This is a genomic window from uncultured Thiohalocapsa sp., from assembly GCF_913063425.1.
Taxonomy (GTDB): Bacteria; Pseudomonadota; Gammaproteobacteria; order Chromatiales; family Chromatiaceae; genus Thiohalocapsa.
On record NZ_CAJXYK010000042.1, the window covers coordinates 1 to 55,190 of the forward strand.

The 55,190-nt window shown below is 68.5% G+C and carries 55 protein-coding genes, 1 tRNA gene and 1 pseudogene; 24 read left to right on the plus strand and 33 right to left on the minus strand.

The features are described from left to right. On the minus strand, positions 1-212 hold a 212-nt coding region (locus QZ607_RS19200), incomplete at its 3' end, for an alkaline phosphatase family protein (protein ID WP_295885989.1). A gap of 67 nt (positions 213-279) precedes the next feature. Here QZ607_RS19200 and QZ607_RS19205 point away from each other — a divergent pair. Both QZ607_RS19205 and QZ607_RS19210 read left to right on the plus strand, forming a co-directional pair. Continuing rightward, complete coding sequence (locus QZ607_RS19205; RefSeq protein WP_295885991.1) at positions 280-552, plus strand: BrnT family toxin; 273 nt, start codon at positions 280-282, stop codon at positions 550-552. Next, positions 539-766 (plus strand): hypothetical protein, encoded by a 228-nt coding sequence (locus tag QZ607_RS19210; protein WP_295885993.1) that lies wholly within the window; start codon positions 539-541, stop codon positions 764-766. The genes QZ607_RS19205 and QZ607_RS19210 overlap by 14 nt, the downstream gene beginning before the upstream one ends. A gap of 172 nt (positions 767-938) precedes the next feature. On the opposite strand, the gene QZ607_RS19215 is transcribed toward QZ607_RS19210, so the two are convergent. From QZ607_RS19215 to QZ607_RS19235, 5 genes are all read right to left on the minus strand, one after another. Then, positions 939-1,106, minus strand: coding sequence for a PEP-CTERM sorting domain-containing protein (locus QZ607_RS19215; RefSeq protein WP_295885995.1), 168 nt, complete (start codon positions 1,104-1,106; stop codon positions 939-941). 133 nt (positions 1,107-1,239) lie between these two features. Continuing rightward, entirely contained in the window at positions 1,240-1,611 is a 372-nt protein-coding gene (locus tag QZ607_RS19220; protein WP_295885997.1) for a hypothetical protein, read from the minus strand. Between the two features lie 457 nt (positions 1,612-2,068). Next, a complete protein-coding gene (locus QZ607_RS19225; protein WP_295885999.1) occupies positions 2,069-2,323 on the minus strand; it encodes a type II toxin-antitoxin system RelE/ParE family toxin in 255 nt (84 codons plus the stop codon). After that, complete coding sequence (locus QZ607_RS19230) at positions 2,313-2,567, minus strand: type II toxin-antitoxin system Phd/YefM family antitoxin (RefSeq protein WP_295886002.1); 255 nt, start codon at positions 2,565-2,567, stop codon at positions 2,313-2,315. Before QZ607_RS19230 ends, QZ607_RS19225 begins: the two co-directional genes overlap by 11 nt. A gap of 397 nt (positions 2,568-2,964) precedes the next feature. After that, on the minus strand, positions 2,965-3,213 hold the full coding sequence (locus QZ607_RS19235; RefSeq protein WP_295886004.1) for a hypothetical protein: 249 nt from the start codon (positions 3,211-3,213) through the stop codon (positions 2,965-2,967). A 609-nt stretch (positions 3,214-3,822) separates the two neighbouring features. Between QZ607_RS19235 and QZ607_RS19240 the strand changes: the two genes are divergently transcribed. From QZ607_RS19240 to QZ607_RS19250, 3 genes are read left to right on the plus strand one after another with little or no spacing between them, the layout of a single operon-like run. Continuing rightward, positions 3,823-4,047, plus strand: a complete 225-nt coding sequence (locus QZ607_RS19240) for a hypothetical protein (RefSeq protein ID WP_295886007.1) — start codon at positions 3,823-3,825, stop codon at positions 4,045-4,047. Then, complete coding sequence (locus tag QZ607_RS19245) at positions 4,031-4,198, plus strand: hypothetical protein (RefSeq protein ID WP_295886008.1); 168 nt, start codon at positions 4,031-4,033, stop codon at positions 4,196-4,198. Before QZ607_RS19240 ends, QZ607_RS19245 begins: the two co-directional genes overlap by 17 nt. 30 nt (positions 4,199-4,228) lie before the next feature. Next, positions 4,229-4,459 carry a hypothetical protein gene (locus QZ607_RS19250; protein ID WP_295886010.1) on the plus strand — a complete coding sequence of 77 codons (231 nt, stop codon included), beginning with the start codon at positions 4,229-4,231 and terminating at the stop codon, positions 4,457-4,459. A gap of 76 nt (positions 4,460-4,535) precedes the next feature. Here QZ607_RS19250 and QZ607_RS19255 read toward each other — a convergent pair whose 3' ends face one another. Then, positions 4,536-4,883 (minus strand): hypothetical protein, encoded by a 348-nt coding sequence (locus QZ607_RS19255; protein WP_295886011.1) that lies wholly within the window; start codon positions 4,881-4,883, stop codon positions 4,536-4,538. Positions 4,884-5,029: 146 nt separating this feature from the next. Between QZ607_RS19255 and QZ607_RS19260 the strand changes: the two genes are divergently transcribed. Further along, entirely contained in the window at positions 5,030-5,923 is an 894-nt protein-coding gene (locus tag QZ607_RS19260; RefSeq protein WP_295886013.1) for an alpha/beta hydrolase, read from the plus strand. 204 nt (positions 5,924-6,127) lie between these two features. Here the strand turns inward: QZ607_RS19260 and rlmB are convergent, their stop codons facing one another. Together rlmB and rnr are read right to left on the minus strand one after the other, a co-directional pair. Continuing rightward, positions 6,128-6,919 carry a 23S rRNA (guanosine(2251)-2'-O)-methyltransferase RlmB gene (gene rlmB, locus QZ607_RS19265; RefSeq protein WP_295886015.1) on the minus strand — a complete coding sequence of 264 codons (792 nt, stop codon included), beginning with the start codon at positions 6,917-6,919 and terminating at the stop codon, positions 6,128-6,130. 51 nt (positions 6,920-6,970) lie between these two features. Next, a complete protein-coding gene (gene rnr / locus QZ607_RS19270) occupies positions 6,971-9,247 on the minus strand; it encodes a ribonuclease R (RefSeq protein ID WP_295886018.1) in 2,277 nt (758 codons plus the stop codon). Positions 9,248-9,362: 115 nt separating this feature from the next. Between rnr and QZ607_RS19275 the strand changes: the two genes are divergently transcribed. Further along, positions 9,363-9,449, plus strand: a tRNA-Leu gene (locus QZ607_RS19275). A 49-nt stretch (positions 9,450-9,498) separates the two neighbouring features. On the opposite strand, the gene QZ607_RS19280 is transcribed toward QZ607_RS19275, so the two are convergent. The 10 genes from QZ607_RS19280 to QZ607_RS19325 all read right to left on the minus strand — a co-directional run bounded on the left by QZ607_RS19280 (position 9,499) and on the right by QZ607_RS19325 (position 21,763). Beyond that, positions 9,499-9,996, minus strand: a complete 498-nt coding sequence (locus QZ607_RS19280; RefSeq protein WP_295886020.1) for a hypothetical protein — start codon at positions 9,994-9,996, stop codon at positions 9,499-9,501. Between the two features lie 536 nt (positions 9,997-10,532). Continuing rightward, positions 10,533-10,727, minus strand: coding sequence for a hypothetical protein (locus QZ607_RS19285; protein WP_295886022.1), 195 nt, complete (start codon positions 10,725-10,727; stop codon positions 10,533-10,535). A gap of 94 nt (positions 10,728-10,821) precedes the next feature. Further along, positions 10,822-11,784, minus strand: a complete 963-nt coding sequence (locus QZ607_RS19290) for a bile acid:sodium symporter family protein (RefSeq protein WP_295886024.1) — start codon at positions 11,782-11,784, stop codon at positions 10,822-10,824. 37 nt (positions 11,785-11,821) lie between these two features. Further along, positions 11,822-12,052, minus strand: coding sequence for a hypothetical protein (locus QZ607_RS19295; protein WP_295886026.1), 231 nt, complete (start codon positions 12,050-12,052; stop codon positions 11,822-11,824). 234 nt (positions 12,053-12,286) lie between these two features. Then, entirely contained in the window at positions 12,287-14,476 is a 2,190-nt protein-coding gene (locus QZ607_RS19300) for a L,D-transpeptidase family protein (RefSeq protein ID WP_295886029.1), read from the minus strand. Between the two features lie 329 nt (positions 14,477-14,805). Beyond that, positions 14,806-16,299, minus strand: coding sequence for a SpoVR family protein (locus QZ607_RS19305; RefSeq protein ID WP_295886031.1), 1,494 nt, complete (start codon positions 16,297-16,299; stop codon positions 14,806-14,808). 137 nt (positions 16,300-16,436) lie between these two features. After that, complete coding sequence (locus QZ607_RS19310; protein ID WP_295886032.1) at positions 16,437-17,708, minus strand: YeaH/YhbH family protein; 1,272 nt, start codon at positions 17,706-17,708, stop codon at positions 16,437-16,439. A 178-nt stretch (positions 17,709-17,886) separates the two neighbouring features. Then, a complete protein-coding gene (locus QZ607_RS19315) occupies positions 17,887-19,809 on the minus strand; it encodes a PrkA family serine protein kinase (protein WP_295886033.1) in 1,923 nt (640 codons plus the stop codon). A 312-nt stretch (positions 19,810-20,121) separates the two neighbouring features. Continuing rightward, positions 20,122-21,471 carry an APC family permease gene (locus tag QZ607_RS19320; protein WP_295886034.1) on the minus strand — a complete coding sequence of 450 codons (1,350 nt, stop codon included), beginning with the start codon at positions 21,469-21,471 and terminating at the stop codon, positions 20,122-20,124. Between the two features lie 40 nt (positions 21,472-21,511). Further along, complete coding sequence (locus tag QZ607_RS19325; RefSeq protein ID WP_295886036.1) at positions 21,512-21,763, minus strand: hypothetical protein; 252 nt, start codon at positions 21,761-21,763, stop codon at positions 21,512-21,514. Between the two features lie 265 nt (positions 21,764-22,028). Here QZ607_RS19325 and QZ607_RS19330 point away from each other — a divergent pair, with 265 nt between their 5' ends. Then, entirely contained in the window at positions 22,029-22,484 is a 456-nt protein-coding gene (locus QZ607_RS19330; RefSeq protein WP_295886037.1) for a molybdenum cofactor biosynthesis protein MoaE, read from the plus strand. Between the two features lie 58 nt (positions 22,485-22,542). On the opposite strand, the gene QZ607_RS19335 is transcribed toward QZ607_RS19330, so the two are convergent. The 5 genes from QZ607_RS19335 to galE form a co-directional block, all read right to left on the minus strand. Next, the gene (locus QZ607_RS19335) at positions 22,543-23,151 is read right to left on the minus strand and encodes a sulfite oxidase heme-binding subunit YedZ (RefSeq protein ID WP_367268224.1); all 609 of its coding nucleotides are present in this window, start codon (positions 23,149-23,151) and stop codon (positions 22,543-22,545) included. A 339-nt stretch (positions 23,152-23,490) separates the two neighbouring features. Further along, the gene (msrP, locus tag QZ607_RS19340; RefSeq protein ID WP_295886038.1) at positions 23,491-24,453 is read right to left on the minus strand and encodes a protein-methionine-sulfoxide reductase catalytic subunit MsrP; all 963 of its coding nucleotides are present in this window, start codon (positions 24,451-24,453) and stop codon (positions 23,491-23,493) included. Between the two features lie 156 nt (positions 24,454-24,609). After that, entirely contained in the window at positions 24,610-25,695 is a 1,086-nt protein-coding gene (locus tag QZ607_RS19345) for a glycosyltransferase family 4 protein (RefSeq protein ID WP_295886073.1), read from the minus strand. Further along, positions 25,695-26,876: a glycosyltransferase gene (locus tag QZ607_RS19350; protein WP_295886039.1), complete on the minus strand. Its 1,182-nt coding sequence runs from the start codon at positions 26,874-26,876 to the stop codon at positions 25,695-25,697. The genes QZ607_RS19345 and QZ607_RS19350 overlap by 1 nt, the downstream gene beginning before the upstream one ends. Further along, on the minus strand, positions 26,873-27,883 hold the full coding sequence (gene galE, locus QZ607_RS19355) for a UDP-glucose 4-epimerase GalE (protein WP_295886040.1): 1,011 nt from the start codon (positions 27,881-27,883) through the stop codon (positions 26,873-26,875). Before galE ends, QZ607_RS19350 begins: the two co-directional genes overlap by 4 nt. 264 nt (positions 27,884-28,147) lie before the next feature. On the opposite strand from galE, the gene QZ607_RS19360 reads away from it, so the two are divergent. After that, on the plus strand, positions 28,148-29,401 hold the full coding sequence (locus tag QZ607_RS19360; protein ID WP_295886041.1) for a potassium/proton antiporter: 1,254 nt from the start codon (positions 28,148-28,150) through the stop codon (positions 29,399-29,401). Between the two features lie 359 nt (positions 29,402-29,760). On the opposite strand, the gene QZ607_RS19365 is transcribed toward QZ607_RS19360, so the two are convergent. The 5 genes from QZ607_RS19365 to QZ607_RS19385 all read right to left on the minus strand — a co-directional run bounded on the left by QZ607_RS19365 (position 29,761) and on the right by QZ607_RS19385 (position 34,405). Continuing rightward, a complete protein-coding gene (locus QZ607_RS19365; protein ID WP_295886042.1) occupies positions 29,761-32,172 on the minus strand; it encodes a tetratricopeptide repeat protein in 2,412 nt (803 codons plus the stop codon). A 134-nt stretch (positions 32,173-32,306) separates the two neighbouring features. Further along, a complete protein-coding gene (locus QZ607_RS19370; protein WP_295886043.1) occupies positions 32,307-33,110 on the minus strand; it encodes a VPLPA-CTERM sorting domain-containing protein in 804 nt (267 codons plus the stop codon). A gap of 131 nt (positions 33,111-33,241) precedes the next feature. Beyond that, positions 33,242-33,466: a hypothetical protein gene (locus QZ607_RS19375; RefSeq protein ID WP_295886044.1), complete on the minus strand. Its 225-nt coding sequence runs from the start codon at positions 33,464-33,466 to the stop codon at positions 33,242-33,244. Positions 33,467-33,586: 120 nt separating this feature from the next. Further along, on the minus strand, positions 33,587-33,919 hold the full coding sequence (locus tag QZ607_RS19380; protein WP_295886045.1) for a hypothetical protein: 333 nt from the start codon (positions 33,917-33,919) through the stop codon (positions 33,587-33,589). 144 nt (positions 33,920-34,063) lie between these two features. Beyond that, complete coding sequence (locus QZ607_RS19385) at positions 34,064-34,405, minus strand: hypothetical protein (RefSeq protein WP_295886046.1); 342 nt, start codon at positions 34,403-34,405, stop codon at positions 34,064-34,066. 831 nt (positions 34,406-35,236) lie between these two features. Between QZ607_RS19385 and QZ607_RS19390 the strand changes: the two genes are divergently transcribed. Further along, entirely contained in the window at positions 35,237-35,437 is a 201-nt protein-coding gene (locus tag QZ607_RS19390) for a CsbD family protein (RefSeq protein ID WP_295886047.1), read from the plus strand. A 114-nt stretch (positions 35,438-35,551) separates the two neighbouring features. Further along, positions 35,552-35,806, plus strand: coding sequence for a GlsB/YeaQ/YmgE family stress response membrane protein (locus tag QZ607_RS19395; protein WP_295886048.1), 255 nt, complete (start codon positions 35,552-35,554; stop codon positions 35,804-35,806). Between the two features lie 432 nt (positions 35,807-36,238). Here the strand turns inward: QZ607_RS19395 and lysM are convergent, their stop codons facing one another. Next, positions 36,239-36,676, minus strand: coding sequence for a peptidoglycan-binding protein LysM (gene lysM / locus QZ607_RS19400; RefSeq protein ID WP_295886049.1), 438 nt, complete (start codon positions 36,674-36,676; stop codon positions 36,239-36,241). Between the two features lie 514 nt (positions 36,677-37,190). Here lysM and QZ607_RS19405 point away from each other — a divergent pair. Beyond that, positions 37,191-38,207 carry a L,D-transpeptidase gene (locus QZ607_RS19405; RefSeq protein WP_295886050.1) on the plus strand — a complete coding sequence of 339 codons (1,017 nt, stop codon included), beginning with the start codon at positions 37,191-37,193 and terminating at the stop codon, positions 38,205-38,207. Positions 38,208-38,297: 90 nt separating this feature from the next. Here the strand turns inward: QZ607_RS19405 and QZ607_RS19410 are convergent, their stop codons facing one another. Then, positions 38,298-38,579 carry a hypothetical protein gene (locus tag QZ607_RS19410; RefSeq protein WP_295886051.1) on the minus strand — a complete coding sequence of 94 codons (282 nt, stop codon included), beginning with the start codon at positions 38,577-38,579 and terminating at the stop codon, positions 38,298-38,300. Between the two features lie 648 nt (positions 38,580-39,227). On the opposite strand from QZ607_RS19410, the gene QZ607_RS19415 reads away from it, so the two are divergent. From QZ607_RS19415 to mtnC, 8 genes are all read left to right on the plus strand, one after another. Then, positions 39,228-39,422 (plus strand): hypothetical protein, encoded by a 195-nt coding sequence (locus QZ607_RS19415; protein ID WP_295886052.1) that lies wholly within the window; start codon positions 39,228-39,230, stop codon positions 39,420-39,422. Between the two features lie 169 nt (positions 39,423-39,591). Further along, complete coding sequence (locus QZ607_RS19420) at positions 39,592-41,682, plus strand: TonB-dependent siderophore receptor (RefSeq protein ID WP_295886053.1); 2,091 nt, start codon at positions 39,592-39,594, stop codon at positions 41,680-41,682. Positions 41,683-41,829: 147 nt separating this feature from the next. Then, complete coding sequence (locus QZ607_RS19425) at positions 41,830-42,345, plus strand: YfiR family protein (RefSeq protein ID WP_295886054.1); 516 nt, start codon at positions 41,830-41,832, stop codon at positions 42,343-42,345. Positions 42,346-42,356: 11 nt separating this feature from the next. Next, positions 42,357-43,775 carry a CHASE sensor domain-containing protein gene (locus tag QZ607_RS19430; protein WP_295886055.1) on the plus strand — a complete coding sequence of 473 codons (1,419 nt, stop codon included), beginning with the start codon at positions 42,357-42,359 and terminating at the stop codon, positions 43,773-43,775. Further along, on the plus strand, positions 43,772-44,506 hold the full coding sequence (locus QZ607_RS19435; RefSeq protein WP_295886056.1) for a response regulator transcription factor: 735 nt from the start codon (positions 43,772-43,774) through the stop codon (positions 44,504-44,506). Before QZ607_RS19430 ends, QZ607_RS19435 begins: the two co-directional genes overlap by 4 nt. A gap of 174 nt (positions 44,507-44,680) precedes the next feature. Next, entirely contained in the window at positions 44,681-45,436 is a 756-nt protein-coding gene (locus QZ607_RS19440; protein WP_295886057.1) for a hypothetical protein, read from the plus strand. A 67-nt stretch (positions 45,437-45,503) separates the two neighbouring features. After that, positions 45,504-46,067, plus strand: coding sequence for an HD domain-containing protein (locus QZ607_RS19445; RefSeq protein WP_295886058.1), 564 nt, complete (start codon positions 45,504-45,506; stop codon positions 46,065-46,067). A gap of 133 nt (positions 46,068-46,200) precedes the next feature. Beyond that, the gene (mtnC, locus tag QZ607_RS19450) at positions 46,201-46,878 is read left to right on the plus strand and encodes an acireductone synthase (protein ID WP_295886059.1); all 678 of its coding nucleotides are present in this window, start codon (positions 46,201-46,203) and stop codon (positions 46,876-46,878) included. 85 nt (positions 46,879-46,963) lie between these two features. On the opposite strand, the gene QZ607_RS19455 is transcribed toward mtnC, so the two are convergent. Continuing rightward, positions 46,964-47,872: a 5-bromo-4-chloroindolyl phosphate hydrolysis family protein gene (locus QZ607_RS19455; RefSeq protein WP_295886061.1), complete on the minus strand. Its 909-nt coding sequence runs from the start codon at positions 47,870-47,872 to the stop codon at positions 46,964-46,966. 10 nt (positions 47,873-47,882) lie between these two features. Then, complete coding sequence (locus QZ607_RS19460) at positions 47,883-48,017, minus strand: hypothetical protein (RefSeq protein WP_295886063.1); 135 nt, start codon at positions 48,015-48,017, stop codon at positions 47,883-47,885. A 527-nt stretch (positions 48,018-48,544) separates the two neighbouring features. On the opposite strand from QZ607_RS19460, the gene QZ607_RS19465 reads away from it, so the two are divergent. The 4 genes and pseudogenes from QZ607_RS19465 to QZ607_RS19480 all read left to right on the plus strand — a co-directional run. Beyond that, entirely contained in the window at positions 48,545-51,478 is a 2,934-nt protein-coding gene (locus QZ607_RS19465) for a DEAD/DEAH box helicase (protein WP_295886065.1), read from the plus strand. Positions 51,479-51,561: 83 nt separating this feature from the next. After that, positions 51,562-51,804: a type II toxin-antitoxin system Phd/YefM family antitoxin gene (locus tag QZ607_RS19470; protein WP_295886067.1), complete on the plus strand. Its 243-nt coding sequence runs from the start codon at positions 51,562-51,564 to the stop codon at positions 51,802-51,804. Beyond that, positions 51,801-52,232 (plus strand): type II toxin-antitoxin system VapC family toxin, encoded by a 432-nt coding sequence (locus QZ607_RS19475; RefSeq protein ID WP_295886069.1) that lies wholly within the window; start codon positions 51,801-51,803, stop codon positions 52,230-52,232. The genes QZ607_RS19470 and QZ607_RS19475 overlap by 4 nt, the downstream gene beginning before the upstream one ends. A gap of 1,588 nt (positions 52,233-53,820) precedes the next feature. Next, positions 53,821-55,190 (plus strand): annotated as a pseudogene (locus tag QZ607_RS19480) (hypothetical protein); the annotation flags it as partial.

The following is a 55,190-nucleotide window of genomic DNA, read 5'->3' on the forward strand; positions in this document are numbered from 1 at the left end:
GAGAAGCCGTGGATGCCGTGCTTGTGGGCGCGCTTGCCGGTGGCGATGCTGGTCCAGAGCATCGGCGAGAGCACCGGATAGAGCGTCGCCAGGTTGCCCATGACGCCGTTCTCGACCAGGTGCTTCAGATTCGGCATCTCGCCGGCGTCGATGAGCGGGGAGATCACCTTCCAGTCGGCGGCGTCCCAGCCGATGAGCAGGGTCTTGGTCATGGATTCACACTCGATCGGAGGAAATAAGCAGCACCACGGCAACCAGACGCGGGGCTAGACTTGCCGCATGGACTGCGAATGGGACGAAGCGAAGGCGATAGGCAACCTGCGCAAGCATGGCGTCGGCTTCGAGGAGGCCTGCACTGTCTTCCTCGACCCGTTCGCCGCCACCGGTGCCGATCCGGACCATTCCGTCGGCGAACGGCGCTGGGTCACCTTTGGCCTGGCGGTGACCGGGCGGCTGCTCACTGTAGCCCACTGCGATCGGGATGGTGCGGTTTGCATCATCAGCGCGAGACCAGCGACCAGATCCGAGCGGAGACTGTATGAACAAGGTTGAAGACAACGACGCGCTGCGCCCCGAGTACCGGCGCGAAGACTTCCCGCATGGACTCGAGCGCGGCAAGTACGCCGCGGCCATGGCCGAAGGCTCGAACATCGTCCGCCTCGACCCGGACGTCGCCCGGGCGTTTCCGAACAGCCAGGCAGTCAACGACGCCCTGCGGGCGCTGCTGCGGATCGCGGAGCGTGCGGCGCCCGAGGCCCGGTCCTGAGCCTCCCGGGCGCATGAGCGCAGGCGAGAGCTTGTCGCTGAAACGCATCCGGCACGGAATCGACCCCGCAACAGGCGATGCTCGCTGCCGGGTCGAGTGCCGGTCGCTCATGTTCGCCCTGCAGCCGCGGGGACGACTCCTTGCGCCCGTCCCCGCGCGGGCTGTTCGGGCTTCAGGCCGCGGCGCGCTGCGCCCGCCAGCGGCGCACACCGAAGGCGCCGGCGGCGAGCAGGGCGAGGGTCGATGGGGTCGGTACCGGCACCGGCGTCGGGTCAGAGGTCTGGCCGACCTCGATGCTGCCGTCGGCCGCGTCGTTGTAGGCCCAACGGCTGACGGTCACGCTTTGGGACGCGACTTGGAGCTCCGCCCAGCCGTAGAACAAGTCGGCCCCGGACAGGAAGCGGAAGCCGATGAAGTTGCTGCCGATGACGCCGTTTCCGAATTCGCTTGCAACATTCCCGTCGCTGGTGATTTCAACGAAGCGTCGGTCTCCGCAAACCGGCCCAAACGTAAGGTGCACTCAGGGTCGGCGCGACGGTGAGCCCCGACGCCAGGCGGTTGAACTCGTTGCCACCGGCTGCGACGAGGCCGCGCCCGTTTCGCCCGTCGCTGGAAAAAGATATGTAGCCTGTGGAGCTGGTAATAATAATAAATGTCTTCACCCGGAAGTCACTGCCTCCGTTACCGTCGATGTCCCACTCCGCTTCGGTGGTGCCGCCAAAGCTCACCGTGAAGGCGTTGCTGTTGTCCTTGTAGACGATGGCGGCGTCCGCCCCTAGCGGGACGGCGGCGGCCGAGACGGCGCCGGTGGCGATGGCGAGGTGTTGCTTGAGCTTGGTGTGCATGGTGTAACGCTCCGGTAAAGGGTCGGGATTCAAGGCCTGCGCGCGGCTTGGCCGGGCGCCGCCGGAGGAGCAGGTTGGCGTGAGTGCCCGAACGGCAACGACGCCAGCCCGCACCCCCAGCGACGACGGCCAATCGGCGTCTTTACGCCTCCAGTCGTTTTTTGCCGCGCCCCGCGGGTTCGCGCAAAACGCACACCAACGCTTGATAAACAAGCGCTTTCGTCGACTATTTCATTGATCTGTGTGGCACGTAGCCTGACACACGGGGGGGGTATGCCCGCGTGGCATCATCGGGGGAACGCCCAGGGGATCTTGATCTGTAAAAAAAGCTGACAGTTGCACCGCGCCAGCGCGACGCACCGCCGCGCCCGGGCTTCAGCGGTTGCGGATGATGCGGCGGCATGAGCGCCTGGCCGGGCGAATGGGTTGGTCAACGCCGATCGGCGTTCTTGTAGACCTAATTGCGGTCGCGCTTACCCACGGCGACCACCAGCACCACCAGCCGGCTGTCCTGCACCTCGTAGACGAGTCGAAATCCGGCGGAGCGCAACTTGATCTTGTAGCGCTGCGGATGGCCGCTCAGCCTTGACGCGGCGACATGCGGGTCCCGCAGTCGCTCCGCGAGCTTCTTCGTCAGCTGCGCACGGACGGAATTGTCCAGCGCACCCCACTCCTCCAGTGCATCCGGGTGAAACTCCAGGTCATAGCTCATCCAGCGAGACCTTGATGGGCGCCTGTCCGTCCCGCAGCCGCGCGTCGGCGATCAGGTTGAGCTCCAGGTCGTCCAGGCGATCCATCAGCGCTTCGTACGCCTTCGCCGGCACACAGTAGAAGGCCGGCTGGTTGTGATTGAGCACTGCGACGGGCAGACCCTCGCCGGCCGCCACCGTCCCCATCGGATTGCGCTTCAGCTCCGAGATGCTGGCCGTGGTCTCGGCCAGGATACGATGTGCCATGCGGGTGACCTCGCGCCGGAAAGAGCGAAAAATTGGGTATCGAAAATGGCGCTGTTCAAGGCGTCGTCCTCAAGGCGCGGAACGGCCGGATGCCAGGCCTCTTCCCGTGGATGCCTTGGTCGTTCTCAGGACAGCAGACCGCGCGGTCTCGAACGCAGGCGAGTCGCCGCGGAGAACCGATGGACCCACGCAGAGACGCCAGGGCGCAGAGAGGATGAGAGCGTACCGGGGAAGCGGTGGACATGGACAAAGACAACTGTCTGGCTGCGGAGCAAGCTCGACCCTTACCCGTCTCTGCTCCTTGTTCGCCTTTGCGCCTTTGCGCCTCTGCGTCTCTGCGTCTCTGCGTCTCTGCGCGAGAGATCTTCTTCCGCGTCCCGGCGTGAGCGCTCTATCTTCAGGCCGCCGCGCGCCGCGCCCGCCAGCGGCGCACACCGAAGGCGCCGGCGGCGAGCAGGGCGAGGGTCGATAGCGCCGGGGCCGGCGTCGGGTCTGAGGTCTGACCGACCTTGACGCTGCCGTCGGCCTCGTCGTTGTAGGCCCACCGGTTGACGGTGACGGTGCCGCCGCCGGTGGTGGACAGGATCAGCTCCGCCCAGCCGTAGAGCGTGTCGGTGCCGGAAAAGAAGCGGAAGGGGCTTTGCACGAGCAAGTGTAAAAAAAGCTGACAGCCCGTCCGACAGCACCCCCCACCGGCGATGCCATGCCGATGCCCTGGGCAGGGTGGCTCGACCTGGGCGTGGTCCGCTGGCGTCGCTGCCCTGTCGCGGCTGGAAGCCGCTCCCACAGGCCCCGTCCGCTGTGGGAGCAGCTTCCAGCCGCGACTCCCCGAGCGCAAGCCCAGCGCAGTGGCCGGAAGGATGATCAAGGCCCGCCTGTCGACCGTTCAACGCCCCATTCTTCGTTGTGGACGCTTCTGGACAGAGGTTCGGATGGGTGCGGCCTCCCGATGATGTCCTCCCTGTTCTGTCGCAAAAAAGAAGAATCTCGCGCAGAGACGCGAAGGCGCAATGGGAAGAACGAGCGTTCCGACTGCTCCGAGGCATTTCTTCTCTTCTCTGCGCCTTTGCGTCTCTGCGCGAGATATCCTTGACCGCGGCTGTGCACGCGAAATTGCACATCATTTGGAGACCGCACCCGGCGCGGATTGAGAAGAGACGAAGATGTTCGGCGAGGCGCGCGAGGACGTCGGCTTGTCAAGCGCCCCGCTTAGGTCCTATGCTCTGATAACAAGCACTCGCAAGGCGTTATCATCATGATCCGCACCCAGATCAGCCTCTCGGAAGAAGACTACGCCGCGGCCGGGGCCGAAGCGGAGCGGCTCGGCATCTCGCTGGCGGAGTTGTTGCGGCGCCCGCTGCGCACACTCTTGCCAACCGACGCGGACAAGCCCTGGATGCGCTATGCGGATCTCGTCGAGAGCGGCGACGCGGACGCGGGCCGTCACATCGACGAGCAGGTGTATGGCCACAAGGACTGACGGCGATGCGGCGCCGGTCTACGTCGACACTTCGGCTCTGATCGGCTTTCTCGACCGCTCCGACAGCTTTCATCCCCTGTTCCGGCGCCTGTTTGCCGACCCGCCGGCGCTGATCACCAGCCCGCTGGTTGTGGCCAAGGGTCATGGCTGATTTCTGCGACGCCATGATCGCGGTCGGGCCTTGCAGTTCCTGGCCTTCATCGAGGCATTGACACCGCTGTGCGTGCTGGACCTGACGCGGGCCGAGCAGGCCGGCGCAGGCCGGATGCTGCGCCGCTTCGCCGATCAGGATCTCACCCTGGCCGACGCCTTGGGCCTGCACCTGATGGCGGTGCGCAAGAGCCCGCGCTGCTGGTCCACCGACTTCCATCTTGGACTCACCGGGGTGCCACTGGTGATCCATGGCGGCTGAGCGCTTGGCAACGCATCCCCGATTGGGCATCGTCTGGAACATCGACCGTGCGCGTCCCTGCGTGAGCGCGCTGCCTTCAGGCCGCCGCGCGCCGCGCCCGCCAGCGGCGCAGCCTGAAGGCGCCGGCGGCGAGCAGGGCGAGGGTCGATGGGGCGGGCGCGTCCTGGGTCTGACCCACCTTGATGCTGTCGCCCGGTGTGTCGTTGCAGGCCCAGCGGTTGACGGTGACAGTCCCACCGCCGGTGGTCGCGAGGGTCAGCTCCGCCCAGCCGTAGAGCGTGTCGATGCCGGACAGGAAGCGGGAACCGAAGTCCTTGCTGCCAAAGGCGCCACCCCCAAACTCGCTGCCCGGCGCGACACCGGCATCACTGACCGAGAAGGCGTGTACGCTCTCCTTGTACATGACGCCCGCGTCGGCCCCCATCGGGATGGCTCATGCGGCTCGGCATGAACGCTCGCAACGGTGGGCTTGATCAGCGCCTCTCGGCGGTTGAGCTCCAGGTCCATTCCGGCGCGACCGGTTCGCGCGGCGGGCTTGCACCGACGCCCGACGGCATGCACCTGCGGACCATGCGATGGTCACTGTGCCGTGTTGCCGCCCTACCCCTGCTGCTGCTCGCCGGCTGCGGCGGCCTGCTGCTGCGCCCGGATGCCGCGCAGCAGACGGACCTGCCGGCGGGGGTGGCCCTGCGCTCCGGGCAGATCGCCTCGGCCACCGGCTGCACGCTGGACTATCGCCTCTACGGACCCGCGACGCAGCTGCCGGCCGCCGCCGGCAGCGGCGCGCCGGCGCGCGGCGGCGACTGGGTGATCCTGGCCCACGGCTTCCTGCGCAGTCAGGCGCGCATGCAGGGCCTGGCAGGCGCCATGGCCGCCGACGGCATGCAGGTGGCCACGCTCGACTTCTGCAACCAGAAGCCCTGGGCCGGCCGCCACGTGCAGAATGGCCGGGACATGGTCGCCCTGGCACGCCACCTGGGTGCCGAGCGGGTGGTCTACGCCGGCTTCTCGGCGGGCGGCCTCGCGGCGCTGCTGGCGGGCCGCGCCGACCCGCGAACGGTGGGCATCGTCACACTGGATCTGGTGGAGACCGGCGGCCTCGGCGTCGGCGCCGCACGGCAGCTCGATAAGCCCCTGCTGGCGCTGGCCGGCGAGCCCACCAACTGCAACGCCCTGGACAATGGCCGTGCGGTGCTCCGGGCCACGGACCGGGCGCGGGTGCAGCGCATCGCCGGCGCCGGCCACTGCGACTTCGAGGCGCCCACGGATGGGCTCTGCGAGCTGGTGTGCGCAGACCCGGATGGGGCGGAGCGCACGCACCGGGCCCAGGTCATCGCGGGCGCCACGGCCGCCGCAGTTGCACTGTTCGCAGGCGATGCCGATGGCTGGGCCGCCGGCGCAGCGCCGGATGCCGGGCCCGGCCCCGATACCCAAGCGGGTGGGGCTCACCTGCGGCAGCCCTGACAGGGCTCAAACCGGCGTGCCAGGTTGCCGCTCGCCGAGCGCGACGGAACCCATGCCGAATCTCCGAGCCTTGGCACGCCCTTTGCCGTCCCCCATCGAATCGCTTGTCGGCGCCGAAGCCGGCGGTCAGAGCCGGCCAACGGGAGATCGGTATACCGTCCCCATATTAACCCATATTCATGAAACCAGGGCGCGGCGCGCAGTTCAGTATGCCGTCCCCCCATTGGTCCCCATGTTGAGGTGGGGACGCTGACGCAGGGCCTCGTAGAGGCAGACGCCGGCGGCGACCGACACGTTGAGGCTCTCGACCTGCCCGCGCATGGGGATGCTCACCAGCAGATCGCAATGCTCGCGGGTGAGGCGACGCAGCCCGCTGCCCTCGCCGCCGAGGACGAGCCCGAGCGGACCCGAGAGGTCGGTATCGTAGAGGTCGGCGGGGGCGTCCTCGGCGGTGCCGACGAGCCAGACGCCGGCGGCCTTGAGCTTGTCCAGCGCCCGGGCGAGGTTGGTGACCTGGATGAAGGGCATGGACTCGGCGGCGCCGCTGGCCACCTTCACGGCCACCGGCGTGAGGCCGACCGCCTTGTCCTTGGGTGCGATGACGGCATCGGCGCCGGCGGCGTCGGCGCTGCGCAGGCAGGCGCCGAGGTTGTGGGGGTCGGTGACGCCGTCCAGGATCAGCAGCAGCGGCGGATGGTCCAGGCCCGCCAGCAGACTGTCCAGGTCCTGCGCGGGGCGCGCGGCGGACCCCGTCACCCAGACGATGACGCCCTGGTGGTTGGCGCCGGCGGCGGCATCGTCCAGCGCAGCGCGGTCGAGCTGGCGCACGGGTATACCGGCGCGGCGCGCGAGGCCGGCGAGCTCCGCCAGGCGCTGGTCCCGGCGGCGGCGGTCGAGCCACAGCTCGGTGACCTGGCCGGCACCGAGCTTGAGCGCGCTGCGGGCGCTGTTGATGCCGAGGGTTGGGCTGCTGCCGCCGGGCTGCGTCGGACTCATGCCGCAGGCTTCCGCGTCAGGCCGTCACGGCGGCAGACCAGGCCGCGCCCGTCAGGACGCCGCCGCCTTGCGCTTGCGCCGCGGCGGGCGCGAGCGCTTGCGCCCGCTGCCCTTGCCGGCCGGCTTCGTGGACTGCTGCGCGGGCTGCGCGAGCACGAAGTCGATCTTGCGCTCGTCCAGATTCACCGCCGCCACCTGCACCCGCAGCCGATCACCCAGGCGATACACCTGGCCGGTGCGCTCGCCCGTCAGCCGGTGGCCTACGGGGTCAAAGTGGTAGTAGTCGTTGTCCAGCGCGGTGATGTGCACCAGGCCGTCGATGTAGACCTCATCCAGCTCCACGAAGAGTCCGAAGCCCTGCACGCTGGTGATGGTGCCGTCGAATTCCTCGCCGAGCTTGTCGCGCATGTACTCGCACTTGAGCCAGCTCTCGGCATCGCGGGTGGCGTCGTCGGCGCGGCGCTCGGTGCCGGAGCAGACGTCGGCGATCTGCTGCAGCTCGGGCTTGGAGTAGTCCAGGTCCGCCGCGGTGCCGCCGGCGAGGATGTGCTTGATGATGCGGTGGACGATGAGGTCCGGATAGCGGCGGATGGGCGACGTGAAATGCGTGTAGGCATCGTACGCGAGCCCGAAGTGCCCGGCATTGTCGGAGCTGTACATGGCCTGCTGCATGGACCTGAGCAGCACCGTTTGGATGAGGTGCGCATCCGCACGCCCCTTCACCGAGTCCAGCAGGGTCGCATAGTCCTGCGCCGTGGGCTTGTTGCCGCCGGGCAGGTTGAGGCCCAGCTCACCCAGGAACTCCCGCAGGTCCGAGAGCTTCTCCTCCTTGGGCGTCTCGTGGATGCGGTAGAGCGCCGGCATCTTCTTGCGCTCGAAGAGCCGGGCCGCGGCCACATTGGCGGCGAGCATGCACTCCTCGATGAGACGGTGGGCATCGTTGCGCCGCACGGGCTCGATGCGCGCGATGCGCCGGGACTCGTTGAAGATGAACTTGGTCTCGGTGGTGTCGAAGTCGATGGCGCCGCGCTGGGCGCGGGCGGCATGCAGCACTTCGAACAGCGCATGCAGCTCGTGCAGGTGCGGCAGCAGCGCCGCATGCTGCTCGGCGAGCGCCAGGTCGGCATCGTCCAGCATGGACGCGACCTGATCGTAGGTGAGCCTGGCATGGGAGCGCATCACGGCCTCGAAGAAGCGCGAGCGCGTCACGCGGCCCTCGCGGTTGACGTACAGCTCGCAGGCCATGCAGAGCCGGTCGACCGCGGGGTTGATGGAGCAGAGCCCGTTGGAGAGCTCCTCCGGCAGCATCGGCACGACCCGGTCCGGAAAATACACCGAGTTGCCGCGGCGGCCGGCCTCGCGATCCAACGCGCTGCCGGGCGTGACATAGGCCGACACATCGGCGATGCAGACCAGGAGCTTCCAGCCCTTGGGCTTGCGCTCGCAGTATACGGCGTCGTCGAAGTCGCGGGCGTCGGCGCCGTCGATGGTGACCAGCGGCAGGTCGCGCAGATCCGTCCGACCTTCCTTGGCGGCCTCCGGCACCTCTTCGCCAAGGCTCGCGGTCTCCGCGGTGACCTCCTCGGGCCACTCCACCGGCAGGTCATGGGCGCGGATGGCGATGTCCGTCTCCATGCCCGGGCCCATGTGATCGCCCACCACCTCCACGATGCGCCCGATGGGCGGGGTGCGCTTGGTGGGCTGGTCGGTGATCTCGGCGACGACGATCTGACCCTGCGCCGCGTCCATGAGCCGGTCGCTCGGGATGATGACGTCGTGGGTCATGCGCTTGTTGTCCGGCACCACCAGGCCGACGCCGCTCTCGGAGTAGAGCCGGCCGACGACGCTGCGGGTGCCGCGCTCCAGAATCTCCACCACGGAGCCCTCCAGGCGCCCGCGACGGTCGCGCCCCGTCACCCGGGCCACCACCCGGTCACCGTGAAAGACCGTGCGCATCTCCTTGGGATAGAGGTATAGATCGTCCCCGCCTTCGTCAGGCTTGACGAAGCCGAAGCCGTCCGGGTGCGCGATGATGCGACCGGCGATGAGGTCGCGCTTGTTGACCAGGCAGTAGGCGTCCCGGCGGTTGCGCACCAGCTGGCCGTCGCGGACCATGGCGCCCAGGCGTCGGTCCAGGGCCGTCAGGTCCTGCTCCTCACGCAGGCCCAGGGCGTCGGCCACCTCCTGGAAGCCCATGGGCGCCGCATGCTCGGTGAGGGTCTCGAGGATGAACTCGCGACTCGGGATAGGGTTGTCGTATTTTTTGGCCTCGCGCTGGCGATGCGGGTCTTGCGCCTTCGCCGACTGGGCCGATTTGCGTCGTGCCACGGGATCTCCGCCGCTGTCCTTAAAGCAACCTAGTGTAGCGTTGACAGGGGGCGGCTGTCTCACTATCATTCCGGGGCTTCGCAGATCCTGCCTCGCGGGCGCTGCGACCACCCCTGCCGAGGTGGCGGAATTGGTAGACGCGCATGGTTCAGGTCCATGTCTGGGAAACCAGGTGGAGGTTCAAGTCCTCTCCTCGGCACCACCTTTTGAGCAGCACTGCTCCCGCAACGGTTGTAATCCAGCGCCCGCTGTCACCCAGCGCCCTGGAGCAGTGAGCCGCTCATCCGGTCGATCCGGCCAACCCCAACAGCCCTAAGCCCATCCCCTCGCAGCCCATCCCCTCGGAGCCCAGCACCTCGGAGCCCAGCACCTCGGAGCCCAGCACCTCGGAACCCAGCACCCCTGACCCCGGCGCCGCAAACCGGGGCCTCCAAAGGCAGCCCCTCAGCCGTCACGCTGCAACAATCGCGGCGACGGGAAAAGTGCATCGCATTGCCGACGAAGTCGCACAGCGCCTGCATGCGTTCCGGCAGCATCTCCGCCGGGGGCGGCTCGTGCAGCACTTCTCCCATCGAGCTCGAGCCGACGTGCACGCATACATCTCGTGGTGACTGCACCTGCCCGCTCGACGTCTCCGGCAAGGTGCCTTCGGTCATGCGGCGATGGATGTCCAGCACCAGCGTCGGTGTCAGCGGATCATCCTTGCGGGCGCGGATGAGCTCCATGCCGACATGGTTGTTGAAGATCATGCGCTCGCTCTTGTCGGTGGGGCAGACAGGTGCGGGACGCCTCGCGTGTGAGCTTGATCCCAAACCACCGCCGCTCGTGACTCAGCCCCACTGGCGGCGTCCGCTGGCGCAATTCGTCCCAGTGCAGGTACTTGCAGTGCAGGTACTTGCCATGCACAGCGGGGGCAGGGCGATGGGCCAGCATGTCCGATATGGCGCCGCTGTGCGAGACCAACAGCGCACGAAAGGCAGGCGGCGCTTGGGGCTTGCGCATGCTCGACTATCAATCCTTCAGACATTGACAGCAGCATCTCAGCCCAACATCTGTCTATCAGTTTTCCCGAAACTGATAGGACTGTATCAACCTGATGCTGTCCCGCTTCCTGACACGCAGCCCGGAATCTGACCGGTCCGGGGAAGCTGCTCAGACCGGGCTGTGCAACCGGCGCAGCTTCAGGAGTGACGACCGCAAGGACGCCACACCGCAAAAAAAACGCTGCCGTTGGCAGCGTTTCCTGGTCCCGCCCGGCGCACCGCCGGGCACGCCGGCACGCGGCCTATGCGCAGTCGCGGTCGCGTTGGCTGAGGGCCTGGTAACGCGCCCGGGGCCGGCTCACCGGCCGCACACGGTCTCTCGCCACCACCCGCTGCTGGCGCATGCGCTGCACGGCGCGCAGTTGCCAGACGCAGAAGGCGATCGCCGAGCCCCAGAACAGCAGGATCTGCAGGCTTTTGAAGGTGCTGTAATCCATCTTGTGCTTGCCTCGCTGTTGGTGCCGGCGACGCCGGCTTGTCCTCAATGATCTAGGCAAACCAGCCCAGTACAAACCCGCAAAACCCATGGGATCAGCCCTTGGTCGGATACCCCGGCCGCGGCGGCGCCCGTCGTGACCAAAACGCGGCGAGTGCCGAGCCGGACAGGTTGTGCCAGATGGAAAAGAGTGCACCGGGAATCGCGGCGGCGGCGGAGAAATACTGCACCGCCAACGCCACGGCGAGGCCGGAGTTCTGCATGCCCACCTCGATGGCGAGCGTGCGGGCGCTGCGGACATCACGCGTCCCAAGCCAGCCCAGCGCGTAGCCCGCGCCCAGGCCGATGCCGTTGTGCAGCACCACGGCCAGCGCGACCACCCAGCCGGCGGCGGCGATGTTGTCGACGTTGAGCGCCACGATGATGGCGATGATGAGCAAGATGGCTGCCATGGACAGGAGCGGGAACACGCCCTGGACGGGCGCGATGCGGGCACCGAGCCAGGTGTTGACGGCCACCCCCAGGGCCACCGGTAGCAGCACGATCTTCAGGATGGACAACAGCATGTCCCACACCGGCACGGGAACCTGCTGCCCGACGTAGAGCCAGGTGATGAGCGGCGTGGCAACCACTGCAAGCAGGGTCGAAGCGGCCGTCAGCGTGATGGACAAGGCGACATCGCCGCGAGCCAGGTAGCACACCACGTTGGAGGCCGTGCCGCCCGGGCTCGCCCCCACCAGCACCAGCCCGGCGATCAGCGCCGCCGGCAGACCCAGCACCGTCCCGATGGCCCAGGCTGCGAGGGGCATGACCCCGAACTGGAGCGCCATGCCGAGCCCCACCTGCTGCGGGCGGCGCCACACGGCTGCAAACTCGCGCCAGGTCAGGGTCAAGCCCATGCCGAGCATCACCACGCCCAATAAGGGCACGATGGCAGGCTTCAGCGGCGCGAGCCATTCAGGGCGGACATAGGCGAGCACCGAGCCCAGCAGCGCCCAGAGGGGGAACAGGGCCGTGACGGCGGATGCAGTGCGGGCGGACCCGACGGCGCTCGGCATGCTCGGGGCGAGCTCCTCTGGCGTTGGCGATGTCCGATCAGGCGCCGGCGAGGCGGCGGCGCGCGCCGGCGGGCCGCACAGCCCCCGGCTGACGGCGTGGCCGCGGACTGCGCCGGCGGACCCGGTGCGCCGTGCGCGGGCGAGCCCGCCTTGGCCGATGCACCAGGAGCCGGGGGGCGTATTCCAGGGCGAGGCTCAGGATACCGAGGGCGGCGTAGAGCAGACAGAGGCCGAGGGTCAGGAGCAGCAGGTCGAGTGCGGGCAGCATGGTGTTCTCCGAGCGCTTTGCGTGGCGGTGGGAACAGCATGCGCGTATCGGTGACTCATCCCGCGAGCCCGCTGGGAGCGCCGCGCGCCCGCTGGGCCAGGCGTCGGGTGCATCCAATGGCGCCTCAGGATCGGCGCTGGGTCGATCGCCCTCGGCTGGGAAAACGCGCCACTGCACACCGGCGCGCGGTCGCGGCCCGCCCCTGGACCGATCAGCACCAGCCTGCGCCGCCAATCATTCAGCCGGCAGCATCCGCACGGGCGGCTCTTCGGCGATACGCGGCGGGCGCACCGTGGGGCGCACCGGGTGCGGCCGAGCCTGGTGGGAGTCGGCCGCCGCCGGCGGCACCCCGATGGCGGGCGGTCGCACGCGCAGATCGAGGCGAACAGGCTCCAGACGCGGCGCCGTGCTGGAGAGCGCCCCCTCCGTCAGCGACCATTGATCCTGAGCCATGCCGCGGAAGCGACCCGCGGCATCCAGTTGCAGCACCGTGGGCCGAGAGAGGCCGCTTGCCAAGTCGTTGGCGATGTCGACGGGGCCGGAGCGCGGCTCCATGACCCCGGGCGACTCAGGCCGGCTGGCCTGCGTGTCATCGTCGCCGGCCGTCGCGCGCTTGGGCTCGGCGGCGGTTGCGGGGGCGTTGTCGGGCTCGGAGGACGGCTGGTCAGGCGGCTGGTCAGGCGGCTGGGCAGCGGATCCTGCCCCGCTGTCGGGCGGCGAATCGACAGCCGTCAGGGCTTCGGCGGACGGCGCATCCAGGGGCTGCGGGCCGGCCTCCGGCTCGCCCGCTTCGGCCAGCGGCGTGCCCGTGGCATCGGTGGCGGCTATGGCCTCGCCATCGCCTTCAGTGGATGGGTCGCCGTCGGGCGTCGCCTCGGGGTCCGGCTGAATCTCGGGCTCGGCGAAGGCGATACGCTCGGCGCCATCGGCGCGGTCGGCGGGCTCATCGAGCATGGCCAGCAGCCGGCGGTCGCGGTTGTAGATGTCGCGGCGGAAGCCGACCCGGCCCTCCGCGTCCGCCTTGGCGGTGAGGTAGTACAGCAGCACCGGCAGATGCTCATCGAGGTGCACCCAGCGGGTCCTGCCGCGACGGACGACGCTGTTGATCGCGGCCTCGCTCCAGGCGGGCTCATTGAGCACCTGCTCCGCCAGGGTCAGCGGCCGATGGACACGGATGCAGCCGTGGCTGTAGGCCCGCCTGGACCGATTGAACAGATACCGCGACGGCGTGTCGTGCAGGTAGATGGCATGCCCGTTGGGGAACATGAACTTGACGCGCCCCAGGGCGTTGCGCGGGCCTGGCTCCTGTACCAGGTAATACTGGCCGCCGCTGCGAACCCGCTTGTACCCCGCGGGTACGCCTTTGAATTTCTTCTCGATGGACTTGGGCACGGTCCAGGTGGGATTGAAGACCAAATACTCCATCTCGTCCCGGAACATGGGGGTCTGATCCTCCACCGTGCCGATGATGCCCCGCGTGCGCCAGACCTCCTCATGCTCGCGCACCAGGTACAGCTCGAACGCCGCGATGTCGACGAGCAGATAATCCGCCGGCAGGTCGTTGTAGAGCCAGCGCATGCGCTCCAGGTTGGCGCGGATGGTGAGCAGGCGCTCGTCCAGAGGCACATTCAGCGCGCGCAGGGTATTCGGCCCGACGATGCCGTCGGCGGCCAGCCCGGAGCGCCGCTGGAAGCCCTTCACCGCCTCGGCGAGGTCTTCATCGTAGATCTCAGGCGCGGCGACGAAGCCGGGCTCATAGCCGTCGATGACTGCGAGATGCTCGCGAATCAGGGGCACCCGCGCGTCCTTGACGCCCACGCGCAGGTTTGGTCCACCCGGGATGTCCTCCCAGCCGCCGCGGTCCGCGATGGCGAGGTAGCGCTGGTAGCCCTGCTTCAGGTTTCGGTAGAAATCCGGGCTCGGCAGCATCGCCGCCAGCTCCTCTGCCATGCCCGGCGTCGCCAGCGCCTGCGCCATGTCGGCCTTCAGCCGCTCGGCGTCCGCGGGCTCGACGAAGGTCCCCTCGGGATTCACATGGCGGGGATTGTGCTTGCCGAAGCGGAAATGGTGGACGTAGCGCAGCAGGGCATCGGAGAGCAGGAGCTCGGCGCTGGTGCGAGCGGCTGCGTCGGCCGCATCCAGCCCGCCCCGGTCCAGCAGTGCCGCGATGGCATCGGCGTGGAAATCCGCCGGCAGGAAGCCGTCGGCGCGGGCGCGGCGGGCGAGCTCCAGCATGGTGCGGGCGCGCTGGGCATCCCAGGCAGGGCGATACTCCCGCTCGGCATAAAACTCGGCGAGCAGTCGCGGCGAGTAGAGCGCAATGGGCTGCGCATCCGAAGCACTGACGGGTCCAACCACGGGCGGCGCTGCCGTGGGCTCGTCGGTGCCGACGAAAGGCGACAGTGTTGCACGCAGGTCCGCCACGGCGGCACCGGCTGTCAGCGAGAGGATCAGCGCGACCGCAGCGACAAAGGCGCGAGCACCCGCCGATGGCCGGGCAGCACGCGACACGGAGCCGTTCCCGGCGGGCAACGGACGGACTGAATAGACAGGAACGAGCGGCATCTGCGCGACCCCAATGTCGGGCTCAGGCGTACAATACCCGAATCCGAACGGCAACAAAGAGATAGCAGAACTATACAGAAGCCGCGTGAGATCCGCAGCAAGTCGCGTATCGACAACAGCCGGCCGCTGAGTACGTGAATGGAACGGACGTACCGCCCTCCGCGAGGTAGTCCGCGAAACCGGGGCGGTTAGGCCTCGCTGAGGAGCTGCACCCGACCTTCCTCGTCCACGGCCTCGAGACGCACGTCGAAACCCCAGAGTCGGCGAATGTGCAGCAGCATCTCGTCCATGGTGTCGCCGAGCGGGCGGCGGTTGTGGCGAAAATGCCGCAGAGTCATGGAGCGATCCCCGCGCAGATCCACATCATAGACCTGGATATTCGGCTCGCGGTTGCCGAGGTTGTACTGCTCCGCAAGGGCTTGACGCAGTTGGCGGTAGCCCGCTTCCTCGTGGATGGCCGTGATCTCCAGGGTGTCCTCACGGTCGTCGTCCCGAACCTGGAACAGGTGGAAGTCCCGCATGAGCTTGGGCGACAGGAACTGGGCGATGAAGCTCTCGTCCTTGAAGTTGCGCATGGCGAAGTCGAGCACCTTGAGCCAGTCGCCGCCGGCAATGTCCGGGAACCAGTACCGGTCCTCGTCCGTCGGCGCTTCGCAGATGCGGCGAATGTCGCGCATCATCGCGAAGCCGAGCGCATAGGGATTGATGCCGGAGTAGTAGGGCGAATCGAAGTCCGGCTGAAACACGACGTTGGTGTGCGACTGGAGCACTTCCATCATGAAGCCGTCCGTCACCATGCCGTCGTCGTAGAGCCGATTCAGCAGCGTGTAGTGCCAGAACGTCGCCCAGCCCTCGTTCATGACCTGGGTCTGTCGCTGGGGATAGAAATACTGGCCGATCTTGCGGACGATGCGCACCACCTCGCGCTGCCAGGGCTCCAGCAGCGGGGCGTTCTTCTCGATGAAGTAGAGCAGGTTCTCCTGCGGCTCCTCCGGGAAACGCCGCTCATGGCGGCCTCCGCCTTCGCCCGACGGGTCCACCGGCAGCGTCCGCCACAGGTCGTTCACCTGCGATTGCAGGTAAGCCTCACGCTCCGCCTGGCGTCGCTTCTCTTCCGCCATGGACAGCGGTGACGGGCGCTTGTAGCGGTCGACGCCGTAATTCATCAGCGCGTGGCAGGAGTCCAGCAGGAGCTCGACTTCCTCCTGACCATAGCGCTCCTCGCACTCTGCGATGTAGCTTCTCGCGAAAACCAGGTAGTCGATGATGGCATCCGCGTTGGTCCAGGTGCGGAAAAGATAATTGCCCTTGAAGAAGCTGTTGTGGCCATAGCTCGCATGGGCGATGACCAGCGCCTGCATCGGCAGGGTATTCTCTTCCATGAGATAGGCGATGCAGGGATCGGAGTTGATGACGATCTCGTATGCGAGCCCCATCTGACCGCGCCGGTACGTCTGCTCGGTGGAGACGAACTGCTTGCCGAAGGACCAGTGATGGTAGTTGATGGGCAGGCCGACACTGGAGTACGCGTCGATCATCTGCTCCGACGAGATCACCTCCACCTGGTTCGCATAGGTGTCGAGGCCGAATTCGTCTTGAGCGATGCGCGCAATCTCCTTGTCGAAGCGCTTCAGCAGCGGGAAGCTCCATTCGGACGAGTCAGAAATGAGTTTGTCTGGCATGGGTAAACTGCGCTTGTCCAGGCGTCACTGAGTTGCAGACTCAAGACCCTTGTCGTTGTTCAGTCCGGAGTACGGAGTACGGGGAGCAGCGGCGGCTTACGGCGCCGTACTTCGTAGTTCGAATTTCGTACTTCCATTCACGCATCCTGCCGCTTGAACAGCTCCCGGAACACGGGATAGATCTCGTCTGCGCCCGCAATCTCTTCCATCGCGAAGTGCGGGTGCGCCGCTTTCACATCCTGGTAGGCGTACCAGAGGCTTTGGTGCTGACGCGGAGTGATCTCGACATAGGCGTAGTAGCGCATCAGGGGCATCAGGCGGTTGATGAGAAGATCTCGACAGATGGCCGAGTCCGAGTCCCAGTTGTCGCCATCGGAAGCCTGCGCAGCGTAGATATTCCAGCTGCCGGAATCGTAGCGCTCGGTGATGACCTCGTGCGCAAGATTGAGGGCGCTGGAGACGACCGTGCCGCCTGTCTCCCGGGAGTAGAAGAATTCCTGCTCGTCCACTTCCTGGGCGATGGTGTGGTGGCGGATGAAGACGACATCGATCTTGTCGTAGTTCCGCTGCAGGAACAGATACAACAGGATGAAAAAGCGCTTCGCGAGATTCTTGCGCACCTGGTCCATGGAGCCGGACACATCCATGATGCAGAGCATCACGGCTTTGCTGGTGGGCTCCGGCTGCTTGGTGAAGGACTGGTAGCGCAGGTCGAAGGTGTCGATGAAGGGCAGCGCCGCGAGCCGGGTCTTCAGGCGGTCCATCTGCTCGCGGAGCGCGACCACGCGGCTGTCGTCCTCCGGCACGCCGTCGGCGAGGAGCTGCTCCACCTCGGCCTCCAGCTCGCGGATGCGCCCCCGGTGCGGCGCACCAAGGGCAGTGCGGCGAGCGATGGCGCCCTTCAGCGAGCGCACCACGTCGATGTTGCTCGGGGCGCCCTCGGTGGTGTAGCCGGCCCGCACGGTCTTGAACTCGGTGGTGCCCATGAGCTGGTTGCGTACCAGGTTGGGCAGCTCAAGGTCGTCGAAGAGCAGGTCCAGAAACTCCTCGCGGGAGAGCTCGAAGACGAAGTCGTCCTCGCCCTTACCCCCCTTCCCGGCGCGACCCTGCCCGGAGCCCGAGCCTGAACCTCCCTCCGGGCGCTGCACCCGATCCCCCGCCTCGAACTCCTTGTTGCCCGGATGCACCATGTCCCGGGTGCCGCCCTGGCCGTGGTGGAAGATGGGCTCGGAGATATCCTTGGACGGAATACCCACCTGCTCGCCGCCGTCGATATCCGTGATGCTGCGGCGGTTGACCGCATCGGAGACGGCCCGCTTGAGCTGACTCTTGTAACGCTTCAGGAACCGCTGCCGATTGACGGTGCTCTTGTTCTTGGCGTTGAGACGTCGGTCGATGAAGTGGGACATAAAATTCAGTGGCTCGCGTTGCACTGGCTGGGTCGAAGTGATCCGCGCCCCGAAGAGACCGCGTATCCAGACACCCGAGGGCCAAGGGCTGGGGGCCAGGGAGGCTGGGGGCCAGGGGGTGGGGGCCAAGGCGTGGCGCGGTTTTCCTCAGCCCTGAGCCCTCAGCCCCAGCTCCCTCCTATTGCGACTTCCGCACACGCAGGTACCATTCCGACAGCAAACGTACTTGCTTGGGCGTATACCCCTTTTCCACCATGCGGTCGACGAACTGCTCGTGCTTCTTCTTGTCGTCGGCAGAGGCCTTGGCGTTGAAGGAGATCACCGGCAGCAGCTCTTCGGTGTTCGAGAACATCTTCTTCTCGATCACCACCCGCAGCTTTTCGTAGCTCGTCCAGCGCGGATTGGCGCCGTTGTTGTTGGCGCGGGCACGCAGCACAAAGTTGACGATCTCGTTGCGGAAGTCCTTGGGATTGGAGATGCCGGCGGGCTTCTCGATCTTCTCGAGCTCTTCGTTGAGCGCGCCGCGGTTCATCATCTCGCCGGTGTCCGGATCGCGGTACTCCTGGTCCTGAATCCAGTAGTCGGCGTAGGTGACATAGCGGTCGAAGATGTTCTGACCGTACTCGGCGTAGGACTCCAGGTAGGCGGTCTGGAGCTCTTTGCCGATGAACTCCGCGTAGCGCGGTGCCAGGTACTGCTTGAGGAAGCCGAGGTAACGGTCCTGCACCTCCGGCGGCAGATGCTCACGCACGATCTGGCGCTCCAGCACGTAGAGCAGGTGCACCGGGTTTGCGGCGACCTCGGTGTGGTCGAAGTTGAACACCTGGGACAGGATCTTGAAGGCGAAGCGCGTCGAGATCCCGGACATGCCCTCGTCGACGCCGGCGTAGTCGCGGTACTCCTGCACCGACTTGGCCTTCGGGTCCGTGTCCTTGAGGTTCTCACCGTCGTAGACCCGCATCTTGGAGAAGATACTGGAATTCTCCGGCTCCTTCAGGCGCGTCAGCACAGAGAACTGCGACATCATTGCCAGCGTGCCCGGGGCGCAGGGCGCCTGGCTCAGGGAGCTGTTGCGCAGCAACTTGTCGTAGATCTGCTTTTCTTCCGTCACCCGCAGGCAGTACGGCACCTTGACGATGAAGACGCGGTCGAGGAAGGCCTCGTTGTTCTTGTTGTTGCGGAAGGACTGCCACTCGGACTCGTTGCTGTGCGCCAGGATGATGCCCTGGAACGGCAGCGCCGAGAGCCCTTCGGTGGCGTTGTAGTTGCCTTCCTGGGTGGCCGTCAGCAGCGGATGCAGCACCTTGATGGGCGCCTTGAACATCTCGACGAATTCCATCAGACCCTGGTTGGCGCGGCACAGGGCACCGGAGTAGCTGTAGGCGTCTGCGTCGTTCTGCGCGTAGTGCTCCAGCTGACGGATGTCCACCTTTCCCACCAGGGAGGAGATGTCCTGGTTGTTCTCGTCACCGGGCTCGGTCTTGGCGATGGCCACCTGCTCCAGGATGCTCGGATAGAGCTTGACGACCCGGAACTTGGTGATGTCGCCGTTGTACTCCTGCAGCCGCTTCACGGCCCAGGGCGACATGATGGTGCGCAGGCAGCGGCTCGGGATGCCGTAATCCTCTTCCAGAATCGGCCCGTCCTCCTCCGGCGAGAAGAGGCTGAGCGGCGATTCGAATACCGGGGAGCCCTTGATGGCATAGAAGGGGATCTTCTCCATCAGCTCCTTCAGCTTTTCGGCGAGCGACGACTTGCCGCCGCCCACCGGCCCGAGCAGGTAGAGGATCTGCTTCCTCTCTTCCAGGCCCTGCGCGGCATGCTTCAGGTAGGAGACGAGCTGGTCGATCGACTCCTCCATGCCGAAGAACTCCGCGAACGCGGGGTAACGCTTGATGACCTTGTTCTGGAAGATCCGGCTCAGGCGAGGGTCGTTGTGGGTGTCTATGAGCTCCGGCTCGCCGATCGCCGCAAGCAGACGCTCCGCCGCACCGGCATAGGCCATCGGATCGCTCTTACACAGATCCAGATACTCCTGCAGGCTCATGTCCTCCTCGCGGGAGGACTCGTAGCGGGCCTGGTAGCGCTCGAAGATCGACATTCAGCACACCTCGTTTAGGTTGTCTGTCCGGACGCGGGCGGCGGTCGCTCCGGGATGGCGTTCCTGACAAGATTGCAACGCCGAGGTCCAACTGCAAGCTTTGCGCCAAGCAAAAGCTGCGGCTGATGCCCACCGCCGGCTGGGGATTCGTCACTGGGCAGCATGCCATTTTTTGGTGCTGCATGCGCAGCGCGGCGCACCCCTAAGGTGCACCCCCCAAGGGCACAACGACCGGGAGCCGCGCGGCATCCGCACCTGCATAACCGCACTTTGCGCTTAGACAGGCCCCCTCGCAAGGGTTCAATTCCCTGCTCAGGGTGGCCTTGTACGCCGCTGGTCGGCGCCCGTGTCCGCCGGCGCCCCCGCCCGTCTCGTGAGCCACCACCACCAGGCACCCAGCACGCAGACGCCGGCCAGCACGGGTGCGGGGCTGCTCCAGGCCACCACGGCAAGGGTCGCCGCCGTCAGGGCAAGATAGAGCAGCGGCGGCCAGGGATACCAGGGGACACGGAAGGGGCGCGGCAGCGCCGGCTCGGTGCGGCGCAACCGCATGGCACCGAGCACGGTGAGCAGCGACGAGAGCATCAGCGTAAAGCCGGCGAAGGCGAGCACCGCGCCGAAGGTCCCGCTGAGGATGAGCGTCAACGCCAGCGCCAGCGACAGCAGCACCGCCCGAGTTGGTGCACCGCGCCGGTTACGCGCACCGAAAAGGCCCAGCGCGGGCCGATCCTCCGCCATGGCCGCGAACACCCGCGGGCCGGCCAGCAGCATGGCGCTGATGGTGGACAGCAGCAGCAGCGCCAGCATGGCGCTGATGAGTCGCCCGCCCAGCTCGCCGAACAGCCAGCGCGCCGCGAGCGCGCCCACCTCCACGGTGCCGGCAAGGGCGTCCAGCGGCACGCTGCGCAGGAACACCCAATTCAGGAGCAGGTACAGGAGCGTCACCAGCCCAGTGCCCAGCAGCAGCGCCCGGGGCACCAGCCGCTGCGGCTGCTGGACTTCCTCGGCCACATAGGTCGCAGCATTCCAGCCCGAGTACGCGTAGGACACGTACACCAGCGACAACGCAAAGGCCGGCGAGAAGACGGCACCCGGCGTGCCCGCGTCCGGCACCGGCGACAGGGCGGCGGGTGCCGCCGGCAACAGCAGCCCCACCGCGCAAAAGAGCACGATGGCGGCCACCTTGAGCAGCGTCATCACCACCTGAAAGCGCGTACCCAGCCCGACGTCGAAGGCATGGAAGCCCGCGACCACCACCACGGCGACGGCCGCTGTGGGCGTCGGCGCCACCGGCACCACGGTCGCTGCATACTGGCCGAAGGCCATGGCCGCCAGGGCCACCGGCGCGGCGAAGCCGACGGTGGTGGAAATCCACCCGGCGATGAGACCCACGGCGGGGCCGAAGCTGCGGGTCAGGTAGACGTATTCGCCACCGGAGCGCGGCAGCGCCGCCGCCAGCTCCGCATACACCAGGGCGCCGCAGGCGGCCACCAGACCGCCGAGCAGCCACAACAGCAGCAGCGCGGCACCGTCCTGCACGCCCTGCGCCTGAAGCCCCAGCGTGGTGAAGACCCCGGTGCCGATCATGTTGGCCACCACCAGCAGGGTGGCGGCGCGCAGGTCGAAGGTCCGGCGCGGGTCGCCCGCGGGCTCCGCGCTCATCGCGCGGCGCGCAGGCAGGATGCGGTTGGGAACGCTCGGCTCATTCCGGGTCGAGGACACTGAAGCACAGGAAAGTGGCCACCAGGCCGAACGTCAGCAGGCAGCCGGTGGCGCCGCAGATCAGCAACAGACCGGCGGCGACGAGCCAAATGACGAGGCAGGTGCTCTGGTTGGCCTTGTAGGCACGCGAGGCCTTGCGCTCCTGGAACTCGCGGTAGTCGGCACGCCCGTCGCAGAGCCAGTCCAGGAAACGACGCGGCCAGTCGAGGGGCGAATGTCGCTGCGGAGCCATCGGCGGTATAGTGCTCCAGCGTCGTCGTCGATGGCGCGGGCGTGCGTCTGCGCATGCACCTGCAAACCCGCGCCGGCAGCCGTGTTGCGGGAGCATGGCGGCGACGCCCCCCGCAGGCAAGGGGTCCGCCGGCAAGATTGGCCCGGTGGCTCCCCTCCCCGGCGCAGCGGTGGGCCGGAGCGTGCCGGCCCCACACCGCCGCGCCGCCGTTTCCGGCGCCGGCGCAGCGCGCCCACCGCAGCAGCACAGGTCGCGAGCCCACCCGATGAGCCGCATCGACATCCGCATCGAATCCGCCCCTTTCGACCCCTGGGCCCTGCAGGCCGACCTCGCCGGCGATCCCGCCGCCGGCGCGCTGGCGGCCTTCGTCGGTCTCATGCGCGACCAGAACGCCGGCCGAGCCGTGACAGCCATGACCCTGGAGCACTACCCCGGCATGACCGAAGCCGCCCTGGGCGCCATCGCCGATGAGGCCGTCGAGCGCTTCGGCCTGCACGCGGTGCGCATCGTGCACCGGGTCGGGCGCATGCTGCCGGCAGATCCCATCGTGCTGGTGGCCGCCACCGCCGCGCATCGCGGCGAGGCCTTCCGCGGCTGCGAATTCCTGATGGACTACCTCAAAACCCGCGCGCCCTTCTGGAAAAAAGAGGAAACCGACCAGGGCGAGCAATGGGTGGAGGCCCGCGACAGCGACACGGACGCCGCCGCGCGCTGGCGCTGAGCGGCGCCGCGCCGGCCGGGCCACCCGCAGGCACCGCAACGCCGTCGCAAACGCACCGTCAGCGTGCCACCTGCGCGCGGCGGCTGTGGGAGCCCGACAGCCGCCGCGTGTACCAGTCACGCCAGGGCATCCGCGCCGCGAGCAGCAGCGCCAGCACAGCGGCGTAGATGGCGGGCTCCAACAGGTCTGCCTTCACCAGCCACAGATAATGCAGCACCGCGAGCACGCCGATGGGGTAGATCAGGCGGTGCAGCTGCTTCCAGCGCGCTCCGAGCCGCCGCTGCCAGCCGCGGGTGGACGTCACCGCCAGCGGCACCATGAGCGCCAGTGCTGTGAAACCGACGGTGATGTAGGGGCGTTTGGCGATGTCGGCGCCGATGGCCTGCCAGTCAAAAAACTGATCCAGCCACAAATAGGTAATGAAGTGAAGCACCGCGTAGAAAAACGCAAACAGCCCCAGCATGCGCCGCAACCGCACGAGCGGAGCCCAGCCTGAGAGCCGGCGCAGCGGCGTCACGGCCAGTGTCACCAGCAGCAGCCGCAATGCCCAGTCGCCGGTGGCGTGGGTGATGCCCTCCACGGGGTTGGGGCCGATGCTGCCGTCCAGCGTGCGCCAGATCAGCAGCACGACGGGGAGCAGACAAGCGGCGAAGACGGCCGGCTTCACGAGCCGAATGATCCGGTCGGGCCTTGGGCGAGGGTTGGGTCGCATGACGGCGGGAAGCGTGTGAGGTTGGGAGTGTGAAGTTGGAAGTTGAAGCGAGACGTGCGCGGTGCGGCGACCTGCATCGCCATCCGCTGACCACAAGCCGCCGCGACCATGGCAAGGTGGCGCCGCTCAGTGGCGCCGCGGTGCTTCGGCCGCCTGGGCCCCGCCGGCGCCCACTGGTGTATGCGCTCGGTGCGGCCGCTCCCGCGCAGGGCGCAGAACGCCGCCGGATGCGCGAGACCGCAGAGCGGTGTTGCGAGATCAAGACCCGCGCTTTCGCCCCTCGCTGCTTGCCCCTCAATAGAACTTCGCCAAATCCATCCCCGCATACAAAGAAGCCACCTGCTCGCCGTAGCCGTTGAACTTGAGCGTCGGGCGTTTGCGCGCAAACAGCCCCGCGCCGATCATCCGGTGGCTCTTCTGGCTCCAGCGGGGGTGGTCCACCTCCGGATTCACGTTGGCGTAGAAGCCGTATTCGTTCGGCTGCATCATGTTCCAGGTGGCGGGGGGCTCATCCCGGGTGAAGCGGATGCGCACGATGGACTTGATGCTCTTGAAGCCGTACTTCCAGGGCACCACCAGCCGCAGCGGGGCGCCGTTCTGATTCGGCAGGATCTCGCCGTAGAGCCCGGTGGCCAGGATGGTGAGCGGATGCATGGCCTCGTCCATGCGCAGTCCCTCGCGGTACGGCCAGTCCAGCACGCCGCGGCGTTGACCCGGCAGCATGGTGGGGTCGTAAAGAGTCTCGAAGGCGACGTACCTGGCGTTGGAGGTCGGCTTGAAGCGCTTCAGCAGGTCCCCGAGCGGGAAGCCCACCCAAGGTACCACCATGGCCCAGGCTTCCACGCAGCGCAGCCGGTAGATGCGCTCTTCCTGCGGGAAGTCGCGCAGGACGTCTTCGATACCCATGACCCCGGGCGCCTCGCACTCGCCCTCCACCACCACCTGCCACGGGCGGGTTTCGAGCTGATCGGCGTTGCGCTTCGGGTCGGACTTGTCGGTGCCGAGCTCGTAGAAATTGTTGTAGCTGGTGATGTCGTCAACATCCGTCGGCGGCTCATCGGTGGAGAAGCGGCTGGGGCGGACATTCGGAATCGGCTCGCCCGCACGCGCGGCGGACGCCGTCCCCAGAGAGCCGGTGCCCATCGCGGCCCCCACGCCTGCCAGTGCCGCCGCGCGCAGGAATTCACGCCGGCGCAGATAGACCGCCCGCGGCGTGACCTCGGACGCCGGAATGTCGCTCGGTCGCTTGATGAGCATGGACGTACCTCTTGGATCGCAAGTCCGTATTCAGACCCGCGTGGTCGGGAATTGGTTTCAGGGCCGGACAGCCGGCCGAAGCGGGTCTGTTCCCTGCCGAACGCCGCGTCGCGTGCGGCAGTCTGCGCGCACCCTGGTCGCGCACGATGCGGCCGGTCAGCGGGCGAGTGACCGATAGAGGTCGAGCAGCAGCTGCGCGGAATGGGCGAGGCTGAAGTCCCGCGCCAGCCGCTCGCGGCCGGCGGCGCCCAGGGCCGCGGCAGTCTCCGGGGCCGCAATGAGTCGGGCAAGATGCCCACTGAGCGCCGCGATGTCGCCGGGCTCGAAGAGCAGGCCCTCGGCGCCGTCGTGAAGCGCCTCCGGAATCGAGCCCACCCGTGTCGCCACGACCGGCAGCCCCACGGCCATCGCCTCCAGCATGGACATGGGGAGCCCCTCGTCGTACGAAGGCAGGCAGAAACAGTGGGCCGCCTGGAGCCGGGCCTCCTTGTCCGCGCCGATCACGGGGCCCGGGATGTCCACATCGAGCCCAAGCCCTACAGCAAGGTCCAGCAGCCGCTGCCGGCGGCCTGGCTCCGCCTCGAAGCCCAGCAGCGCCACCTGCACGGGCCTTGGTGCGTCCAGCGCCGCCACCGCCCGCAGCAGGTCCTCCTGTCCCTTGCGCACCTCGTAGTTCGCGAGGCAGAGCACGCAGAAGGGCCCGTCCGCGGAAGGCTGCACCTGGGCGCCGATGGGCACACCGTTCGGCACCACCAGGATGCGCGCCGGGTCCGCCCATGCGGACAACACCCCGCGCCAGCCCTTGCCGAGCACCACCACCCGGTGTGCAGCGCGCAGCAGGCGCCGGGCCAGCCAGGCCTGCGCACCGCCGAGTCCACCCAGAAAGCGGTGGAACTGCGCGCCGTGGATATGCAGCACCACCCGGCGGCCGAGCAGGCGCGCGAGCAGCACATCCACACCGTTGCGCCAGAAGGTGAGCCAGGAGCAGGTGTGGATGTGCACCACCGCCGGGCGCCAGGCGATGCACGCCGAGGCGAGCCGGCCGAGCAGACGCAGCTGGGCGGCGATGCCCTGCCACAGGCTGCGGTCAGCGGCGGTGGTCTTGACGGTGTTGATGACGCGCAGCTCGACGCCCTCGGAGAGCGCCTGCACCAGGTTCTCGACCACGCTCGCCATACCGCCCACAGGCGGCGGCAGGGGCCCGACCATGAGCACCCGCGGGCGGGTGCCGGCGGCACGCATCACGGCTCCAGCGCGGTGGGCTGGCCGTTCAGCGGTACCGCATGGCGGTAGAAGCTCGCGTAACGCACCAGCATGGCGTCGAGGGAGAAGATCTGCTCCGCGCGCCGGCGGGCGGCGGCACCCATGGCGCGGCGCTCGGCATCGTTGCGCACCAGGCGGCCGATGGCGCCCGCCAGGGCCTCCGTATCACCCGCCGGACAGAGCAGGCCACTGTGTGCGTGATCCACCAGCTCGGGATTGCCGCCCACGGCGTGGGCCACAACCGGCAGACCGCTGGCCATGGCCTCCAGGATGGCATTGCTCATCCCCTCCAGCTCGCTCGGCAGCACGAAGATGTCGGCGGCGGCCAGGTACTGCGGCACCTTGTCGCTGCCGCCCGGCAGCTGTACCCGGGCGGTGAGCCCCAGGGTGCAGATGCGCGCCTCCAGCGCCGCCCGCTCGGCACCGTCGCCGAGCCACAGGAAGCGCACCCGCCGCCGGGTCCCCGCGAGCACCTGCGCCGCGGCCGCCAAAAGCCGGGCATGGCCCTTGACAGGCGTGAGGCTCGCGACGGTGAGGATCACCAGCTCGTCCGTGCCGAAGCCGAGCGCTGCCCGCAGCCCGTCGCGCTGCTCGCTGGGCGCGAAGCGCCGGCAGTCGACGCCGTTGTAGAGCACCTCGAAACGCTCGGGCGGAATGCCGGCCAGCGCGGCGAAGCGCTCGGCTGAGTCCCGGCACACCGCGAACAGATGGTGGGTGGCAAGCGACAGGCCCCGGCTCGCGAGCCGCCGGCGCTTGGGGAACCAATGCCCGTCCGCGAAGCCGTGGAAGGACCACACCAGGGTGCTGCGGCAGGCGGCAAGACGATGGGCCAGCACCGTGTCCGGCCAGGTGTTCCAGTTCCGGCAGTGCACCACATGCGGGCGGGTGCGGCGGATCAACCGCGCCAGGCGCCACGGCAGGTTGACATCGTGACGACGGCGGTCCAGTACGTGGATGGGGACCTGCGGCGGGACACGGTCCGCCATCTCGCCGCGCTGGTCCAGGCAGACGACGCTCTGCTGGAACTGCCCGGGCGACAGGCCGTTCAGCAGGTTCACGACGCCGTTCTCGAGCCCGCCCCGGGGCAGGCCGTGCACCACCTGCATCACCCGCACCGGTGCGCCCTCGCCGAGGCGTGCGGTGTCCGTCGGTGCGTTCATGCGTAGCCGCTGGGGTTCTCGCGCTGCCAGCGCCAGTGGTCCGCCACCATGGCATCGAGGCCGAGCTCGGCGCGCCAGCCGAGCTCCGCCGCGGCCAGCGCCGGGTCGGCGTAGCAGGCGGCAATGTCGCCGGGGCGGCGGGCGACGACGCGGTGAGCGATGTCCCGCTCCGCCGCGGCGGCAAAGGCACGCAGCACCTCCAACACGCTGTAGCCGCGCCCCGTGCCGAGGTTGTAGGTGACCACGCCCGGGGCTGCGCTGAGCCGCTCCAGCGCCGCCAGGTGCCCACGGGCCAGGTCCACCACATGGATGTAGTCGCGCACGCCGGTGCCGTCCGGCGTCGCGTAGTCGTCGCCGAAAACCTTGAGCTCCGGCAGCTTGCCCACGGCCACCTGCGCGATGTAGGGCATCAGATTGTTGGGGATGCCGTTGGGGTCCTCACCGATGCGCCCGCTCGGGTGCGCACCCACCGGATTGAAATAGCGCAGCAGCGCGATGTCCCACTCGCCGTCGGCGCGGTGCTGATCGCGCAGGATCTCCTCCACGAAGAGCTTGGTGCGTCCGTAGGGATTGGTGGCGGCGAGCGGGAAATCCTCGCGGATGGGCACCCTGGCCGGGTCGCCGTACACCGTGGCCGAGGAGCTGAATACCAGGCGCTTGACGCCGGCCTCGGCCATGGCCCGGCACAGGCACAGCGTGCCGTGCACATTGTTGTCGTAATAGTCGATGGGGATCTGCGTGGACTCGCCGACAGCCTTGAGGCCCGCGAAGTGGATCACCGCATCGAAGCCGAAGTCCCCGAACAGCGCCCGCAATGCACCCGCGTCGCGCAGGTCTGCCTGTACAAAGGCCAGATCGCGGCCGGCGATCTCCTGCACCCGCGCGAGCGCCGCGGGCTTGCTGTTGTGCAGGTTGTCCACGACGACGACGTCGTGTCCGGCGGCGAGCAGCTCGACGCAGGTGTGGCTGCCGATGTAACCGGCGCCGCCGGTGACGAGGACACGCATGAGGGAAGCTCCCATGTGGCGCCAAAACCGCCATTCTAACGGAGTCGAGCCGGCTCGCGCCGCCGACGCGGACCACAGACCCCTGACAACAGTCCATGCAGGCGTTACCCTCAGCCCGTCCCCCAATGAATTCGCGGGGACGGTATACCTAATGGCTGGTAGACCGAAGCGGGTCAGCGACCAAAGCTCGGGCGAGCCTTATGTTGGCGGCGCATCGAATTGCATTCAGTATACCGTCCCCGTTTTTCGGCGCGTGAGTTGATGATGACTGCCTCATTGGATCTGTCGGTGGAGCTGGCCGTGCTGCTGGCGGCGGCCGTGGTGCTTGCGAGTGTGCTCATCAGCCCGCTGGCCACCCGCCTCGGCGCGCCGATCCTGCTGCTCTTCCTTGGCGTCGGCATGCTGGTGGGCCAGGACGGCCCGGGCGGCTTCGTGTTCGACGACTTCGAGCTCGTCTACGACATCGGCAGCATTGCGCTGGCGGTGATTCTGTTCGCCGGCGGCCTCGGCACCCGCGTCGGGGACATCCGCGTCGCCTGGGGGCCGGCGCTCGCGCTCGCGACCCTGGGTGTGGCCGTCACCGCCGGCGCCGTCGGCCTCGCGGCCTGGGCGGCGGGGTGGCCGCTGTTCGTGGCCCTGCTGCTCGGCGCGGTGATCGGCTCCACCGACGCGGCCGCCACCTTCCTGCTGCTGCAGGGCCGCGGCATCCGCCTGCGCGGGCGGGTCATGGAAACCATCGTGGTGGAGTCCGGGCTGAACGACCCGATGGCCATCTTCCTGACCCTGACACTGGTGGCCATCGTGGATGCCGGCGGCGGTGCCGACAGCCTGTCCTGGGCGCTGGCGGGCAGCTTCGCGCAGCAAATCGGTCTCGGCGCTGCGGCAGGCATCCTGGGCGGACTACTCCTCGGGCTGCTCATCAGCCGGCTGCGGCTCGCCGACGGCCTCTACGGCGTGCTTGCGCTGGCGGCGGCGCTGACGGTGTTCGAGGGCACCCAGCTCGCGGGCGGCAGCGGCTATCTCGCGGTCTACCTCTGCGGCGTGCTCGCCATGCACCGGGCCACCGGCCGGCGCCGGGACGAGCTCGACATCACCCACGGCAGCCTCGCCTGGCTCAGCCAGATCCTGATGTTCCTGCTGCTCGGCATCCTGGTGACACCGAGCGAGCTCGCCGCCGAGACCCTCGTCGCCGCCGGGGTCGCAGCCGTGCTCATTGTCGTCGCCCGCCCCGTGGCCGTGGGCCTGTGTCTGCTGCCCTTCCGTTACACGCTGAAGGAGCGGCTCTTCATCGCCTGGGTCGGCCTGCGCGGGGCCGTGCCCATCTTCCTGGCGATCATCCCCGTGCTCAGTCCCGGCCCCATCGCCACCGACTTCTTCAACATCGTCTTCCTGGTGGTCATCGCCTCGCTGGTCCTCCAGGGCTGGACCATCCCCTGGCTCGCCCGCCGGCTGGACCTGGAAGCACCAGCCGACGCCACCGCCCGAACGCCCGCCGACAGCGACCCGCTCCGTCCCTGACCCGCGCCCAAGCAGGAAGACCAAAGGCACGGGGTCACAACGTCAGAGGGAAACCGGAAAGGGCCGCGTCATGCGCCCAATATGGGGACGGTATACTCAATACTGAAAGCGGACGGAGGCCCCGGCTGCTTCCCAGAAGCGTCCGCCGGGACTGCGCAGGGGGCACGCACTAGGCTTACCGCGGCTGGAGCTGGCCCTGGCGAGCGATGGTCTGCTCGCTGCCGCCCTGCAAGAGCGCTTCAGCGCCAGCGCCGCGGCCACCCTGGGGGTGCTCGCGGGGTTGTAGGCTCAGTCGGTGCAAGCCACCTTCGCCGATGGGGCCGAGCCGGCTTGCGGTGCGACGCGCGTTGACCAGCCACTCAAGGGCGTGGATGCAGCGACAGCCTCTGCAGCAGTGCCCTTGCCTCCGCCTGGCGCGTAAAGTCATCGTCGATGAGCGGCCGCAGCACCCGGCGGGCGGCGTCCGGGTCGCCGTCTGCAGCCAGTGCGCGGGCCAGGTTCAGCCCGATGCCGGGGTCAGAGCCTCGGTAGCCGTAGGCCTCGCGCAACAGCTTCCGCGCCTGCGCCGCATCGCCGGCGGCGAGGAGCGCGGCGCCGTAGGTATCCAGTACCTGTGGGTGATCCGGCGCCAGGGCATGGGCACGCTCGGCCAGCAGCACCGCGGTGGTCGGCGCCGACTCGGTCAAGAGCACGGCGAGGTCGTTCAGCGCGAACAGGTTGTCCGGGTCGAGCTCCAGCACGCGCCGGTACCAGCGCGCGGCGGGCTCCGCGTGGCCCAGGTCCGCGTGGACATCGGCCAGTGCCAGGGCGATATCCACGTCGCCGGCATGCTGCGCCATCCAGGGCTCGGCGCGGGCGATCACCGGCTCGCGCTGGCCGGCGGCCACCATGGTCCGCACCAGCCTCACAAAGAGCCTGGGGTTATCCGGGTCCCGCTCGTGCATGGCCGCGTAGAGCTCGGCCGCTTTGTCCGGACGCCCGGCATCCAGCAGCGTCTGCGCCTGCAAGGGCTCGATGAGGGGCGAGTCCGGCGCCCGGCGCTTCAGGTCGGCGATCAGACGCCGGCGCTGCCGCGGGTCCGTGTCGGCCGCGAACACCCGTGCCACCACGGGCGACGCCAGCGGATGCTCTGCGTGCCGCCGCCAGGCCTCCAGCAGGTGATAGCGGGCGGCGTCGCCGTTGCCGACTCGCGCCTCGGCCTCGGCGGTCAGCTCCGCCTCGTCGCGCTGCAAGGCCGCCTCGCCCAGGATCAGCAGCGCATCCACGTCGGCCGGGTCCGCTTGCATCAGGTTGCGGGCGATGGCCTCGGCAGCCTCGCGGTCGCCGGCGGCGAAGCGCAGCTTGGCCTCGGCCACCTGGAGCGCACGTACATCCGGCTGCGCGGCGCGGGCCTGCTCGATCAGCGCGAGCGCCTCGTCGCGGCGATCGAGCCGAAACAGCGCTTCCTGCCGGGCGATGATCAGCGCCACCGGCGCCTCGGGACGGGCGGCGTCCGCGAGCAGGCGTGCCGCTTCGCCATGGTTGCCGGCGGCCATGTGCGTCCGCGCCCGCAGCCAAAGCTGGCGCGTCGATGCGCCCTCGGCGTCCGCGAGCGCATCCAGGTAGCCCAGCGCCTGCTGATGATTGCGCAGCTGATTGGCGGCCAGTGCCGCGTAGAACAACGCATTCGCGTCCGCCGGCATGCTGCCAAGATAGCGCTCGAAGGCCGTGGCTGCGGCTTGCGACCGTCCGCGGGCCAGGGCCAGCCGGCCGCGGGCGTAGGCGAGCCCGACGAAGCCGGGCAGCTGCTCCGATGCCAGCGCGATGTCCCGCTCGGCGGCGTCGAGCTTGCCCAGCTCGACGCGGGACAACGCCCGCCAATACGCGGCCATCCATTTGCTCGGGGCGCGGGAGATGGCCTGGCCGAACGCCACCTCAGCGGCGGTCCGGTTGCCGCGCTGGTACTCGATCTGCCCCAGCAGCAGCCAGGCGTCGCCATTGTCCGGCTCTGTCTCCAGCGCCCGGTCCACCAGATCCCGCGCCTGGAGCGCAAAGCCGTCCCGCAGTGCCAGTACCGCGCGGCCGATCAACGGCGCCGCCGCGTCGGCGCTCAGCGCCATGGCTTCGTCGAGCTTGAGCTGCGCCTCGGCGACATGGCCGAGGCCCAGATGCGCCCTGGCCTGCTCGGCGAGCAACCGCGCCTGCTCGGTCGGGTCATCGAGCCGGCCCGGCTTCAGGGTGTCGAGCACCGCCCGGTACTCGCCCTGGAGATTCAGCGCTTGGGCCAGCTTGACCAGCACCCGCTCTGCCGGCACCCGTGCGTCCAGGGCGCGGCGCAGCGTCACCTCCGCGCCGGCACCATCGTAGCGGGCCAATTGCAGGTCCGCCCGCAACAGCAGCGCCTGCTGATCGAGCTGGTTCTCCCGCAGCAAAACCTTGACCGCGATGCCCGCCTGCGTCAGGGCGCCGCGCTCGTAGAGACGGCGGGCGGCCTCCGCGGTGCTGATCGGCGCGGCCGGCTTCAGCGGCTCGGCCCGGCGGCGGGCCCTGGCCGCCTCCGGGTCCAGATCATCGAGCACCGCCCGATCCAGCTCGCCGTCGGGCGCTGCGCCCGGCGCCGCCTCGTCCAACACCGCCAGCGGGTCTTTCTCCCGGGCGGCGGCCGCCGACGCGGGCTCATCGAGCACCGCAAGCGGGTCATCGTCCGCGGCCTGTGCGGCCCCGAGCCAACAAGCGGCGAGCACAGCGATGCCGCAGGCAAGAACGGGACGGGGAGTTTCAGTGAAGGTCATCAGTGATCGCACCGGCTGTCCTTGCGACAGGTTCGTCGAGGCAGGCGGTCGGCGGCTGGGTTGGCGGCTGGGTTGACGACCGGGGTTCCCCGCTGCCAGCCCGTCGTCGCCAATCGGGCGCCTCGCTGTGGGCGTCAGGACCGACGCCGCCGACGGGTCCAGCCGATCAGCCCGATGCCGGCACCGAGCAACAGGGCTGTGGCGGGCAGGGGGATCTCGCTGCCGCCCTGATTGTTGCCGTCGATCAGGTCGACAACGATGGTGTGATTGTCGGTTTCGAAGCCGGACGGGCCCAGCTCGGCAAAGACGATGTTCGTGATTTTGCTGGCGGCGTTCTGCGCGTAGATGTTGACGAAGGCATAGGGCTCGCCGGTGTTGTAGGAATCGTCGACGCCGAACGGGCCGTTGGGGTTTCCAAAGTGCCCGTCGGGCGGGTCCGTAAAGACGCCGGGAGCACCTTGCAGAGAAGGCGAGTCCAGAATGCCCTGGGTGACGAAGACACGGCTCGATCCATCCGCCATGTTCACGGTGAGTTGGTTCTCCCCGTCGCCTGCGCTCCACCAGAAGCCGAAGTAGCCGACCGGCTCCGCGGGACCGGCCGCGAGGAAGTCCAGCGTGTATCCCGCGTTGGTGGACTGGAGATAGTTTCCGCTGCCGTCTGCGCCACCGAATTCGCCCGCGGCCGGGGTTGTGCGGGATCCGCCTGCGTCTGGCGTACCGCCGATATAACGCCCAACGCTCGTATCCACCGAGCCGCCGGGCGGAAACGCCGAACCACTGGTGAAACCGTCGAAGTCCTCGACGACGTCCGGCGCCGTCCCTTGGAAGCTTTGGATGCCCGGTGCCTCAATGGTGAAGCGCAGGCTGCCGGCCTGCACCGCCGTCGCGGCGGCGGCGAGCCCCACGCCGACCAGAAACGCATACTTCGCTTGCATCATCTTGTCTCCTGAAACAGACGAGGAACAGCAGAGAGCAGGGAGAACAGAAGGTGGAGCGGTTGCTGGCCCCGGGACGGGCGCGGGCACCCGACACGCTGATGGCGTCGAACGCCCGCACCGTGACAGTGACCTTAGAGGTATTCACCCAAGGGTGAAATCAGTTGATATGCGTAAGGCTTTCCCTGACCCATGCCGGTGCCAGGCGGACGCCGGCAGTCGATGAGCATCTCCAGTGGACAGTCGGCCAGCTCGCCCCGGCGCGCTGCGCTGCGCATCGTAGCCACGCGGAGCTTGGAGCCACCGCTCGCCGGCACCTGGCCCCCAAACTGGTTGTCCGGCGAGGAGCCGATGAACATGGTCTCGTTCTCCTTAGCCTGGCGCGATGCCGTCCAAGTCGTCGGCACCAGTGTCCCTGGTCCCGAGCCCGGTCAGGGACCGGGGGCATCCCTGCTCGCACCCACTCGCCTGTCCCGCCGCTACAGCGCCCCCTCGTCAGTCAGCGACATGATGCCGGCGGTGCTGCCGTCCCTGTACGCAATGCAGCGCCAGCGCGCGCGCTGCGGGCCGACGCCGACGATGACCTCAGTGCCGGCCTCGGCAAAGGAGGACGACAGCAGCACCACGTCCGGGTTGTTGGTCGCGCGGGTCACATCGCGCAGGCAGGCCTGCTCGGCAGGTGTCGGCATCCGCGAAGAGGCCGGCGCGGTGGCTTCGCGGTTGTCGCCGGTGGTCTCGGTGCAGCCCGAGAGCGCCAGCAGGAGGGCGGTTGCGCCCGTGGTCAACAGGGCGGGGATGCGGGAACGCTGCATGCTGATCTCCATTGAATGAATGTTTCCGCGAAGCCAGACCGACTGTCGTCCCCCGACTCCGCGCCGCGGATCGGCGATCCGCTCAGTCGATAATCATCTCCAGCCGGTAATTGGCGACCTCGTCGCGACGGGCGGCACTGCGCATCAGGTAGACACGGATCTTGTAGTCACCGCTCGCGGGTAACGGCCCCTCGAACTGATTGCCAGACGTGGAGCCGATGAACATGCCTCGTTCTCTTTGCCCGGCGCGATGATGTTGAAGTAGGCGGCGCCGTTGTCCGTGGCCATGCTGACGTTCATGAGCTGGCCTTCCTTGGCACCGAGCACGTAGTCGACACCCTCGTAGCCCTTGATGCTGTCCTCCACCGTCGCGCTGTCAGCGCCCTTGTGGAACTGAACGCGCTCGGTGCGGATGTCGTCGGCCAGCGCGAGGGTTGCGGTGCAGGCCAGGGTCACGGCACAGGCCGCACAGGTGATCAGATGCATGATGAATACCTATCGAAAACACAAAACCAAGGAGGGCAGCCCTTCGTCACAGGGCGCGAGCAGATGGCGCCGTTGTCGGGCAGATGCCATTCGCCCTGCTGGGTAGAGATCTGGGAACGATCTGGGCATAGTCCGGAAACAGCCGGCACAGCGTGCGAGACTGCGATTGCGCAAGGCCTTCGCGCTCAACCCCACACAGAGGCTGAGAGCCTGACCGGGCATCCTCCTACCCACGGCAGGTACGCCAGTTCCGTCGCCGGTCCCTGAGCCAAGCGTTGCGCGGACATTAACGACTCCCTGCTGCCGTGCACATTGGAAGGAACACGTCAGGATTCTCCCGACGCACGGCGCAGGCGCAGAGTCAAAGTGGCGGCCAGCGATCCCTCAATGCGTCAATGCGACAGCGGCACTCGCGCTTGACGCTGCCGCGCATGTCGTCGCTCTTCCAGCAATCGTCGCGGCCCTTGATCCAGCCACGCTGCTCCGCCTTTAGCAGTTTCCCGTCGGCGGCAGAGCTCTGCCCCAGCACGCGGCCTTAGGGCGAGGTCAGACTCCGATCGAGATCCGCGAGCTCGGCGTCATCGCAGATGAGCCGCTCGACACTGTTGGACGCCCTGGCGCAAGGGAAGCACGTCCTCCACGCTGTCCGAAAAGCGCTGCACTCAGGCTATGCCTTACGCGAAGCCCCTGATTGCAGCGAGGCAATGCCGGCGCGACCATGTTCGCGTGGGTGCCGTCGCGTGTGCACCACGGCCCTCCAATCAGGGCGCAACACATCATCTTTAGAAACCCCAACACCCATCACACCACTCGAAGCGAGGTCGACCGTCAATGAACTGGGATCAGATCAAGGGCAAATGGCATCAGGTGAAGGGCTCGATCCGAGCCAAGTGGGGCGAGCTCACTGACGATGAAGTGGAGGAGCTGGACGGCAATCGCGAAAAAATGGTCGGCAAGATTCAGGAGAAGTACGGTGTCGCCAAGGATGAGGCCGAAAAGCAAGTGGACGAGTGGACCAAGAGCCACGGCTGACGCCCGCAAACCGCGTTCAGCAACCGCTGCGGACGTGCCGCAGCTCGCCGCGGCTCCCTGTGCCCTGCTGACGCAACCGATCTGTCACCCGTAACCCTTCCACAGGAATCAACTATGGATCTCACGAGTCTTTTGATCTTTCTCGCCATCGGCGCGGTTGCCGGCTGGCTCGCCGGCATCGTCATGCGCGGCGGCGGCTTCGGTCTCGTCGGCAACATCATCGTCGGTATCATCGGCGCCGTGGTGGGCGGCTTCGCCTTCGGCTTGCTCGGCATCACCACCACCGGGCTGCTCGGCTCCATCGTCACTGCCACCGTGGGCGCGCTGATCCTGCTGCTGATCGTCGGCTTCCTGAAGAAAACGGCGTAACGCGGAGCCGCCGCCACGACGCTGGCGGCGGCTCAAGACCACCTTCAGCGACTGAGGCGGTGTCCCATCCCGCCGTTCCCCTTCCCATCCAACGCCGCCACGGTCACATCCCGACTGCTGATTCCGACGACTGATTCCGACTGCTGGGCGAAGACGGCGGGCATAGAGTGACTGGCGCCGGGCCGCGGAGCGCCTGAGGCAAGGGAGCAATTGCTGTCGGCGAACTGACGTCCACCAGCCCCAGGATGCCGACGGAACTCGGCGTACCCGGGTCCTGCCGCGCAACTCCCACAGAGCGCCGATCAGTCTCCGTCAATGCGGTGTGACCTGGTGGGCCGCCGCGGACCTGTGAAGCCAGGCGACGCTGGGCCGGGCCGGGCTCGGTGTGCCGATGCGACCAGCCAGCCCAAGCTTCCGGCCCGGGACTCAGCCTCAGGCGAGTCCTTTGGGAATACGGATCTTCTGTCCGGGAAAGATCTTGTCCGCGTCCTTGATGACCTCTTTGTTCGCGTCGACGATCTTCGGATAGACGTTGGCATCGCCATAGAAACGCTTGGCGATGGCGGAGAGGGTATCGCCCTGCTCGATGACGTAGAACTCGACGTCAGCGGACGGCGGCGGCGCCTCGAGCCCGTCCACCCTGACCTCCTCGACGCCCTTCACATTACCGGCCATGAGCACGGCCTTTTCCATGGCCTCAGCGCTCGCCGCCTTGCCGCTCAGCGACACGACGCCGTTGTCGTACTTCACATCCAGGCCGTCGATGCCGGGGTTATCGGACTCGATCTCCTGCCTGATCTTGTCGCTGGCCTCGGCCTCTTTGCCGAAGAGGCTCTTGCCGATGTTCTTGGCGAAATTGAAAAGACCCATGGTGATGATTTCCCGTTGTCGTGGTGAACGAAGGACGATGCCGCTCGGGTCGACGTTGCAGGTACGGGCAGCGTGCCCGGGTGTGATTGGTGAGCGCCGCAAGCTAACACCGCCCCATGAATACAGCAAGTGCCAAACACAGCAAAGCCGGGACCCTTGGGCCGGAATACCACCCCGCTCGACGGACGCGGCCAAGCCGAAGCGGCACCCGTTCCCGCCGCGATGACTCCAGGCCCGCAACCACGAGAGCACAACCAAGTCGACCGCGGCGGTTGCAGGGTCGTTCAATCGCGCGGCAGGTCGTGTCAGGCAAGTCCGTACGCATTTCCACCGAATACGAAAGACCACACAACCAAAAAACTTGCGATTTCAGTCGAAGTATTGTACACAGAGCCCTGAAAGCACGCAGATTTTTGATCTGCATGACCAGTGCCGCCAGCGGCAACGAAGCGCGCTGCATGACAGCGGCGTCGGCGTTGAATGCAGTTCGCCAGCGAACGCAGGAGATTTCGTCATGATGTCCAAGCCCATTCACCGCAGAACCGCTTTGCTGCGGCTCGCCGCACTCGCCGGCACGCCGCTCTTCGCCGGCAGCCATGCCATCGGTGAGGAAGTCATCAAAGAGATTCACATGCTCAAGCCGGGCGAATTCACCTGGCATCCGGAGCGCTCGCCCAAGGGCGCGGTGGCCATCGTCGTGTCCATTCCGGAGCAATTGGTCCACGTCTACCGCAACGGCATCCGCATTGCGGTGTCCACCTGTTCCACCGGCCGCGAGGGCCACGCGACACCCACGGGTGTCTTCAGGGTGCTGCAGAAGGACAAGGATCACCGCTCGTCCACCTACAACAACGCGCCCATGCCGAACATGAACCGGCTCACCTGGGACGGCATCGCGCTGCACGCCGGCAATTTGCCGGCGTATCCGGCGTCGCACGGGTGCGTACGCCTGCCGCTGGCCTTCTCCGAGCGGCTCTGGACCGTGACGCATCTCGGCACACCGGTGATCATCGCCGGCGCACATTCGGACCCCTGGGAGCTGACCCACCCCGGCATGGTGCTCGGCGCCGACGCGGAAGACGAGCTCGAAGCGGCTGTCGCGGCCCTGGAGGACAAGCGCCACCCCGCCGACTGGGACAGCATGCAGGAATACCCCGTCACCACCGTCGTCGCCTCGACGCTGGACGGCAGGATCGACCTCATCGAGGACGGCCGTGTCGTCGCCGAGGGCAGCCTCTCGGTGGACGGCACGCCGGGCGCCTTCGGCTCCCATGTGCTGATCCTGAAGGGCGCCCACGACGGCAGCAAGGGCCTCACCTGGCAGGCCATCAGTCACCACGAGCGCCCGGGCACGACGCTCGCGGGCGGCATGTCCGCAGACGCCCTCATCGCCCGGCTGCGCGCCAATGCGAGCTTCCGCCGCAGCATGCAGCGGCGCATGCATCCGGGCATGGTGCTGGTGGTGACCGACCTGTCGCTGCACCCGGACCGGCGCTCGGACACGGACTTCGTGATCATGCGCAGCGCCTGAAGCCGCGGCCACGGCGCCGTGGCGCATCCGCAGCGCATCGCCACCGCCTAAGCCGGTGCCCAAGGCTGGAGCCCGATGCAAATCCGGCGCTCAGCTCGATTGCCGCCGGCGGGCGGCCAGGACACGGCAAAGGGCCGCGAGCAGGAGCAGGTTCAGCAGCGGGCAGAGTGCGGCCACCCATGGACGTATGGGCTCGGGCAGGTCGCCGAGCCAGGCGACCCAAGGCTGCCCCAGCAGGATCACGAAGACCCATGACAGCGGGTCCCGCGCCTGCCCCAACCAGCCGAAGGTCCCGATCAGACCGATCCCGAGCGCCAAGACATAAGCGAGCGCCAGGAAACCGAGGGTCCATGCACAAAATGTCCTTGCCATGGCTATCCGCGCCGGGCTTCCCAGAGCGGCAGGGTTCCCAAGCGCCCGGCATCGACAGAGCCACCATTCGGACAGCGTGCGGCGAACAGGGACATTGCATGCTGGAGGACACTGGCGAAAGCCACAGCAGGCGGGATCATCGGCATGAGCGCCAACGGACTCGCTCGGCGCATGCGGTGGGTGGGCTTGTCGTGCATAGGCGGTCGAGCATCCATCGGCCTCACTGGCGGGACATGGGCTTGCAGGCTGCGCAATGGCAAGGCGTTGCCAGTCGTCCCGCCCGCAGACCACCCCTGAGACGACCTGCTGATGCTAGCCTAGCGTCATGGGCCTGTAATGTCAGTGCATTTACGTCAGTCGTTCTCCTACAAGCCCGATGGCCCAACCCCCGATGGCCCAACCCGTTCATGCAGGCAGGTGTCGGGCATCGGCCAGGGCTCGCCGCACAGGCTCTGCCAGGGGAGTGGAGTCCGCCAATCACCCATCGAGACACCGCGGCAGGTGCAGCCACAGGCGCCGCAGCCAATGCCGGAGCGTCGCCGGCCTGTGCCGGCGCAGCAGGGCGCCGGGCCGTCTTGGGCTCCGCAGGCACTCGCACGTTATGATGCGGCGTCCACCGCAATCGATCCTGGTCACCCCAATCCGCGCATGATCGTCGCACTCAAGTCCTACGAGCAGCTGACCGAGGCCACAGATGACCGGGAGCGCTTCCAGCTCATCGTGGATGCCATTGGCGCGCTGGAAGAGGGTCGGCTGAACAGTGCCGACTTGGCGCGCACCACCGATGTGCACGCAACGGAGCTCCGCCTACAACAGGCGTTAATCGTCAGATCCTATGGATGATCGGTGCCGTGGCTACGGTGGTGGGCCTGATCCGTCTGCTGGACTATCTGCTGGCTTAGGCGACCGCGCCCCGCGGCGTCGCGCAACTGCCGCTGCTGTCATGCGAGCACAACCCCAATCAGTGGACGCGGCCGGCAGCCCCGCCGTCCACAAGACGCATTCAGACCCAATGCCGGCTGTCTTTCACCACCTATACGCCGGCGTCTGCGCCATTATGTGCATCGTCGGCACGTCAGTGGCCGGCGCCGGCGCCGGCGCGCAGGGCACAGCCCCCAGGGGCGACGACCTGCTGGACCTGCCCTTCGACGAGCTGCTTCAGGTGGAAATCAAGAGCGCCGGCAAGCGCGCGGAGGAGATTCGGGACATACCCGCCAGCGTCACCATCGTCACCCGCGACGAGATCGCCCGCTACGGCTGGCAGACGCTGGAGCAGGTGCTCGCCCACACGCCGGGCTTTTTCGTGCTGAGCAACACCGAAGAGCGCTTCATCGGCACCCGCGGAGCCGTGGGCGGCGGCGTTCAGTTCCTGGTGAACGGCATCGCCCAGCATCCCTCCCGTCAGAAGACGCTGACGGTGCCGGAGATCGCGCGCCTGGACATCCCGGTGGAGTCCATCGACCGCATCGAGATCATCCGCGGCCCCATGAGCGTGATCTACGGCAACAATGCCTTCCAGGGCGTGGTCAACATCGTCGCTGATGCCATCGCCGAGCGCGGCCCGCGCGTGTCGGCGAGCGGCGGCAACCGCGGCACCGCCGGCGCCTTCGCGCGCCTGGGCCAGCAACACCGCGACAGCTTCTGGCTGCTGAATGCCGGTGCGCGGCGCGACGACGGTCTGGCCGGCGCCTACGCGGACATGATGAGCCCGGAGCAGCTCGCCGCGCTGGACCCGGCCATGAACCAGGACATGGACGGTGACACGGACCAGCAGACGGCGAGCGTCCAGCTCGCGGCGGGCTGGCGCGGCCTGCGTGCGGACCTGCGCTGGAACCAGCGCGACTACGGGATCTATGCGCTGACACCGGCCTTCGACGACGGCACCCGCATCCGGCTCGATACCCTGCATGCAAGCCTGGGCTATGCGCACCGCTTCGACGACCGCCTCGGCCTGCGCGTCACCGCCACCCACAGCCAGGAGCACTATGACACTTACCAGGCGGACTTCCTGTTCCCCGACATCGACGCGGACCAGGACCAAAGCGCCCGCCGCTGGGAGCTGGAGCTGGACCTGCACTGGCGCCCCGAGCCGCGGCTGGACACCCTGTTCGGCTACCGCTTCCTTCAGGTGGACCAGGTGCGCAATCGCATCGAATCCGCGCTGCTGCTGGACGCCACCGACCACCTCGACGACTACCGTATCCACGACCTGTTCGCCGAGGCCGGCTGGCAGATCCATCCCCAGCTGCGGCTCGTGGCCGGCGCCCGACTGTCGCTGCTGCCCGGTCGCTATCGCTTCGAGCGCGACAACCGGCGCACCGGGCAGCGCACAGCGACCACCCTGCGCCTTAAGGACGACAAACAGCTGAACGGCCGTGCAGCGCTGCTGTGGAGCCCCAATGATTACAGCGTCGTGAAGCTCATCTGGGGCACCGCCTCCCAGGACACCGGCGACGCCTCCTTCGCGGCGCTGGAGCAGATCCAGACGCTGGAGCTCAACACCAGACTGACCCGCGCGCGCTGGATGCTGAGCGCCAGCCTGTTTCAGAACCGCATCGACAACATCGCCCGCAGCATCCAGGTGCTGGACACCGCCACCGGCGACTACCTGCCGGTGGACGACAATTCCGGCCGCTGGCGCACCCGGGGGCTGGAAGTCATCCTGGACGCACGCCCGCTGCCGGACCTGAGCCTGTCCGCGAGTCTCACCTGGCAGCACACCGAAGACCGCGCGAGCGGCATCGAGCCCGGCTATTCCCCGGCCCTGCTCGCCAAGCTGCGGGCGGATTACCGCCGCGGCTCACTCACCTACGCCGCCTACGCCCGCTACCTGGACGCGCTGAACGCGGACTGGGACTTCGTCACCGGCCCGGTACAGGGCGTCGTCAGCCGCATCGGCGAGCGCGTACCGGCCTACTGGGACATCGGCCTCAACCTGCGCTGGCAGCCCCGCGCCGAGGGTGCCGGGCCCTATGCAGCGCTCAATGTCAGCAACCTGCTCGACACCGACAACCGCGACCCGGCCAATGAGCTGACAGATCTCGACCGCGGCCTCATCGGCCCCGGCCGGACCCTGACGGTCACCCTGGGCTACGCGTTCTGACGCCGCGCCGCTGCCGCACCGCCGACGACAGCAGTGGGACCAGTCACAGTGCGGCACGCACGGATGCACCCTGACAGGCGTCCACGCCATGGGCGTATGCGGCGCCGGGTCGTGTGCCGCGCTCGTCTCCGCTGGCTGCCGTCTGCAATGCTCCTGCTGGCGCTCGCCGCCGTCACGCCGGGCGCCCGTGCGGCGGACGACCCGGTACTCGGGCTCAAGGTCGCCTACCTGTACAACTTCACGCACTTCATCACCTGGCCCGAGGACGCCATCGGCAGCCACTTCCGCATCACCGTGCTCGGCGATCCGGCCATGGCGACGGCGTTGCAGGCCCTGGAGCAGACCGACCGACAGGTGCAGGGCCGCCACATCCGCATCTCCACGGCGGCCGGCGACGCCGTGGGCAGCCAGATCCTGTTCATCGGTGCCGGCGCCACCGGGCAACTGCCCGCGCTGCTGGAGGCCACCGCCGCACGCCCGGTGCTGCTGGTGGCGGACACACCAGGGCTCGCCCGGCGCGGCGTCGCCATCAACTTTTTCCTGCGCCGGGACATTCTGGGGGAGGGGCAGCGCCTGCGCTTCAAGATCAACCCGGACAACCTCAACGGGCGCCGGCTCAGCGTCTCGGCGCAGCTCTACGACGTCGCCGAGATCGTCCGCTGAGGCCACACACCATGGCGCGCACCCGCTCCATTCGCACCCGCCTGCTGCTGGCGCTGCTGACGATGACGCTGCTGACCCTCGCCGTCTCCACCCTGCTGTCGGCGGCGCTGGACCTGCGCCTGATGCGCGCGAGCGCGCTGCGCGACCTGGAGATCCTCGCCGCCGTGGTGGGGGAGAACTGCACCTCGGCGCTGGTGTTCGACAGCCCGGACACCGCCGCACGGCATCTGGCGACCCTGGCCGCCGAGCGCCAGGTGCAGCGCGCCGAGCTCCTGGATGCGGCCGGCCGGCGCTTTGCGCTCTGGCAGCAGCCGGCGGGCGGTCCCGCGGCGGGGCCGGCGGTGGCAGTGCGCCACGAGCTGCACCTCGATGGCGCACCGCTCGGCGCCATCGTGCTGCAGGCCCGTCTCGGCGAGCTGCATCGGCAGGTACTGCACTATCTCTGGTTGTCCGCCCTGCTGGCGTTGGCCACTTTGGTGGTGGCCCTGCTCGTGGCCCTGCGGCTGCAGCGGCGCATCGCCGCACCCTTGTCGAGCCTCGCCGAAACGGCGCGGCAGGTGTCCGCGCAGCAGGACCTCAGCCTGCGCATGCCGCCGCACGGCCGCGTGGCCGAGCTGGACGACCTCATCGATGCCTTCAACAGCATGCTCGCCGGCCTCGAGAGCCGCGAGGGCCGCATCCAACAGCAGGCGGCGGCCCTGCACACGGCCAACACCAAGCTGCGCGCGCTCGCCGTGGACCTGTCGCTGCTGGAGCAGTCGGAGAAGGCCAGGCTCGCCGAGCAGCTCCACGACAGCCCCATGCAGAAGCTGGCCCTGGCGCTGCTGCAGCTGGAGAACGGCCTGGCGGAGCCGGATGCCGAAGGCCGCCAGCTCACCGACTCCGGGCTCACGCTGCTGCGCGAGGCCATCGGCGAGCTGCGCACCCTGCAATTCGAGCTGAGTCCGCCGGTGCTGGCGCAGTCCGGGCTGCCGGCGGCACTCCAATGGCTCGCCAAGCGCATGGGCGAGCGCGCCGGCCTCCCCATCGCCGTCCACCTGCCCGCGGCAGGCGAGGGCATCGACCTATCCCGCACGCAGTCGGTTACCCTGTTCCAATGCGCCCGGGAGCTGGTATACAACCTGGTCAAGCATGCCGAGGCAAGCCGCGGGCGCATCGAGCTGACCTGGGACGCAGCACGCGTGGCGCTGGAGGTGGCCGATGACGGCGTGGGATTTGCCCATACCATGGATACAACCGCCGCCAGCGCGACACCCCATCCCGGACAGCCCGCGCCGGTGAGCAGTCCAGCCGCAGGCGGCTTCGGCCTGTACAGCATTCGCGAGCGCGTCGCCCTGCTGGACGGCCGCCTCCGCATCCACACGGGCCCGCACGGCACGCGGGTCAGTATCCACCTGCCGCGCGACAGCGGTGCCGGGAGCACGACATGACGCTGACCACCCGCTCGGCGGCGGCCGAAGCAGACCACACCGGGCCCTCGGTGCCGGCAAAGCCGCTGCGCCTGCTGCTGTGCGACGACCACGCCCTGTTCAGAGAGGGCCTGGCAGCACTGCTGCAACGCAGACCAGACCGGAAAGTCGTGGGCGAGGCCGCCAGCGGCGCCGAAGCGGTGCGCCTTGCCGCCCTGCTCAAGCCCGACCTGGTGGTGCTGGACGTGGGCCTGCCGGACATCACCGGCATCGACGCCGCCCACGCCATCCGCGGCGCGGCAGCCGACTGCATCGTGGTGGCCCTGTCCATGTACGCCGACGGCCACTACGTGGAGGGCATGCTGAGCGCCGGCGCCCGTGCCTACGTGCTGAAGAACGACGTCAGCGGCGAGCTGCTGGAAGCCATCGATGCCGCGAGCCGCGGCGAGCGCTACCTGAGCCGCACCCTGCGCCTGGCCAGCGGCGCGGACACGGCGCACGGCGATGAGACGGCCCCCGCACCGCTCGGCCGTTGCCCGGACATCGACCGGGACCTGCTCACCGGCCGCGAGCGCCAGGTGCTTTGCCTGCTGGCCCGCGGTCGCCGGGCAAAGCAGATCGCCACGGAGCTCGACATCAGCATCAAGACCGTGGAGACCTATCGCTCCCGCGTCATGCACAAGCTGCACATCGACAACCTGCCGGGGCTGGTGCGCTTTGCCATCCGTGCCGGGCTGGTGACGGCGGAATGAGTCAAGGGACGACGCCCTCTGCACAGATCAATATACCGTCACCAGATTTAGTCACCAGATTTAGGCGCAGACCGCCGAGGCACGCGAGCGCTGCTGCCGCTGGGCCATCGCCTCTGCCCGTCGCCTGTTGACGATCGCCTGTTGACGATCGCCTGTGTAGGGAGAACCGCCGTCATGTCCGCCGCCGCCAGACGCCTGCCGCTGCTGCTCGCCGCCGTCGTCGCGGCATTCACCGCGCGGGCGGACGCTATCCGCACCGAGCGCGTGTTCTTCGCCCCCGGTGCCACCCGCGCCGTCATCGCCGGCAGCCTCGAGGGCCGCAAGAGCATCGACTACCTGCTCGGCGCCCGCGCCGGGCAGACGCTCTCGGTGACCATGGACAGCGACAACACCGCCGCGTACTTCAACGTCATCCCGCCGGACGCGCAGGACGTGGCCGTCTACGCCGGCCACTCCGGCCCGGAGCCGAACCGCTATCAGGGCACCCTGGACCTCGACGGCGACTGGAAGCTCCGCGTCTACCTCTACCGCGCCGCCGCACGCCGCGGCGAGCGCGCGGACTACCGGCTCGACGTCAGCATCACCGGGGAGCCGGACCCAGCCGCCGCCCGCGCGGCCAACGACTTCGGCCCGCGGGAATGGGACGCCCGCGGCGACCTCGGCTGCGCCCGTGGCGGACAGCCGATGCAGCCCGCCGCCTGCCCGTTCAAGGTGACGCGCTACCGGATGGAGCCGGGTGCCACCATCTTCGTCCTGCCACCCGGCGTCGCGGCCGAGCCGGGCGCCGAGCGCATCCTCTATTTCCAGGGCGGCGCATGGTCCACGCCCACGGCGGATGCCGTAGCGGTGAGCAAGCGCGCCGACCTCTGGACCGTCACCGTCGGCGCGGAGACCTACGAGATCCCGGAGGCCGTCATCGTCGGCGGCTGACGGGCCGCGGCGGGCCTCCCGGCATCCACCGCACCACCCACCAAGCTGCTGCCCGGTACCACCGCCCATGCTCACGCCCCGCTTCGAGGCGGCCCTTGTCTACGCCGCCCAGCTCCATGCCGCGCAGACCCGCAAGGGCAGCGGCGTGCCCTATGTATCGCACCTGATGGCGGTGGCGAGCCTGGTGCTGGAGGCGGGCGGCGACGAGGACGCCGCCATCGCCGCGCTGCTGCACGACGCAGCCGAAGACCAGGGCGGGCTCCGGACCCTGGCGGAGATCCGCCGGCGCTTCGGCGACGCGGTTGCGGACATCGTCGCCGCCTGCTCGGACACCTTCGAAGAGCCCAAGCCCCCCTGGCATGCCCGCAAGCGCGCCTACCTGGCGCACCTGCGCGACGCGCCGCCGTCGGTGCGGCTCGTCTCCTGCGCGGACAAGCTGCACAACGCCCGCGCCATCGCCACGGATCATCGCCGGCTCGGGGATGCCCTGTGGGCGCGCTTCAACGCCGGCCGTGACGACATCCTCTGGTACTACCGCGAGCTCGCGGCCATCTTCACCGAGCAGGGCCCGGAGCCCCTTGCCGCCGAGCTGGCGCTGGTGGTGGAGGGCCTGCACCGCGACACCGGCTGAGCCGGTACCCGCACCGTGCAGCCCCGCTCAGCGTCCCGCCGGTCAGCCGCCGCGGCGGGACACGCCGGACGCCGCGGCAACGGCTACCATAGGCGCATCTGCCGCGAGTACCCGCCGGGGAGGAGCCCCACACATGCTGCCGGTCGAGGCCATCGTCCTGGATATCGAAGGCACCACCACCGCCGTCGCCTTCGCCACCGACGTGCTCTACCCCTATGCCCGGGCGCGCCTGCCCAACTATGTCCGCCAGCACCGCGACGAGCCGGCGGTGGCGGCCATCCTGGACGAGGCGCGGGCGGCGGGTGAGGTCTGGAACGACGAGGCGGTGGTGGTGCGCATGTGCCATTGGATGGAGCGGGACCAGAAGGTCACGCCGCTCAAGGAGCTGCAAGGGCTCATCTGGGAGGAGGGCTACCGCAGCGGCGTGCTCACCACCCACCTGTATCCGGACGTGGCGCCGACGCTCGCCGCATGGCACGCCCGCGGGCTCAGGCTCTACATCTACTCCTCCGGCTCCGCATACGCCCAGCGGCTCATCTACGGCCACACCGTCGCCGGCGATCTGACGCCGCTGTTGTCCGGCTACTTCGACACCCGCATCGGCCACAAGCGCGAGGTGGCCTCCTACCGGCGCATCGCCGAGGCCATCGGCACCCCGCCCGGGCGCATCCTGTTCCTGTCGGACGTCCGCGAGGAGCTCGATGCCGCCCGGGAGGCCGGCTGGCAGACGCTCTGGCTGGTGCGCGAGGGGCTGCCGGGGCTCGCCGCCGCGCACCGGCGGGTGACGCGCTTCGACCAGATTCGGCTCTGAGCCAGGCCACAGACGCGCGGCGGGCCGGAGCAGGCGAATCCCGACGCGCCGGGGCGGCACCGCAACGTCGCCGCCGGCAACAGCGCTACAGAATCCCCTCGCGCTTCAGCTGGCTGGTGAGCACCTCGATCTGCACGTCGAGGTCCTCCACATCCCGCTCCAGCAGCACCTGGCGCTGCTCGCGGAAGGCGGCCTCCACGGTCCCCAGCGCGTCGCGAAAGCGTTGGTCCAACGCCGGTGCGGCCACCTGCCCATGGGTCTTCGCATAGCCCTCCACCACCCGCTGCACGCCATCCAGGTAGACGTTCAGGAACTTGCGCGCCCGCCAGAGATCCCGCGGGTCGTCCTGCACGCGCTGCAGGATGTCGCGCGCCAGCGCCGCGATGCCGGCGAGCCGCGTGTCCAGCTCCGGTTGGCGCATGTGGCGGCTCGCCTCCTCGATGGCCGTGATGGAGTCAGCGGCGCGCCGCAGCGACTGCTCGGCATGGCTGCCCATGCCCTGTGGTCGCCGGCGCACGGGAAGATCCAGGCCATACGCAAACTGGAACCCGAGCAGCGTCACCAGCGCGAAGGCGATGCCGATCGTCGGATCGTGCCCGGCACCGAGCCAGGCGGTGACGCCGCTGCCGAGGGCAATGAGTCCGGCACCGAGGGTCTGCGGCGGCCAGCGCCGCCACCAGGCGCCGCCGTGCAGGGCGAAGGCGCCGTCGGCGAGCCCGCGCCGCGCCAACAGCGCACCGCCCAGGAACAGGCCGTAGCCCACCGCGTCACCCAGCAGCAGCACCAGCTGCCCCCGCATCAGCGCCACCAGCGCGGCGGCCGCCGCCGGCAGCGGCAGCACGAACAGGAGCCAGTCCGGCACCCCAGCCGCACGGCCCCGTTGCGACCCCTGGGCCGCCGCACCGCCGCGCGCGCCGGCGAGCAATTGCCACAGCAGCACCAGCAGACCGGCGCCGATGGCGAGGAGCAGCAGCAGGAACAGCAGTCGCTTCATGGCGGCAGCCTCAACGCGGTGCGGCCGGCAGCACGCCGGCCGCCGCCGGCGCACTGCATGAGGTGAGCAGCGCCTGCGACGACGCGACGCCGATGCCCACCACCAGGAGCAGGATGCCGAGCAGGCGACGTTGTCGATCCGACATGGCAAAGGTCTCCGCATACCGGCCAAGCAGCGGCCGGCGGCTGTGATGGCGGCCCCGCCGGGAGCGCCGCCTGAGCCCGGCACGCGCTGCTCAGTATGGCGCAGAAGCAGTGCCGCCGCGAGCACGCACGCCTCTTCGACCACGATCCTGCCTTGGATCAAGCGCCGCGCAACCGAGCTTGACCGGCCGTGTACTCTCGCCCGAGCATAGGTCTTACACCTTCCATTGCTTAGGCGTTTCACTGATGCTTGCATCAGGTCTTGCGCAATTCGACGAGGCGCAGCCCACCGCCCCAAGTCATCAGCCGCCCGGATGGGCGCCGCACCCAATTCCACCCGGTGCCTGGCGCAAACCGTTCGTCGCCGCTGGACGCGCTGCCGGGAGACACCCGCTTCCGCCACCGCCGCCCCCGCGGCGACTGCCGACGCCAGGGGGCCGGCGCTGCGGGTCTCCCACGGACCCCGCCGTCGCGATCTGGTCTTTGCGCGGCGCTGCCTGCCCGCTCGCAGCCGCCTGAGGCCCTGCACATGGACATGCAACGCGGGCTGACGCCCACCCTGGCACCGGGCGCACGCGTCACCATCCGCGACGAGGACTGGGTCATCCGACGCATCGATCTCAGCGACGACGGCGGCCAGGCCCTGACCTGCGACGGCCTCTCCGAGCTGGTGCGCGGCACCTCCGCCATGTTCCTCGACCGCCTGGAAGCCGACATCGCCGTCCACGACCCGGCGCAGACCGAGCTGTTCCAGGATCTGAGCGACTACTTCACCGACACCCTGCTCTATCTGGAAAGCCAGCGCCTGCGCACGGTCGCCAACGATGCCCACATCCACCGCGCCCACCAGGCGGTGATGCAGGTGGCCGAGTACCAGCGCGTGCCCGCCGAGCAGGGGCTCCGGCAGGTCCGGACCCGCATCCTCATCGCCGACGGGGTCGGCCTCGGCAAGACCCTCGAAGCCGGCATGCTCACCACGGAGCTCGACATCCGCGGGCGCGGCCGCCGCATTCTGGTGGTCACGCAGAAGAGCATGCTGACCCAGTTCCAGAAGGAATGGTGGTCCCGCTTCACCATCCCCCTGGTGCGGCTCGACTCCGCCGGCATCCAGCGCATCCGCAACAACCTCCCGTCCGGCCACAACCCCTTCAACTACTACGACAAGACCATCGTCTCGATGGACACGCTGAAGGGCAACAGCGAGTACCGCAACTATCTGGAGACCTCGCGCTGGGACATCATCGTCATCGACGAATGCCACAACGTCGCCATGCGCAAGGGCGACACGGGCTCGTCCCTGCGCGCCCGGCTGGCCAAGCAGCTCGCCACCAAGTCCGACACCCTGATCCTGCTCTCGGCGACCCCCCACGACGGCTCGGCGCACAGCTTCGCCTCCCTGATCTGGCTGCTGGACCCCACGGCCATCTCGGACCCGGACGACTTCACCCGCGCCGACCTGGACCGCAAGGACCTGTTCGTGCGCCGGTTCAAGAAGGACATCAAGGGCCAGGCCCAGGGCCAGTTCCCGGAGCCGTTAACCCGCCGGCTGTCCGCCCAGGCCACGCCGGAGGAAGAAGCCGCCTTCCAGGCCGTGCTGCAGATCCCCTTCACCCAGCGCGGCGAGCGGGCCCAGGGCAGACAGGGCGAGCTGCAACGGGTGGGGCTGCAAAAGGCCCTGTTCTCCAGCCCCGCCGCGGCGGCCGCCTACGCGCAGAACCGCATCGACAAGCTCGGCCGGAAGCCGAGGCCCACCAACGCCGAGCAGGCCGAGATCCACGCCTTGGAGGCATTGCTGCGTGCACTGGACGCCATTGATCCCGAGCGCTTCAGCAAGTACCAGCGCCTGCTGACCGCGCTGCGCGCGCCCGACGCCCGCTTCACCGGCGCCGACACCAGGGACCGGCTGGTGATCTTCTCCGAGCGCATCGAAACCCTGCACTGGCTCCTGGCGCACCTGTCACGCGACCTCGGCCTCGCGCCCCAGGCCTTCACGGTGCTGCACGGCGGCCTGGCGGACATCGAGCAGCAGGAGATCGTCGAGCGCTTCGGCCAGGAGCACGACCCGCTGCGCGTGCTGCTGTGCTCCGACGTCGCCGCCGAGGGGCTCAATCTGCACTACCTCTGCCACCGGCTGGTGCACTTCGACCTGCCCTGGTCGCCCATGGTCTTCCAGCAGCGCAACGGCCGGGTGGACCGCTTCGGCCAGGCGCACACCCCGCGCATCGACTACCTGCTCACCGCATCCGACCTCGAGCGGGTCAAAGGGGATCTCCGCGTCATCGCGGTCCTGGTGCAGAAGGACGAGCAGATCAGCCGCAACATCGGCGACCCGGCGTCCATCCTGCGCAAGCACAGCATCGAAGCCGAAGAGCAGGTGGTCGCCGAGGCCCTCGCCGGCGGCATGACCGCCGAGCAGTTCCAGCGCGAGTGCATCGATGCGGCCGCGGCCCCGGACGCAGCAGACGACGGGGACGACTGGGAGGCCCTGCTGTTCGGCACCGCCGATGCGCCACCAACCGCTGGGCCGCCGCCGGAGCCACACCGCTTCTTCGGGGACGTCTACGCCTTCGCCAAGCAGGCCATCGCCACCATCCCGGAGGCCGACGGCTACCGCATCGACGACCAGGCCCGCATGCTGCGCCTGGACCCGCCCGCGGACCTGCGCCGACGGCTGCGCCGCCAGCTGCCCGCCGAGGTGCTGCGCGAGACCGACCAATACCTGCTCTGCGCCCACCGGGGCATCGTCGAGGAATCCATCCAGCGCGCCCGCGAAGCCGACCGCCAGGGCGCAGCCTGGCCCGACATCCAGTTCCTCTGGCCCCAGCACCCCATCTGCCAGTGGCTCATGGACCGGGTCATCGGTGCCGTCGGCCGCCGGCGTGCCCCGGTCATTGCGAGCACCCAACTGGCGGCGGACGAGCACGCCTTTCTGATGCTCGGCCTGATTCCGAACCGCAAAGGCCAGCCGCTGATCGCCGAGTGGAAGGCCGTGACCCGCCAGGGCCAGGCCGACTACGTGGTCGAAGACTTCGACGCCTTCTGCACCCGCGCCGGCATCGCGGAGCGCAAGCTCCCCAACCCCAAGCGCCCGCTGGACCTGGCGGCGCTGCAACACTCACTCCCTGAGGCCGTCGTGGCCATGCAGCGCTGCGTCGAGGGCCAGGTCGAGCAGTTCAGCGCCGCCCGCGACGCGGAGGTCCGGCGCAAGCTCACGGAGCTCGACGAGCTGCGCAGTGCCCAGGAGCGCCAGCTGGAGCTGCGCCTGGCCGGGTCGGACCAGCCCGAGCAGCTCAAACAGGGCAAGCGGGCACAGCGGCTGAAAGACATCGAGCAGGTCTTCGCCGAATACGGCCAATGGGTCAAGGACAGCCTGGAGGTGCAATCCGTGCCCTTTGTGCAGGTGCTTGCCGGCGTCACGGGAATCGGCAAACGGGCCCACTCGCCAGGGAGAAGGTTGCGGTGAGGTACTCACCGCATGCCAAGGACTGCAAGCCCAGGCCCAGGCGTCTACACTAGACCAGTCGCCAGACCAGTCTTGAGGCAAACATGAGTATCGAAGTCGGTTCCTATGACGCCAAGACCAAGCTGCCCGAGTTGCTCCGCGAGGTGCAGGCCGGCCGTCGCTTCACCATTACGCTGCGTGGTAAGCCGGTCGCGGATCTCGTTCCCAGCGAACAAGACAAACGTGCGGACCCCGGCGAGGCCATCGCCGCGATGCGTGCTTTCCCTAGAGTCCAAGGCGTCGCAGCCGCGGACGTCGAGGATTGGATCGCGGAGGGTCGCCGATGAGCCTGGTGCTCGACGCATCCATGGCCCTGGCGTGGATCTTGGCGCGCGCCGACCCCGATGAACGCCTGTTGGCGGACCAGGCCCTGGAAACATTGGCCGAACAGCCGGTGCTGGTGCCAGCCCTGTGGCATATCGAGATCGCCAATGCATTGCTGGTCGCGGAGCGCCGGCAAGTGGTCCGGGAGGCCCAGGTCATCGACTACCTGAACCGTCTCGCCCGCCTACCCATCCAAACCGACGACGTCCGCGTCGCCAGCCGGCAGGAGTCGATCATGGCCCTGGGCCGAGCCCATCGGTTATCGGCCTACGACGCCAGCTACCTGGAGCTCGCGCTCCGGACCGGCTCCGCCCTGGCCTCTTTCGACGCCAAGCTCCTGTCGGCAACTCGCCAGGTCGGCGGCGCGGTTTTCGGGGTCGCCTCCGCATAGGCCAAGACCCGGCAGAGCGCTTGCTGAGACCGCGCCATGGGAACCGAAGAACGCCTCGATGTCTTCCCCGGCATCGGCAACGAGAACGAGTTCTACAGCCACCACTTCTTCGCGCACGTCTTCAAGTCGCGCCTCAAGGACTGGCTGAAGGAGCAGGCATCCGCCACCCCGGACGCTGAGCCGGCACCGGAGCCCGTCGACAAGCAACTGCGCCGCCTCGCCGCCCCCTTCTTCCAGCGGCACGCCGACTATCCGCAGGAGGCCGACTTCGCCGCCCGCCTGCGCTGGCACCGGGACCTGCACCGCGGCCTGCTCGGCGCCCTGGGCTACACCATCGAGCCACAGGAGCGCGAATGGATCGGCGGCCAGCCGCTGCCCGTCTGGTGCGCCCTCGGCCGCGGCAACCCGGGCGGCGACGCCGACCTGCCGGAGCTGGTGGTCATCCCCGCCTTCAACCCGCAGCAGAAGCCCAGGCCCGACGACCCGGCCACCGACCCGCTGGACGTCACCCTGTCCCCGCGCCACTTCCGCATCGAAGAGCTGCCGGCCGCCTACTTCGGCAAGCGCAGCAAGACCCCGCGCCCACTGACGGAGCTGCTCTCCGACGCCCTCTTCGCCGCCGATCACCCGCCGCGCTTCGTGCTGCTGGTGGGCGAGCTGGAATGGCTGCTCATCGACCGCTTCAAGTGGCCCGCGAACCGCTTCCTGCGCTTCGACCTCGCAGAGATCCTCGGCCGCAAGCCGCCGGCGACCCTGAACGCCTGCCATGCGCTGCTGCACCGCGACGCACTGTGCCCAGAAGACGGCGACGGTCTGCTGGACACCCTGGACGCCGAGTCCCACAAGCACGACGCCGGCGTCAGCGAGGACCTCAAGTACGCCCTGCGCGAGGCCATCGAGCTGCTGGGCAACGAGGCCGCGTGCCAGCTCATCGCCGAGCACGGCTTCACCTACACCGGCACCGCCAAACCGCTGGACGCGGGTCGGCTCAGCGCCGAGTGCGTACGCCTGGTCTATCGGCTGATCTTCCTGTTCTACATCGAGGCCCGCCCGGAGCTGGGCTATGTGCCCATCAACAAGAGCGATGTCTACACCCGCGGCTACAGCCTCGAGCACCTGCGCGACCTGACGCTGACGGACCTGCACACCACCGCGGCCCAGCAGGGCAGCTATTTCGATGAGACCCTGCGCAAGCTCTTCACCATGGTGGCGGACGGCACCGTCGCCGGCGGGCAGCCCATGCAGCAGAGCCTCGCCGCCACCGTCAACGCCTTCGAGCTGCCGCCGCTGGACAGCCGGCTGTTCGACCCCGCCAGCACGCCGCTCCTGAACCGCGTCCGCTTCCGCAACCACCTCTGGCAGACGGTGCTGCGCGGTCTGTCCTTCGCCAAGGACCCCAAGACCCGCCGCACCCGCCGCGTGAGCTACCAGGCGCTGTCCATCAACCAGCTCGGGGCCGTCTACGAGTCCCTGCTGTCCTACCGTGGGTTCTTTGCGAGCGAAGACCTGTACGAGGTGATGCCGGCGGCGAAGAAGAAGCCGAAAGCGCCCCGACGACATCCTGAAGCTGCGGGTGCTGGAGCCCGCCATGGGCAGCGCCGCCTTCCTGAACGAGGCCGTCAACCAGCTCGCCGCGGCCTACCTGAGCCGCAAGCAGCAGGAGCTCAGGCGCCGCATCCCCCACGACCGCTACCCCCAGGAGCTGCAGAAGGTCCGCATGCGGCTCGCGGACGCCAACGTCTTCGGCGTGGACCTCAACCCCATCGCCACCGAGCTGGCCGAGGTCAGCCTCTGGCTCAACGCCATCTACGGCGAGACCGACGACACCGGCCGCCCGCTGCCGGCCCGCGTGCCCTGGTTCGGCTACCAGCTCTTCACCGGCAACTCCCTCATCGGCGCCCGGCCGCAGGTGTTCCGCGTCGCCCAGCTGCATGCGCCCAGGAAGATCAAGCAGGCCGGCAAGTCCGTCCCGAACCCCGAGTGCTGGCTCAACGCCGAGCCCCGCCGCGTCACCCTGGACGCCCCCCGCCAGAACGACGAGATCTACCACTTCCTGCTCCCCGACGAGGGCATGTGCGACTACGCCAACAAGGCGGTCAAGACCTATCACGACGCCGAGCTGAAGCAGATCAAGGACTGGAAGAAGGGGCTGATCGGCCGCTTCGCCGACGTCGAAATCCGCCGCCTCCTGCAGCTCAGCGCGCGCATCGACGCCCTCTGGCGCGAGCACGCCGCACAGCTCGCCCGCGACCGCGCCCGCACCGAGGACCCGCTGCCGGTCTGGCCGGACACCCGTGCCGGCACCGTCACCACCCGTGCCAGCAAGGACGCCACCCGCAAGGCCGGCATGCTGAGCGAGGACGGCGACCTGGCCACCCCCTACCGCCGCCTCAAGCTGGTGATGGACTACTGGTGCGGGCTCTGGTTCTGGCCCCTCGACAAGGCAGCCACCCTGCCCTCCCGCACCCAATGGCTCAGCGAGGTGGGCGCCATCCTGGACGGCAACATCATGGACATCCCAACGACGGATCAAGTGCAGACGGAGCTGGACCTGGCGCCTGAGCCAGCCAAGGTCGAGCAACAGGCCCTGGTGCCGGAGATCCAGGGCACGCTGTTCGACGACCTCCCCGGCCAGCGCGCCCTCGCCGCCGCCTCCGGGTCCCGCACCCTGCACGACCGCTACGGGGAGCTCCGCATCAAGCGGCTGCGCGAGTACTTCCCCCGCGTCGTGCAGGTGGAGCGCCTCGCCGAGCGCTACCGCTTCTTCCACTGGGAGCTGGCCTTCGCCGACCTCTTCCGCTGGCACCGCCCCGCTCCCGGCGGCAACGCGGCCGAGGCCGAGCGCGGCGGCTTCGACCTCATCCTCGGCAACCCGCCCTGGATCAAGGTGGAATGGGAGGAGAAAGGCGTCCTCGGCGAGGCGGACCCGAAGATCGCCATCCGCAAAATGAGCGCCTC

Excerpts from the sequence above, each read along its gene's own strand:
- rlmB (WP_295886015.1), bottom strand. The coding sequence starts at position 6,919 with ATGAGTCCGACGCAGCCCGGCGGCAGCAGCCCAACCCTCGGCATCAAC.
- QZ607_RS19380 (WP_295886045.1), bottom strand. The coding sequence starts at position 33,919 with ATGCAGCGTTCCCGCATCCCCGCCCTGTTGACCACGGGCGCAACCGCC.
- QZ607_RS19280 (WP_295886020.1), bottom strand. The coding sequence starts at position 9,996 with ATGATCTTCAACAACCATGTCGGCATGGAGCTCATCCGCGCCCGCAAG.
- QZ607_RS19225 (WP_295885999.1), bottom strand. The coding sequence starts at position 2,323 with ATGAGCTATGACCTGGAGTTTCACCCGGATGCACTGGAGGAGTGGGGT.
- QZ607_RS19460 (WP_295886063.1), bottom strand. The coding sequence starts at position 48,017 with ATGTCGGATCGACAACGTCGCCTGCTCGGCATCCTGCTCCTGGTGGTG.
- QZ607_RS19360 (WP_295886041.1), top strand. The coding sequence starts at position 28,148 with ATGACTGCCTCATTGGATCTGTCGGTGGAGCTGGCCGTGCTGCTGGCG.
- QZ607_RS19465 (WP_295886065.1), top strand. The coding sequence starts at position 48,545 with ATGGACATGCAACGCGGGCTGACGCCCACCCTGGCACCGGGCGCACGC.
- msrP (WP_295886038.1), bottom strand. The coding sequence starts at position 24,453 with ATGCTCATCAAGCGACCGAGCGACATTCCGGCGTCCGAGGTCACGCCG.
- QZ607_RS19385 (WP_295886046.1), bottom strand. The coding sequence starts at position 34,405 with ATGCATCTGATCACCTGTGCGGCCTGTGCCGTGACCCTGGCCTGCACC.
- QZ607_RS19345 (WP_295886073.1), bottom strand. The coding sequence starts at position 25,695 with ATGCGTGCCGCCGGCACCCGCCCGCGGGTGCTCATGGTCGGGCCCCTG.
- QZ607_RS19330 (WP_295886037.1), top strand. The coding sequence starts at position 22,029 with ATGAGCCGCATCGACATCCGCATCGAATCCGCCCCTTTCGACCCCTGG.
- QZ607_RS19295 (WP_295886026.1), bottom strand. The coding sequence starts at position 12,052 with ATGCTGCCCGCACTCGACCTGCTGCTCCTGACCCTCGGCCTCTGTCTG.
- QZ607_RS19370 (WP_295886043.1), bottom strand. The coding sequence starts at position 33,110 with ATGATGCAAGCGAAGTATGCGTTTCTGGTCGGCGTGGGGCTCGCCGCC.
- QZ607_RS19445 (WP_295886058.1), top strand. The coding sequence starts at position 45,504 with ATGCTCACGCCCCGCTTCGAGGCGGCCCTTGTCTACGCCGCCCAGCTC.
- QZ607_RS19440 (WP_295886057.1), top strand. The coding sequence starts at position 44,681 with ATGTCCGCCGCCGCCAGACGCCTGCCGCTGCTGCTCGCCGCCGTCGTC.
- QZ607_RS19425 (WP_295886054.1), top strand. The coding sequence starts at position 41,830 with ATGCTCCTGCTGGCGCTCGCCGCCGTCACGCCGGGCGCCCGTGCGGCG.
- QZ607_RS19290 (WP_295886024.1), bottom strand. The coding sequence starts at position 11,784 with ATGCCGAGCGCCGTCGGGTCCGCCCGCACTGCATCCGCCGTCACGGCC.
- QZ607_RS19310 (WP_295886032.1), bottom strand. The coding sequence starts at position 17,708 with ATGTCCCACTTCATCGACCGACGTCTCAACGCCAAGAACAAGAGCACC.
- QZ607_RS19475 (WP_295886069.1), top strand. The coding sequence starts at position 51,801 with ATGAGCCTGGTGCTCGACGCATCCATGGCCCTGGCGTGGATCTTGGCG.
- QZ607_RS19410 (WP_295886051.1), bottom strand. The coding sequence starts at position 38,579 with ATGGCAAGGACATTTTGTGCATGGACCCTCGGTTTCCTGGCGCTCGCT.
- QZ607_RS19205 (WP_295885991.1), top strand. The coding sequence starts at position 280 with ATGGACTGCGAATGGGACGAAGCGAAGGCGATAGGCAACCTGCGCAAG.
- QZ607_RS19365 (WP_295886042.1), bottom strand. The coding sequence starts at position 32,172 with ATGACCTTCACTGAAACTCCCCGTCCCGTTCTTGCCTGCGGCATCGCT.
- QZ607_RS19240 (WP_295886007.1), top strand. The coding sequence starts at position 3,823 with ATGATCCGCACCCAGATCAGCCTCTCGGAAGAAGACTACGCCGCGGCC.
- QZ607_RS19395 (WP_295886048.1), top strand. The coding sequence starts at position 35,552 with ATGGATCTCACGAGTCTTTTGATCTTTCTCGCCATCGGCGCGGTTGCC.
- QZ607_RS19255 (WP_295886011.1), bottom strand. The coding sequence starts at position 4,883 with ATGGGGGCCGACGCGGGCGTCATGTACAAGGAGAGCGTACACGCCTTC.
- QZ607_RS19285 (WP_295886022.1), bottom strand. The coding sequence starts at position 10,727 with ATGGATTACAGCACCTTCAAAAGCCTGCAGATCCTGCTGTTCTGGGGC.
- QZ607_RS19325 (WP_295886036.1), bottom strand. The coding sequence starts at position 21,763 with ATGGCTCCGCAGCGACATTCGCCCCTCGACTGGCCGCGTCGTTTCCTG.
- QZ607_RS19350 (WP_295886039.1), bottom strand. The coding sequence starts at position 26,876 with ATGAACGCACCGACGGACACCGCACGCCTCGGCGAGGGCGCACCGGTG.
- lysM (WP_295886049.1), bottom strand. The coding sequence starts at position 36,676 with ATGGGTCTTTTCAATTTCGCCAAGAACATCGGCAAGAGCCTCTTCGGC.
- QZ607_RS19405 (WP_295886050.1), top strand. The coding sequence starts at position 37,191 with ATGATGTCCAAGCCCATTCACCGCAGAACCGCTTTGCTGCGGCTCGCC.
- QZ607_RS19415 (WP_295886052.1), top strand. The coding sequence starts at position 39,228 with ATGATCGTCGCACTCAAGTCCTACGAGCAGCTGACCGAGGCCACAGAT.
- QZ607_RS19260 (WP_295886013.1), top strand. The coding sequence starts at position 5,030 with ATGCGATGGTCACTGTGCCGTGTTGCCGCCCTACCCCTGCTGCTGCTC.
- QZ607_RS19315 (WP_295886033.1), bottom strand. The coding sequence starts at position 19,809 with ATGTCGATCTTCGAGCGCTACCAGGCCCGCTACGAGTCCTCCCGCGAG.
- galE (WP_295886040.1), bottom strand. The coding sequence starts at position 27,883 with ATGCGTGTCCTCGTCACCGGCGGCGCCGGTTACATCGGCAGCCACACC.
- mtnC (WP_295886059.1), top strand. The coding sequence starts at position 46,201 with ATGCTGCCGGTCGAGGCCATCGTCCTGGATATCGAAGGCACCACCACC.
- QZ607_RS19230 (WP_295886002.1), bottom strand. The coding sequence starts at position 2,567 with ATGGCACATCGTATCCTGGCCGAGACCACGGCCAGCATCTCGGAGCTG.
- QZ607_RS19320 (WP_295886034.1), bottom strand. The coding sequence starts at position 21,471 with ATGAGCGCGGAGCCCGCGGGCGACCCGCGCCGGACCTTCGACCTGCGC.
- QZ607_RS19430 (WP_295886055.1), top strand. The coding sequence starts at position 42,357 with ATGGCGCGCACCCGCTCCATTCGCACCCGCCTGCTGCTGGCGCTGCTG.
- QZ607_RS19470 (WP_295886067.1), top strand. The coding sequence starts at position 51,562 with ATGAGTATCGAAGTCGGTTCCTATGACGCCAAGACCAAGCTGCCCGAG.
- QZ607_RS19220 (WP_295885997.1), bottom strand. The coding sequence starts at position 1,611 with ATGCACACCAAGCTCAAGCAACACCTCGCCATCGCCACCGGCGCCGTC.
- QZ607_RS19245 (WP_295886008.1), top strand. The coding sequence starts at position 4,031 with ATGGCCACAAGGACTGACGGCGATGCGGCGCCGGTCTACGTCGACACT.
- QZ607_RS19435 (WP_295886056.1), top strand. The coding sequence starts at position 43,772 with ATGACGCTGACCACCCGCTCGGCGGCGGCCGAAGCAGACCACACCGGG.
- QZ607_RS19390 (WP_295886047.1), top strand. The coding sequence starts at position 35,237 with ATGAACTGGGATCAGATCAAGGGCAAATGGCATCAGGTGAAGGGCTCG.
- QZ607_RS19305 (WP_295886031.1), bottom strand. The coding sequence starts at position 16,299 with ATGCCAGACAAACTCATTTCTGACTCGTCCGAATGGAGCTTCCCGCTG.
- QZ607_RS19455 (WP_295886061.1), bottom strand. The coding sequence starts at position 47,872 with ATGAAGCGACTGCTGTTCCTGCTGCTGCTCCTCGCCATCGGCGCCGGT.
- QZ607_RS19375 (WP_295886044.1), bottom strand. The coding sequence starts at position 33,466 with ATGTTCATCGGCTCCTCGCCGGACAACCAGTTTGGGGGCCAGGTGCCG.
- QZ607_RS19420 (WP_295886053.1), top strand. The coding sequence starts at position 39,592 with ATGCCGGCTGTCTTTCACCACCTATACGCCGGCGTCTGCGCCATTATG.
- QZ607_RS19210 (WP_295885993.1), top strand. The coding sequence starts at position 539 with ATGAACAAGGTTGAAGACAACGACGCGCTGCGCCCCGAGTACCGGCGC.